Source organism: Achromobacter sp. ACM01 (assembly GCF_014851745.1).
GTDB classification, from domain to species: domain Bacteria; phylum Pseudomonadota; class Gammaproteobacteria; order Burkholderiales; family Burkholderiaceae_B; genus Achromobacter; species Achromobacter aegrifaciens.
In genome coordinates this window covers 1246381-1303675 of the sequence record NZ_JACVAF010000002.1, presented here as the reverse complement: position 1 = coordinate 1303675, position 57295 = coordinate 1246381, and the positions used below count along the sequence as shown (strand labels likewise).

General features: G+C 67.7%; 45 protein-coding genes (2 of these 45 running past the window's edge). 15 read left to right on the top strand and 30 right to left on the bottom strand.

The features are described 5' to 3' along the window. Together IB268_RS14385 and IB268_RS14380 are read left to right on the top strand one after the other, a co-directional pair. Positions 1–566: the 3' portion of a PleD family two-component system response regulator gene (locus IB268_RS14385; RefSeq protein WP_054456382.1), read on the top strand. The gene continues 448 nt to the left of window position 1, outside the view; 566 of the gene's 1014 nt are visible here — the last part of the coding sequence; its start codon lies off the left edge, out of view; it ends in the stop codon at positions 564–566. 288 nt (positions 567–854) lie between these two features. Beyond that, positions 855–2138, top strand: coding sequence for a cystathionine gamma-synthase family protein (locus IB268_RS14380; RefSeq protein ID WP_054456383.1), 1284 nt, complete (start codon positions 855–857; stop codon positions 2136–2138). A 26-nt stretch (positions 2139–2164) separates the two neighbouring features. On the opposite strand, the gene IB268_RS14375 is transcribed toward IB268_RS14380, so the two are convergent. Next, a complete protein-coding gene (locus IB268_RS14375) occupies positions 2165–3676 on the bottom strand; it encodes an MFS transporter (RefSeq protein WP_192354420.1) in 1512 nt (503 codons plus the stop codon). A gap of 154 nt (positions 3677–3830) precedes the next feature. Here IB268_RS14375 and IB268_RS14370 point away from each other — a divergent pair, with 154 nt between their 5' ends. Further along, a complete protein-coding gene (locus IB268_RS14370) occupies positions 3831–4715 on the top strand; it encodes a LysR family transcriptional regulator (RefSeq protein WP_119451391.1) in 885 nt (294 codons plus the stop codon). Between the two features lie 15 nt (positions 4716–4730). Here the strand turns inward: IB268_RS14370 and IB268_RS14365 are convergent, their stop codons facing one another. Together IB268_RS14365 and IB268_RS14360 are read right to left on the bottom strand one after the other, a co-directional pair. Continuing rightward, positions 4731–5417 carry a GntR family transcriptional regulator gene (locus tag IB268_RS14365; protein ID WP_054456386.1) on the bottom strand — a complete coding sequence of 229 codons (687 nt, stop codon included), beginning with the start codon at positions 5415–5417 and terminating at the stop codon, positions 4731–4733. 90 nt (positions 5418–5507) lie between these two features. Further along, positions 5508–6536, bottom strand: a complete 1029-nt coding sequence (locus IB268_RS14360; protein ID WP_054456387.1) for a MerR family transcriptional regulator — start codon at positions 6534–6536, stop codon at positions 5508–5510. Between the two features lie 176 nt (positions 6537–6712). On the opposite strand from IB268_RS14360, the gene IB268_RS14355 reads away from it, so the two are divergent. Further along, positions 6713–7174: a GNAT family N-acetyltransferase gene (locus IB268_RS14355; RefSeq protein WP_125472167.1), complete on the top strand. Its 462-nt coding sequence runs from the start codon at positions 6713–6715 to the stop codon at positions 7172–7174. A 15-nt stretch (positions 7175–7189) separates the two neighbouring features. On the opposite strand, the gene IB268_RS14350 is transcribed toward IB268_RS14355, so the two are convergent. The 4 genes from IB268_RS14350 to IB268_RS14335 are packed head-to-tail and all read right to left on the bottom strand — an operon-like array spanning position 7190 to position 11289. After that, on the bottom strand, positions 7190–8413 hold the full coding sequence (locus tag IB268_RS14350; protein ID WP_054456389.1) for an MFS transporter: 1224 nt from the start codon (positions 8411–8413) through the stop codon (positions 7190–7192). Positions 8414–8471: 58 nt separating this feature from the next. Continuing rightward, positions 8472–9509 carry an alcohol dehydrogenase catalytic domain-containing protein gene (locus tag IB268_RS14345; protein WP_192354419.1) on the bottom strand — a complete coding sequence of 346 codons (1038 nt, stop codon included), beginning with the start codon at positions 9507–9509 and terminating at the stop codon, positions 8472–8474. Further along, complete coding sequence (locus IB268_RS14340; protein WP_192354418.1) at positions 9506–10618, bottom strand: FAD-dependent oxidoreductase; 1113 nt, start codon at positions 10616–10618, stop codon at positions 9506–9508. Before IB268_RS14340 ends, IB268_RS14345 begins: the two co-directional genes overlap by 4 nt. Beyond that, positions 10615–11289 (bottom strand): cupin domain-containing protein, encoded by a 675-nt coding sequence (locus tag IB268_RS14335; RefSeq protein WP_192354478.1) that lies wholly within the window; start codon positions 11287–11289, stop codon positions 10615–10617. Before IB268_RS14335 ends, IB268_RS14340 begins: the two co-directional genes overlap by 4 nt. A gap of 150 nt (positions 11290–11439) precedes the next feature. Here IB268_RS14335 and gcvA point away from each other — a divergent pair, with 150 nt between their 5' ends. Next, positions 11440–12357 carry a transcriptional regulator GcvA gene (gcvA, locus tag IB268_RS14330; RefSeq protein ID WP_119451398.1) on the top strand — a complete coding sequence of 306 codons (918 nt, stop codon included), beginning with the start codon at positions 11440–11442 and terminating at the stop codon, positions 12355–12357. A 43-nt stretch (positions 12358–12400) separates the two neighbouring features. Here the strand turns inward: gcvA and IB268_RS14325 are convergent, their stop codons facing one another. After that, positions 12401–13291, bottom strand: coding sequence for a LysR family transcriptional regulator (locus tag IB268_RS14325; protein WP_119451399.1), 891 nt, complete (start codon positions 13289–13291; stop codon positions 12401–12403). Positions 13292–13421: 130 nt separating this feature from the next. On the opposite strand from IB268_RS14325, the gene IB268_RS14320 reads away from it, so the two are divergent. Then, positions 13422–14018, top strand: a complete 597-nt coding sequence (locus tag IB268_RS14320; protein ID WP_192352423.1) for a short chain dehydrogenase — start codon at positions 13422–13424, stop codon at positions 14016–14018. Positions 14019–14150: 132 nt separating this feature from the next. On the opposite strand, the gene IB268_RS14315 is transcribed toward IB268_RS14320, so the two are convergent. Next, a complete protein-coding gene (locus IB268_RS14315; RefSeq protein WP_192354417.1) occupies positions 14151–21704 on the bottom strand; it encodes an autotransporter-associated beta strand repeat-containing protein in 7554 nt (2517 codons plus the stop codon). A gap of 311 nt (positions 21705–22015) precedes the next feature. Between IB268_RS14315 and IB268_RS14310 the strand changes: the two genes are divergently transcribed. Continuing rightward, the gene (locus tag IB268_RS14310; RefSeq protein ID WP_175181293.1) at positions 22016–22630 is read left to right on the top strand and encodes an ATP-binding cassette domain-containing protein; all 615 of its coding nucleotides are present in this window, start codon (positions 22016–22018) and stop codon (positions 22628–22630) included. A 17-nt stretch (positions 22631–22647) separates the two neighbouring features. Here IB268_RS14310 and IB268_RS14305 read toward each other — a convergent pair whose 3' ends face one another. Genes IB268_RS14305 through IB268_RS14280 form a run of 6 tightly spaced genes read right to left on the bottom strand, consistent with a single transcriptional unit; the run spans position 22648 to position 31300 of the window. Beyond that, positions 22648–23631: a tripartite tricarboxylate transporter substrate binding protein gene (locus IB268_RS14305; RefSeq protein WP_054456400.1), complete on the bottom strand. Its 984-nt coding sequence runs from the start codon at positions 23629–23631 to the stop codon at positions 22648–22650. Between the two features lie 44 nt (positions 23632–23675). Next, positions 23676–25607, bottom strand: coding sequence for an acyl-CoA synthetase (locus IB268_RS14300; protein WP_119451402.1), 1932 nt, complete (start codon positions 25605–25607; stop codon positions 23676–23678). Between the two features lie 16 nt (positions 25608–25623). After that, on the bottom strand, positions 25624–26757 hold the full coding sequence (locus IB268_RS14295; protein ID WP_192354416.1) for an acyl-CoA dehydrogenase family protein: 1134 nt from the start codon (positions 26755–26757) through the stop codon (positions 25624–25626). Positions 26758–26766: 9 nt separating this feature from the next. Beyond that, positions 26767–27963: an acyl-CoA dehydrogenase family protein gene (locus IB268_RS14290; RefSeq protein WP_192354415.1), complete on the bottom strand. Its 1197-nt coding sequence runs from the start codon at positions 27961–27963 to the stop codon at positions 26767–26769. Between the two features lie 9 nt (positions 27964–27972). Continuing rightward, a complete protein-coding gene (locus IB268_RS14285; RefSeq protein WP_054456404.1) occupies positions 27973–29154 on the bottom strand; it encodes an acetyl-CoA C-acyltransferase in 1182 nt (393 codons plus the stop codon). Between the two features lie 25 nt (positions 29155–29179). Continuing rightward, a complete protein-coding gene (locus IB268_RS14280; RefSeq protein ID WP_192354414.1) occupies positions 29180–31300 on the bottom strand; it encodes a 3-hydroxyacyl-CoA dehydrogenase NAD-binding domain-containing protein in 2121 nt (706 codons plus the stop codon). A gap of 199 nt (positions 31301–31499) precedes the next feature. On the opposite strand from IB268_RS14280, the gene IB268_RS14275 reads away from it, so the two are divergent. From IB268_RS14275 to sodC, 4 genes are all read left to right on the top strand, one after another. Beyond that, positions 31500–32429 (top strand): LysR family transcriptional regulator, encoded by a 930-nt coding sequence (locus tag IB268_RS14275; RefSeq protein ID WP_192354413.1) that lies wholly within the window; start codon positions 31500–31502, stop codon positions 32427–32429. A gap of 136 nt (positions 32430–32565) precedes the next feature. Continuing rightward, positions 32566–33954, top strand: a complete 1389-nt coding sequence (locus IB268_RS14270; RefSeq protein ID WP_054456407.1) for a GntP family permease — start codon at positions 32566–32568, stop codon at positions 33952–33954. 52 nt (positions 33955–34006) lie between these two features. After that, positions 34007–35326: a DUF445 domain-containing protein gene (locus IB268_RS14265; protein WP_082401160.1), complete on the top strand. Its 1320-nt coding sequence runs from the start codon at positions 34007–34009 to the stop codon at positions 35324–35326. A gap of 517 nt (positions 35327–35843) precedes the next feature. Further along, complete coding sequence (sodC, locus tag IB268_RS14260) at positions 35844–36368, top strand: superoxide dismutase family protein (protein ID WP_054456408.1); 525 nt, start codon at positions 35844–35846, stop codon at positions 36366–36368. A 12-nt stretch (positions 36369–36380) separates the two neighbouring features. On the opposite strand, the gene IB268_RS14255 is transcribed toward sodC, so the two are convergent. The 13 genes from IB268_RS14255 to hutH all read right to left on the bottom strand — a co-directional run bounded on the left by IB268_RS14255 (position 36381) and on the right by hutH (position 51189). Then, a complete protein-coding gene (locus IB268_RS14255) occupies positions 36381–37004 on the bottom strand; it encodes a glutathione S-transferase family protein (RefSeq protein ID WP_054456409.1) in 624 nt (207 codons plus the stop codon). A 94-nt stretch (positions 37005–37098) separates the two neighbouring features. Then, a complete protein-coding gene (locus tag IB268_RS14250) occupies positions 37099–38319 on the bottom strand; it encodes an MFS transporter (protein WP_192354412.1) in 1221 nt (406 codons plus the stop codon). A 108-nt stretch (positions 38320–38427) separates the two neighbouring features. Then, on the bottom strand, positions 38428–39219 hold the full coding sequence (gene map / locus IB268_RS14245; protein ID WP_054456411.1) for a type I methionyl aminopeptidase: 792 nt from the start codon (positions 39217–39219) through the stop codon (positions 38428–38430). Next, positions 39220–39465 (bottom strand): ParD-like family protein, encoded by a 246-nt coding sequence (locus IB268_RS14240; RefSeq protein ID WP_054456412.1) that lies wholly within the window; start codon positions 39463–39465, stop codon positions 39220–39222. A gap of 80 nt (positions 39466–39545) precedes the next feature. Then, a complete protein-coding gene (locus IB268_RS14235; RefSeq protein WP_192354411.1) occupies positions 39546–40196 on the bottom strand; it encodes a DUF2894 domain-containing protein in 651 nt (216 codons plus the stop codon). Then, the gene (locus IB268_RS14230; RefSeq protein WP_054456414.1) at positions 40186–40836 is read right to left on the bottom strand and encodes an OmpA family protein; all 651 of its coding nucleotides are present in this window, start codon (positions 40834–40836) and stop codon (positions 40186–40188) included. The genes IB268_RS14235 and IB268_RS14230 overlap by 11 nt, the downstream gene beginning before the upstream one ends. Next, positions 40833–44522, bottom strand: a complete 3690-nt coding sequence (locus tag IB268_RS14225; protein ID WP_192354410.1) for a DUF802 domain-containing protein — start codon at positions 44520–44522, stop codon at positions 40833–40835. Before IB268_RS14225 ends, IB268_RS14230 begins: the two co-directional genes overlap by 4 nt. 10 nt (positions 44523–44532) lie before the next feature. After that, positions 44533–45360 (bottom strand): DUF3348 domain-containing protein, encoded by an 828-nt coding sequence (locus tag IB268_RS14220; RefSeq protein ID WP_119449397.1) that lies wholly within the window; start codon positions 45358–45360, stop codon positions 44533–44535. A gap of 129 nt (positions 45361–45489) precedes the next feature. After that, a complete protein-coding gene (locus IB268_RS14215) occupies positions 45490–46419 on the bottom strand; it encodes a LysR family transcriptional regulator (protein ID WP_192328168.1) in 930 nt (309 codons plus the stop codon). 198 nt (positions 46420–46617) lie between these two features. Beyond that, positions 46618–47436, bottom strand: coding sequence for a phosphate/phosphite/phosphonate ABC transporter substrate-binding protein (locus tag IB268_RS14210; protein ID WP_192354409.1), 819 nt, complete (start codon positions 47434–47436; stop codon positions 46618–46620). Positions 47437–47446: 10 nt separating this feature from the next. Then, a complete protein-coding gene (locus IB268_RS14205; protein ID WP_192354408.1) occupies positions 47447–48451 on the bottom strand; it encodes an ornithine cyclodeaminase family protein in 1005 nt (334 codons plus the stop codon). Positions 48452–48465: 14 nt separating this feature from the next. Next, positions 48466–49449 (bottom strand): tripartite tricarboxylate transporter substrate binding protein, encoded by a 984-nt coding sequence (locus IB268_RS14200; protein ID WP_119449434.1) that lies wholly within the window; start codon positions 49447–49449, stop codon positions 48466–48468. 42 nt (positions 49450–49491) lie between these two features. Then, positions 49492–51189: a histidine ammonia-lyase gene (hutH, locus tag IB268_RS14195; protein ID WP_370540020.1), complete on the bottom strand. Its 1698-nt coding sequence runs from the start codon at positions 51187–51189 to the stop codon at positions 49492–49494. A 477-nt stretch (positions 51190–51666) separates the two neighbouring features. On the opposite strand from hutH, the gene IB268_RS14190 reads away from it, so the two are divergent. The 4 genes from IB268_RS14190 (at position 51667) to IB268_RS14175 (ending at position 55768) form a co-directional block, all read left to right on the top strand. After that, positions 51667–52329 (top strand): response regulator transcription factor, encoded by a 663-nt coding sequence (locus IB268_RS14190; RefSeq protein ID WP_192354407.1) that lies wholly within the window; start codon positions 51667–51669, stop codon positions 52327–52329. Then, positions 52326–53714 carry an ATP-binding protein gene (locus IB268_RS14185; RefSeq protein ID WP_119449401.1) on the top strand — a complete coding sequence of 463 codons (1389 nt, stop codon included), beginning with the start codon at positions 52326–52328 and terminating at the stop codon, positions 53712–53714. The genes IB268_RS14190 and IB268_RS14185 overlap by 4 nt, the downstream gene beginning before the upstream one ends. A gap of 124 nt (positions 53715–53838) precedes the next feature. Then, positions 53839–55068 carry a helix-turn-helix domain-containing protein gene (locus IB268_RS14180; protein ID WP_119449402.1) on the top strand — a complete coding sequence of 410 codons (1230 nt, stop codon included), beginning with the start codon at positions 53839–53841 and terminating at the stop codon, positions 55066–55068. A 34-nt stretch (positions 55069–55102) separates the two neighbouring features. After that, a complete protein-coding gene (locus tag IB268_RS14175) occupies positions 55103–55768 on the top strand; it encodes a PQQ-binding-like beta-propeller repeat protein (RefSeq protein WP_175162910.1) in 666 nt (221 codons plus the stop codon). Here the strand turns inward: IB268_RS14175 and IB268_RS14170 are convergent. Together IB268_RS14170 and tet are read right to left on the bottom strand one after the other, a co-directional pair. Next, positions 55755–56492, bottom strand: coding sequence for a hypothetical protein (locus IB268_RS14170; protein WP_054456423.1), 738 nt, complete (start codon positions 56490–56492; stop codon positions 55755–55757). The genes IB268_RS14175 and IB268_RS14170 overlap by 14 nt on opposite strands. 53 nt (positions 56493–56545) lie before the next feature. Continuing rightward, positions 56546–57295: the 3' portion of a Tet(A)/Tet(B)/Tet(C) family tetracycline efflux MFS transporter gene (gene tet, locus IB268_RS14165; protein WP_175213521.1), read on the bottom strand. Its footprint extends 435 nt past the window's final position; 750 of the gene's 1185 nt are visible here — the last part of the coding sequence; the start codon falls outside the window, past its right edge; its stop codon occupies positions 56546–56548.

Genomic DNA, 57295 nt, shown 5'->3' with positions numbered 1-57295 from the left:
AGGCCTTGCGCCAGAGCCAGCAGCAACTGCTGGAAAGCAATATGGAGTTGCGCCGGCTGACCAATTCCGACGGACTGACGGGCCTGGGCAACCGCCGTTATTTCGACGAATACCTCAATGCCGAGTGGCAGCGTGCGCGCCGCGACGGCCGCGAAATCAGCATGCTCATGATCGACGTGGACCACTTCAAGGCCTACAACGACACCTACGGCCACATCGCTGGCGACGAGGCGCTCAAGCGGGTGGCCAACACCATCTTCGCCAGTTGCGACCGGTCCACCGACCTGGCGGCGCGCTTTGGCGGCGAGGAGTTTGCGCTGGTATTGCCTGGCACCCCGGCCGGCAGCGCGCGCCTGGCCGCCGAGAAGCTGCGCCGCGCGGTGGAAGCCTTGCAGATTCCGCAGAAGGACACTGGCGACGGCCCGTGGCTGACGGTCAGCATCGGCACGGCCACGGCGGTGCCGCAAGGCGACCAGCCCTGCACCGACCTGATCCAGGTGGCCGACCGAGGCCTCTATCAAGCCAAGCGGCAGGGCCGCAATCGCGTTGTTCCCGGGGTGATGTAGGGCGCGGCCGCAGGCAGGCTGCGCCAGCCATCCTCCGCGGGTTTCATGATTTTCCTGTCGATTGCGCCAAGTTGAGGTAATCAGGCAGCGCCTTTCAGGAAATCCCCATAAGGGGAAATATTGTTTCTCACTGTCCTCGCCGGACGATGCAAGCGGAAGGACTCTTGCGGCCGGCTACTGTCATTCTTCCATGCAGCCCGAGGCGGGCGGCGCTATTGTTTTCGCATGCGTGAAGCGCCAGCCCGACGGCCCGGCCGGGCACCCGGAAACCAGACAGAGAGGCATAGCATGAGTTACTCCAGCTACCACAAGAAGGACATTTTCGGCCGCCCGCTGCATGCCGAAACCCAGATGATGTCGTACGGCTTCGACCCCTTCCTGTCGGAGGGCGCGGTCAAGCCGCCGGTGTTCCTGACGTCTACCTTCGCGTTCCGCTCGGCCGAGGATGGCGCGGCGTTCTTCGATCTGGTTTCGGGCCGCAAACCCTTGCCCCAGGGCGAGTCCGCGGGGCTGGTGTACAGCCGCTTCAACCATCCCAACCTGGAAATCGTCGAGGACCGCCTGGCGCTGCTGGATGGTTCGGAAGACGCCGCGGTGACCTCCAGCGGCATGTCGGCGATCAGCGCCGTGTTCCTGGCATTCTTGCGGCCCGGCGATCAATTGGTGCAATCCGTGCCGCTGTATGGCGGCACCGAAACCCTGATCTCCAAGATTTTCCCGGAGTGGGGGATAGGTTCGCATGCCGTCGAGGACGGCCTGTCGGCCAAGAGCATGCGCACAGCGCTGGAGGCCGCGGCGGCGCAGGGGCCGGTGCGTCTGTTTTTTGTTGAAACGCCCGCCAATCCGACCAATGCCTTGATCGATTTCGAGGCCATGAAGAATGAGCTGGACGCCTTCGAAGCGCGGCACGGCTATCGTCCCGTGTCGGTGTGCGACAACACCCTGCTGGGCCCGATCTTCCAGAAACCGGCCGAGCATGGCGTGGACCTGTGCGTGTATTCGCTGACCAAGTATGTGGGCGGCCATAGCGACCTGGTTGCGGGCGCGGTCACCGGCAGCAAGACGCTGGTCAAGAAGGTGCGAGCCATCCGCAGCGCGTTCGGCTCGCAGCTGGACCCGCATTCCTGCTGGATGATCACGCGTTCGATGGAGACCGTGGTGCTGCGCATGAAGCAGGCCGCGCGCACGGCGACCAAGGTGGCCCAGTGGCTGTCCGGCAATCCGCATGAAAAAGTGCAGATTTTCCATCCGGAGATGATTGCGGACCGGGCCTACCAGGAAGTCTACAAACGCCAGTGCACCGGGCCGGGTTCGACCTTCGCCTTCGTGCTTGAGGGCGGGCGCGCCAAGGCGTTCCGCTTCATCAACGCGCTGCATCTGTTCAAGTCGGCCGTCAGCCTGGGCGGCACCGAATCGCTGATCTGCCATCCGGCGTCCACCACGCATTCCGGCGTTCCGGCGGCCGAGCGCGACGCGGCCGGCGTGTCCGAGGGGCTGGTGCGCGTGTCGATCGGACTGGAGCACGAGGAAGACCTGATCGCCGACATGGACCACGCCTTCCGCAACTGCTGAGCCGGGGCCGGCATGGCAGGCCTGTTTCAGGCTGCCATGCGCCGCCGGTTGAATAGCACGAACCCCGCCGTGACCAGCAGCATCAGAGCCGCGGTGGCGATGACTGCGGCATAGCCCGTGTCGAAGGCGGTCTTGGCCAGGCGGGTCAAGGCCATGCCCAGGTCCGACGACAGTCCGTCCGCCACGATCAGGGCCTGGTCCAGGCTGTCGCGCGCCAGGTCGGACTGGGGCAGGCCAACCGGCACGGCAAGCGTGTGCGCATAGACGCCGGACAGGATCGATCCCATCAGGGTGACGCCCAGCGCGCCGCCCAGCTCGTACGACACCTCTTCGATCGAGGCCGCCATGCCGGCGCGCTCCGGGGTGGCGCTCTGCATGATGGTGCTGGACGCCGCGGTCATGGTGGCGCCTATGCCGGCGCCCAGTACGCACAGGCTGACCATCTGCGGCAGCAGCGCCGCGTCATAGCTCAGGAGGTAGCCGGTCATGCCCAGCCCCGACACCAGCAACGACAGGAACAGCATGGTGGCGCTGTTGACGCGGCCCAGCAGCCAGCCCGCCAGCGGACCCGCGATGAAAGCGGCCAGCGACAGCGGCAGGATGAAGAGCGCGGCTTCAAGCGGCGACATGCCCATGACCAGCTGCAGCCGCTGGCTGAACACCAGCTCCATGCCGAGCAGCGCAGCGGCGGCGAACAGCGCAGCCGCCACGGCCGAACTGAAGCTGAGGTTGCGGAAGATGGCGAAGTCGATCAGCGGATAAGGCCGCGCGCGCTGGCGCCGCACGAACACGGCGAGCATGGCCGCGCCCGCAGCGCAGGCCAGGCCGGCGTCGCGCCAGGACGGGTCGGTCTTGCCCAGTTCCTTCAGCGCGTAGGCGCACAGGATCAGGCCGGCCATCACCTGCAACGAGCCCGGCAGGTCCCAGGGGTGGGAGGCGTCCGGACGGCTGGCAGGAATCAGGCGCCAGGCCAGCGGCAGCGCCAGCAGCACGATGGGCACGTTGATGAGGAACACGGAACCCCACCAGAAATGCTCCAGCAGCACGCCGCCCACCACCGGGCCGACAGCGGCGCCGCCCGAGGCAACCGAGGCCCATACGCCGATGGCGATGGCGCGTTCGCGCTCGTCGGCGAAGGTCAGGCGCAGGATGGACAGCGTGGCAGGCATCATCATGGCGGCGCCCACGGCCAGCAGCGCGCGCGCCGCGATCAGCGTGGCCGCGCCCGGCGAGTAGGCGGCGCACAGGGACGCCGTGCCGAACACGACCAGCCCCGCCATGAACAGGCGCTTGTGGCCGAGGCGGTCGCCCAGCGTGCCCATGCCCAGCAGCAGGCCGGACACGACCAGCGCGTAGATGTTCACGATCCACAGCTTTTCCGACGCGTTGACGTTCAATTCATGCGTGAGCCGGGGCAGGGCGGTATAGAGGACGGTCATGTCGACCACGATCAACAGCAAGGCGCTGGACACGATGGCCAGCACCAGCCAGCGGCCGGGCGCGGCCGTGGCGACAGCGTTCGGTTCAGTCCGCTGCATGGTTCTACTCCTGAAACTGAAACGCCTGCCGCGCCGCGAACGCGGGCGGGGCCGGGATTGGCCGGGTCTCAGAGGGCGCCATTATCCATATTCCAATTCGCATAAAAAAGTTTGAAACCATCTATAAAATAGATGGATAACGAGGAGTCGAGACATGCAATGGACACTGGATCAGCTACGTCATTTCGTCGCCGCTGCGGAATCGGGATCGTTCTCGGCGGCGGCGCGACGCCTGGGCCGGGCGCAGTCGGCGATCAGTACCTCGGTAGGCTTGCTGGAAGCGGACCTGGGCGTGGAGTTGTTCGACCGGTCGCGGCGCAACGCAACCCTGACGGCCGCCGGCGAGGTCATGTTGCAGGAGGCGCAGGAACTGCTGCGCCAGGCAGGCGCGCTGGAGCAGCGCGCCTTGTCGTTTGCCGCCGGGCGCGAAGCGCGCCTGGGCGTCGCGCTGGACGAAGGGCTGCCTTATCTGGTGGCCGACCAGTTGCTGAAGGAACTGGCCGAACACTATCCGGCGCTGGAGCTGACCCAGCTCAACGGCACCGCGACGGAGGTCGCCGATTACGTGGAACAGGGCCGCGCCAGCCTGGCCTTCCAGTTCGATCGCGGCGATCCGGGCAGCGCCTTCGCCCATCGCCATCTGGGCAATGTGGCGCAGGGCATCTTCGTGGCGCAGGGCCATCCGCTGGCCGCGCTGCCCGAGGTTGGGCGCAATGACCTGGCGCGTCACCGGCAGTTGCTCATGCAGATGGACGGCGTCGACCAGGTGGTGCTGAGCCCGTCGGTCTGGCGGGCCGACAGCAGCTACAACATCGCTGCCATGGCCGCCAATGGCGTGGGCTGGGCCATCCTGCCGCTGAACATCGGCGAATACCAGGGCTTCAGCAACGAGCTCGTCAGCGTGCGCTGCGCGGACCTGTTCCTGCCCATGTTGTCCGTGCGTACGCTGTGGCTGAGGGGCGGCAGCCTGAGCGAGACGGAACTCTGGCTGCAGCAGCGCATGGGCCAGTTGCTGGCGGGGACGCAGGCGCAGCCGTAGCGCGGGGGGGCGGCTTCAGCTGAGCAGGGCGCTGACCAGGTCGCCGCCGCTGCGGCCGCCGTTCTTGAAATCCAGCGCCGTCTGCACATGCTCCAGATGCGCGTCCATCAGCGCGCAGGCACGGTCGGCATCGCCCGCGCGGGCGGCCTCGATGAAGGCGTGATGCTCCTGCGACGAGCAGCTGGCATCGTGCGAGCTTTGATACAGCACGGTGATGACGGCGCTGCGGGCCGAGAGTTCGCGCAACATCCCCGTCAGCACGGAATTTCCTACGGTCTCGGCCAGCAGAATGTGGAAGTGTCCGAGCAGCCGGTTGCGTTCCTGCACGTCGCCGCCTTCCAGCGCGCGGCGCTCCGCGGCCAGATGGGCGTCGATGCGGCGGTAGTCAGCCGCCGTTGCCCGCGCCACGAATTCGCGTGCGAGCGCTGCTTCCAGGATGCGCCGTACCGCATAGACCTCGCGCGCCTCGTTCGCGTCCGGCTTGCTCACGAACGCGCCCTTGTCCGGCACGATGTTGATCAGCTTGTCCTTGGACAGCATCAGCAGCGCGGCGCGGATCTTGGTCCGGCTGACCTGATACACCCCCGCCAGCGCCTCTTCGCGCAGCCGCGTGCCGGGCGGCAGCTTGTGCGCGACGATGGCCGCCGAGATTTCCTTGGCGATATCGTCGGCGCTGGGGTCGGGGCGGACTTCCTGGGACATGTTGGGGCAGGCGAGGGACAGGGCTGGTCAGTCTAGCAAATGGGCAGGCCCGGCGGGGAGCGGGCCTGCCCATGGCCGGGCGGACCCGCGCTAGCGCGCCGCCGCCAGCGCGCCCATTGCCTGCCGCATGAACGACAGGGTGGCGTCATCAGTCCAGGTGCCGGCGGTGAGCTCGGGCTCGGTCATCAGCGCGTGGCGGAATTTCGCCTGGGTGGCGGGGTCGTTGCCGGCATAGCTGCGGAACAGGTCCAGCCAGCGCCGGGCCAACGCCAGGGCCGTGGGCGAGTCCGGCGCCACGCCCGCGTCGAGCGCGTCGCGCACCTCGGCCATCAGTTCGGGCCATTCGCCAATGCGATCGCCGTAATGCTCGCGCATGTAGCGCGCCTCGTCCGGCGTGAGGTACTTCTCGTAGATCCGCAGCTTGCTTTCCGAGAAGGCTTGCAGCACGTAATCGCGCAAGGCCGGAGAGATGCCCATGTGCGCCTGCATCGAGGGCTCGCGTTCGTGCATCCGGTTCAGCTTGACCAGCAGGCGCGGATCGCGACTGGTGTCGCGCAGCAGCAGGGTCATCCAGCGCAAGGCCAGTTCGCGCGGCTGCGCCGCTTCGGGCGCGACGCCGGCATCCATCTGCGCCTGCACCTCCTTGACCAGCGCGAGCCAGTCGGCGTCGCCATTCTGGCTGCTGCGGTACATGGGCAGGCGGGCCAGTTCATCGGGGGAAAAGTATTTGTCGTACATGGTCATGAGTTCCAGAGTGGTGAGCCAATCGGCCAGCTCTGGCTCCTTGCCTTGCGCCAACTGGCCCTGCAGCTGGGCGAGACGCTCGCGCAGCCGGGAGGCTTGCTGGATCTGGCGGTCGAGCATCGCGATCTGCTTGGCGATGATTTCGTCCATGGGAGTGTCGGGCTGGTCCAGATAAGCGCCGATCTCGGCCAACGGCAATCCGAAGCGGCGCAGCGCCTGGATCTGATGCAGCCGCGCGATGTCGTCGCGGCCATACAGCCGATAGCCGTTGTCGGCGCGCGCCGAAGGCGTGAGCAGCCCGATCGCGTGATAGTGGTGCAGCGTGCGGACAGTCAGCCCGCTTCGCCTGGCCAGTTCTCCTACTTTCAGTTGCACGGCATTCCTCCTGTTGATGGCGCGGAACGAACTCTGGGACCTGACGTTGCGTGAGGGTCAAGCGTTACCGCGGGCGGCAGCTAGTCTGACACGTCGGGCGATGGGATCCAGCGATTTTGAGCGGCGGCCTTGGCCGTTCCTGGAATAATGGGCGTCCCCCGAAGAGGAAACGAACAATGAATATCCGTGAGCTGGATGCTTCCGAGTTGTCGAGTCTGCTGGATTTGTATCGGCATCTGCATCCAGCGGATGATCCCCTGCCGGGCGCGCAAACGGTCGCAGCGGTCTGGCAGGAACTGATGGAAAGCACTCGGCACAGGGTTTTTGGCGCGTATGCCGACGGCAAGCTCGCTTCAAGCTGCACGCTTACCGTCATTCCCAATTTGACGCGTGGTTGTCGGCCCTACGGCGTGATCGAGAACGTGGTGACGGATGCCGCTTACCGGCGTCAGGGCCTTGCCAAGGCGGTGCTCGACGAGGCGCTGGCGTTCGCCTGGGGCGGGAATTGCTACAAGGTCATGTTGATGACCGGTAGAAAGGACGAAGCGACCCTTCGATTCTACGAGTCCGCGGGTTTTGACAGGCATGGCAAGCAGGCATTCATCGCGAGGCCGCCGGTATCCGGCGACCTCGGTTGAGCCCAACGGCCGGGTTCAGGCCTGTTGCCGCGACTTGGCAGACCCGGCCAGCAGCGCGACCGCTGCGATCGCCAGGGGAATGAACGACACCCACAGCACCGTCGCCCAGTCATAGGCCGCCAGCAGGCCGCCCGATGCGAAGGAGCCGACCGCCATGGTGCCGAAGATGATGAAGTCATTGAGCGACTGCACCCGGGTCTTTTCCTCCGGCCGGTGGCATTCCAGAACCAGGGCCGACGCGCCCACGAATCCGAAGTTCCAGCCCAGGCCCAGCAGGACCAAGGTCACCCAGAAGTGGGCCACGTCGATCCCGGTCAGGCCGATGGCCGCGGACAGGCCGGTGAGCGCCAGGCCCGCCGTGACGATGCGTCCGGCGCCGAAACGCGTGATGAGGCGTCCCGTGAAGAAGCTGGGGCCGTACATGGCGATGACGTGCCATTGCAGGCCGAGGTTGGCGCTTTCCTGGGAATGGCCGCAAAGATGCATGGCCAGCGGTGCGGCGGTCATCAGGAAATTCATCAGCATGTAGGAGACGGCGCCGCAGACCACCGCCGTGACGAAGCGCGGCTGGCGCGCGATCAAGCCCAGCGGCCGTCCGCCCGCAACTTCGGCCGCGCTGGGCATGGGCAGGTGCACGCCCAGCAGGACCAGGGCCGAGACCGCTGCTACCGCCGCCTGCATGAGATAGGTCGCCGCGAACATGTGGACGGGCCACAGGTACATCGTGTACGTGACCAACTGCGGGCCGACCACGCCGGCCAGCACGCCGCCGCCCATCACGAAGGACAGGGCGCGGGCGCGCCTGGCGGGAGACACGCCGTCGGCCGCCGCGAAGCGGAACGACAGCACGACGGCGGCGTACGCGCCGCCGAAGAACGTGCCCAGGCAGAACAGCCAGAAAGAACTCAGCACGATGGCGGCGGCGGCCAGCAGGCCCACCAGCACGCCGCAGGCGGTGCCGGCAAGAAATGCCGCGCGGCGGCCATGGCGCCTGGCGATGGCGCCAGCAGGAAGGATGCAGGCGGCCATGCCGACCACAAAGATGGAAATGGGCAGGGTCGCCAGCGCCTTGTCCGGCGCCAGCATGTCGCCGACGATGGCGCCGGTGGCGTAGACCACGACGGCGTTGGCGCCTGCCAGCGCCTGGGCGATTGTCAGCCGGGCGATGTTGCCGCGCTGCGCCTGCGGCGTGAGTTCAGCGCCGGGTGCGGCCGATGGCGCCGGGGTTGATGCGGACAAGTGGGTCTCCTCGAGAGTCGTGCTTTTAGTTGATATGGGTGTTGATTTGCCGAGCGCGCTACGGTTCTCGCGCGGCGTCCATGGTCAGGACCACGCGGAACTTCGCATCGCCGGACTTCAGCCGCAGCAAGGCATCAGCTGCGCGCTCCAGGGGTAGAGTCTCGACCATGGGCAGCGCCTCTGCAAGTACGCTGAAATTCAGCGCTTTTTCAGTTTCCCAAGGCGTGCCGGTCATGGACCCGGCAACGGTGCGCTCGCCGCCCACCAGAAAGCCGGGCGGCACCGCCAGCGGGTCGCGGCCCACGCCCAGCAACATCGTGCGGCCTTGCGGAGCCAGTCCGCGCATGGCCCCGGACACGGCCTGCGTGTCGGTGATGGTGGCGATCAGCGCTTGTGCGCCGCCCATGTCGAGGAGCCGTTGCGCGGCGTCTTCCTCGTTGCTGTCGATGTAGACATGGGCGCCCAGGCGCAAGGCGTCAGCGGCGATGTCCAGGCCCCGGCCGATTGCCGCCACTTTCAAGCCCATGCGGCGGGCGTATTGCAACGCCATGTGGCCCAGGCCGCCTATGCCCAGCACGGCAACGAGATCGCCGGCCTGCGCTCCGGATTTCCGGAGCGCGTTGAAGGTGGCGATGCCGGCGCAAAGTATCGGGGCGGCTTGCATGGCGTCGAGCTCGTCGGGTATGGCAACCAGTCCGGTCGCCCGGGCCAGCATCATCTCGGCATAACCGCCATCCCGGGTAACGCCGACTACCGGTTGATTCGCGCACAGATTGAAGAGGCCCTGGCGGCATTGCGTGCAGGCGCCGCAATGACCGCCCAGGCGCCCCACGCCGACCCGTTGGCCGATCTTCCAGCGGGCGTCGACGCCCGCGCCGAGCGCCGAAATGCGGCCGACGGCTTCATGCCCGGGGACGCGCGGCCGTTGCAGCGCCGGATTGTCGATATCGGCCGCGTCGGCGCCACAGACGCCGCAAGCTTCGACGCGCAGCAGTACTTCTCCGGGGCCGGGTTCGGGCGTGGACAATTCAACGAATTCGAGCCGGCCGGGCGCGGTGGTCCGAATGGCGCGATAGGTGGAAGGGAGGCGTGTCATTGGGCGGGGGCTCCAGGCGGGACCGCATTGGGGGAGGGTGCAGCGGAGTTCAGCAGCCACTTCACGCCCGCGTCCGCGGCATCGATGGCGCCAGCCAGATAGCCGGGGAATGCGGCGGACCATTCGCTGGCTATCCCGGCCAAGCGACCCGCCCATACGCCAGTCTCGGCGGCAACGGCGGGTGCTGCCGGGTGTGCGCCGCCATCCCTGCAGTCCGCAGCCGTCGAGGTGTCGGGGTCTTGCGCCCAGTCCTTGTAGAACTCCCGCTCGGGCTTGAGCGCCAGGGGGCCGAACAACCGGGCGAGCTGCGCGCGGCTGAGGGCCATCAACACGTCCTGGCCTGCCGACCGGCGCGCCGCCGCGGGCATGCCTACGAATCCGAACAGGGCAGGACCTTGCGGGGTGCTGGCGTCGTGGACCTCGGCCAGAGGTCCACGGCTGCTGCGGGCTGCGCCAGACATGTCTTGCTCGCGCCAGAATGCCGAACCGTAGACGGCGAGGTACTTGGCATGGGGAGCCATCCAGGTCGGCGTGCCGCGCCATTGCGTTGCCAGCGCGCTCGGCAGCGGAGGGTCGAAAGCGATACGGGATTGCGCCAGGCGCGGAGGGACGGCCAGCAGCACCTGCGAGGCCTGAAAGACGCTGGCTCGTCCCTCGCCGTCCCGCGCATGCACCTCGATGGCGCGGCCTGTGGCATGCAGCCGGGTCACGGTCCGGCCCAGCTTGATGCATGCCGGATCCAGGCGTGCGAGCAGGGTATCGATCAGGCCGCTCATGCCAGTGGTTAGCCGGAAGGACTCCGGATGGCTGGGGTAGCTGTGCATACGTACCGGCGTTCCTGAACGCTCGACCATCATGAAACCCGCTTCGTGTTGCGGGATGATAGACAAGCCGAACTCGCGGACGAGGGCGCCAAGCCTGGGCTGGATCGCTGGCCAGAACCACGTGGGGCCCAGATCGTAGGAGCCGGCGCCCAGGATGCGGCCGCCCAGCCTGTCGCGTGCTTCCAGCAGCATATGGCTGCCGGCGCCATGCCGCTGCAGCAGCAGGGAGGCGTACAGGCCCGCGAGTCCCCCTCCGATGATGACGGTGTCCACTGACGTCGTCATGGCTGGCTCCCGCCGTTCGGGTCCGGCAGATGGTTGGTCTTCAGATAGACGGTGGCACCCTCGGCGCCGACGTCGAGGGCGGCTTGCGCGCCACGGGCAAGCCGCAGCCAGCTGCCTTGCGGATAAGAAGCTTGTCCGTCGGCAATCGATCCGGCCAGAACCAGTATTTCCGCATGCACGGCTGCGGTCCGCGGCAGCGGTGCATGGGCGGGCAGGCGCCGCAGACAGGTCTGCTCATAGGACGCGGAGTAAAGCGGGCAGATTTCGCCGCCGCGCTCGCGCGTCCAGGCGGCGGGATCGCGCGTGTCGATGCGTACGACGGATTGTTCATCCGCAGGCATCTGCCGCAATTTGACGAGGATGGTGGCGCCGCTCCTGCTGGAAGGGGCATGGGCGGAGCCCGGCGGATTGCGCAGATACCAGCCTGCCGGATAGTCGCCGCTGGCGTCGGAGAAGGTGCCGGACAACACCAGTATTTCTTCGCCGCCGGGATGCGCGTGCGGCGGAAAGCGGCTGTCCGGCGCATAGCGCACGATGCTGGTGGCGCGTGCCTGTTCGCCGCCCACGCGGTCCAGCATCATGCGTTCCACGCCGGGCTGCGGCGACGGCACCCATTGGTATTGCTCCGGCGTCACGATGGCGTTGCGTGAGAAATCGGCGTTGATAAGCATGATATTGGTAGAAAAGCTATTCCAAGGTGATGTCCGGCCCTTGGCTGCCATATGCTGAAATTGGCCACTGAAAGGGCGTATTCTTCGCCAATCGGCAGCCGCGGACAAACCAGATAAACTACCTTTGATTGAAAGAAAAACTTTATCGCCATGAAGTCTCTTGCGCATCTCAACGCGCTGCGCGCCTTCGAGGCCAGTGCGCGCCATCAAAGCTTTTCGGCAGCTGCGGCCGAGCTGCACGTGACTCCTGCTGCGGTGGGCCAGCTCGTGCGCGCGCTGGAGCAATGGCTGGGCGCGCCGCTGTTCCATCGCGGCGCCAGCGGCAAGGCGCGGCTGGTCCCGACGGCGGCGGCTGAACGCGCGTTGCCGGAGATACAGGCGGGGCTCGGCAAGCTGGCGCTGGGCCTGGAGCGCTTGAAGGAAGGTTCCTTGAGCGGCATGCTCACCGTGGCCGTGAGTCCGGCTTTCGCCGCCAAGTGGCTGTTGCCTCGGATCGAGCGCTTCCAGCATGCCTGGCCCGATACCGACGTGCGCCTGGACACCAACCTCAAGCCCGTGGATTTCGCGGCCCAGCAGATCGATATCGGCGTGCGCTATGGCGCTGGCGTCTGGCCCGGCCTGGCGGCGGAAAAGCTGATGGACGAAGAGGTCTACCCGGTCTGTTCCCCGGAACTGCTGCGACGGCGCAAGGCGGCGAAGCGTCCGGCCGAGCTGGCGGGCGAGACCTTGATCCATGATCTTTCGATGGACGCGCAGACGGGATTTCCGACCTGGGCCATGTGGCTGGAGAAAGTCGGCGTACAAGGCGTATCCACCGCCCGCGGCATGAAGATCAACAATTCCGCCGCGGTGCTGCAGGCGGCTATCGATGGCCATGGCGTGGCGCTGGCCCGCAGCGTGATGGCGCATGATGATCTGGTTGCCGGCCGCCTGGTGCGTCTGTTTCCGCAGTTGGCGGTTCCCTCCGCGTTGGCCTACTACGTTGTTTATCGGCCCCAGGCGCGCGAGTTGCCCCGATTGGCCGCCTTCCGAGACTGGCTGTTCGACGAGGCCGCGGCCTGTCGGTAGCCGGGTTCGGAGCCCGGCGGACCTTGCGCGACGCCCGCCGCGCTCACCTTGCGGCGCGGGTGAATCTCTGCACCATGAATTCCACGAAGGTCGTGAGCTTGGGCAAGGCCTTGCGGTCCTTGGGATACAGCAGCGTGATCGGCCGGGCCACGGGCCAGGCGGACTCCAGGATCGGGACCAGTCGCCCGGCCCGCACATCTTCGGCCAGCAACAGTTCCGGCTGCAGCACGATGCCGAATCCGGCCAGCGCCGCCTGCCTGAGCGCCTGGCCGTTGTTGGACACGAAGCGGCCGGCGGGGTAGGCCGCGCCGCCATCCTCGGAGTTCAGGCGCCAGCCGGTGCGGCGGTTCCAGTAGGAAAAATCCAGGCATTGATGGCGCGCCAGGTCGCTCGCGGTTTCGGGCGTGCCATGGCGTTGCAGATAGGCCGGCGCCGCGCAGATGATCATCTGATAGCGCCCGATCTTGCGCGCGACCAGGCTGGAATCGGCGGGTTCGCCGATGCGCACCGCCAGGTCGTAGCGCGAGGCCACCACGTCCTCGACGGCGTCGCTCAAGGTCAGGTCCACGCTGACGTCCGGGTACTCGGACAGGTAGTCGGCGATGGCGGGGGCCAGCGCGAACGAGCCGAAGGTCACGGTCGAGGTGATGCGCAGATGGCCTCGCGGCGCGGCGCGCATGGCTTCGGCGCCTTGCTCGGCATCGCGGATGTCCGACAGGATCACCTTGCAGCGCGCGAAATAGGCCTGGCCCGCTTCCGTCAGGCTTTGGCGGCGCGTGGTGCGGTTCATGAGCCTCAGGCCCAGCCGCGCCTCCAGGCCCTTGATGTGCTTGGCCGCCATGGCGGGCGACATCTCGTGGCGGGCCGCCGCCGCGGTGAGGCTGCCCAGTTCGACGACCGCCACGAAGACTTCCATGCTGAGCAGGCGGTCCATGGATTACGCACCCTGAGTGTGAAGTGAACCCACCATTTTAGGATTTTTCCGGGACGCGCCCTTGGCCAGAATGGGCACAAGCGCTGGCGATATCGCGGGCGCATCCCACAACATACGAATCGGAGTTTCCATGAAAATCATCCTGATCGGCGCCACCGGCACCATCGGCCGCGCGGTCGCCCAAGAACTGGGCCAGCGCCACGACGTCATTGCAGTGGGCAAGACGCGCGGCGAGCATCAGGTCGACGTGACCCAGAGCGGCAGCATCCGCGCCTTGTTCGAGCGCGTGGGCAAGGTGGATGCCATCGTCTCCACCACGGGCAGCTTGCATTTCGGCCCTCTGGCCGAAATGACGGCGGAGCAGTTCAAGATCGGTCTGCACGACAAGCTGCTGGGGCAGGTGGATCTGGCGCTGATCGGCCAGCATTACGTCAACGAAGGCGGTTCCATCACGCTCACCAGCGGCATCCTGACCGATGAACCGATCCGCTACGGCGCCAACGCGTCGGCGGTGAACTCGGCCATCGATGGCTTCGTGCGCGGCGCGGCGGTGGAGCTGCGCGGCGTGCGCATCAACTCGGTCAGCCCCACGGTCCTGACGGAATCGCTGGATGCCTATGGTCCGTACTTCCAGGGTTTTGAATCCGCCCCGGCCAGCCGGGTTGCGTTGGCCTATAGCCGCAGCGTGGAAGGGGCGCAAACGGGGCGGGTGTTCCGGGTGTGGTGACTTCCTGGAAGTTCCGGGTGCGGCAGCTAAGCGCCGCAGACATGGGACTCTGCCAAAGGAAAGCCCGCAGCGGACGGACCGCTGCGGGCTTGGTCATGCCAGGGGCCGGCTACCCAGCCCAGCTCATAAGGCTTACCAGAGCACCTTCAACCCGACAGAGCCCTGTGCGCCGGTCTTGACGCGGCTGTCGCCGCTGTTGGCCCACAGCTTGCCAATGTCGCCGTAGAGGCTGGTGTTCTTGGTCAGCTGCAGCATGGCGCCCACCGCGAACTCGGTCGACGTGTAGCCGCCCTTGGCGCGGATGTCGGTGGTGCCGGCCGGGGCGCTGAAGCTTGCCACGTCGGTGGTATTGCTGGCCTTGTACAGATTGACGCGGGCGAAGGGCTGCAGCACGGTGCCGCCGATGCTGTAGCTGCCCTTGACGCGGGCGCCCAGACGCAGGGTCCAGTCATCGTCCGCATCGTTCTTCACCTTGGCCAGGTTCAGCGTGGTGTCGTCCAGATTGAGCCTGCGGTAGATGATTTGCGCCTGCGGCTCCAACTGCCAGCTGCTGCCCAGGTCAAAGGGCTTGCCCACTTCCAGCGAGGCCAGCCAGCCGTGGCCCTTGGTGGTGGCGCCGGCGCCGGTGTCGGCCGTGCGCAGGCTGCTGCGGTAGTCGGCGCCCTGGATCACGGCGTCGGCGTACAGGCCGGAGTCGTGCTGCCAGGTGCCATACAGGCCCACGTAGCGACCACGCAGGTTGTTGTAGCCCGCGTACTTGCGCTCCATGCCGCTGGAGAAGCCGCGCACGCCCATGTCACCGTCCAGCTGGCCCACGTACAGGCCGGCCTTGAGGTTGCGGTCGGTGTACACGTCCACGCCGGCCTGGAAGCCGGTCAGGTGGCCGCTGCTCTCGGGGTTGACCGTGCCTTGCTGCGTGATGGTCGGAGCCGTGCGCAGCACACGGGCCCAGGCGCGGTGGTTCGGGTCCTGGTCGATGGCGCCTTGAGCGACGTCGTCACCCATGCGCTTGCGCATGTCGCCGAGCATTGCCATATCCGCCTGGCGCAGTTGCGCGGGCAGCGAGGACAGCAGCGGCACTTCTTCACGGTAGGCGGGAGCGGGGGTGACAGGATCGGTGCCTGGGCCCGGGTTGACCTGCGTGTTGGTCGAGTGCAGCGCGGCGCCCTGTGCCGTCTGGGTCAGACGGTACTCGTAGGCGCCGGCATCGACATGGCCGCCCGCCAGCGTGAAGCTGCCGGGCTGCAGGCTGGCGCCGTTTTCCGTGGCGATGACCTGGATGCCCTGGCTACCCGTCTGTGCGCCCAGGCCGCCGGCATTGGTGATCTGCACGCTGGTGCTGCCGCTGGCGATGGCGCTGGGGCCGCTCAACAACAGCTTGTCGGTGGCGCTGCCATCCGCGCCCAGCACGGTGGAAACGCCCAGCTTGCCGTTGTTGCCGACGTAGGGGCCGGTGACCTTGAGCACGGTGCCCGGCGTGCTGCCGCCGAGATTGACCGCGCCGCTGTTGTTCAGGCTGGCCACGGTCTGGCTGTAGCCCGCCAGGTCCAGCACGGCGCCGCTGGCCACGGTGTGGGCCGAGGCGCTGCTGAATGTATTGGTGGCGCCGGCCTTGAGCGTGCCCTGAGCGACATCGGTCGCGCCGGTGTAGCTGTTGCCTGCGCTGGTCAGGGTCAGGACGCCGCTACCTTGCTTGGTAAGGAAGCCGCCGCCCGTGATGGCACCGGCCCAGGTCGCCGTGTTGGCGCCGGTGTCGATGACCGGGTCGTTGGTGCCCGTCATGTGCAGGTTGTTGACGATGGTCAGGCCGTTGGCAATCAGGTTGATGACAGTGCCGTCGTCCATGGACAGCATGCCAGTGCCCAGGCCCAGGGAATGGCCCAGGCCGATGCTGCCCTGCTTGAGCTGCACACCGCCCGAGAAGGCGCTGCCGCCGGTCAGCGTCAGCGCGCCGGCGCCGGTCTTGACCAGGCCGCCGCTGCCCACGACGATGCCCGAGTAGTAGGACGCACTGCCAGCCGCGGAATTGACGGTCAGGGTTCCCGCGCCCAGCGCCACGGTGCCGGCGCCGGTCAGGCTGCTGGCTTGGAGCACGTTGCCATTGAGGTCCAGCGTGGCGCCCGACAGCACCTGATAGCCGGTGCCTTGGACCAGCGCCGTGGTGGAACCCGCGCGCAGCGTGCCGTCCGCGACCAGCGTGCCGCCGGTATAGCTGTTGGCGCCGGTCAGGGTCTGCGTGCCCGAGCCCTGCTTGACCAGGGTACCCGTGCCGATGACCGAGCCGCTGAAGATGCCGTCGGCCGAACCGCCCGCCAGCAGGGTGTTGGTTCCCATCTTGATGTTGCCGGCGCCCGCCAGGGTGCCGAACACCTGGGCGCCTTGGCCTGCCGACAGGTCGAAGGTCGCGCCGTTGGCGACGGTCACGATGCCGGTGGCGGCGAGGCTGCTGCCCGCGCCCAACGCTACCGTGCCGCTGTTGACGTAGGTGCCGCCGGTGTAGCTGTTGGTGCCGTTGAGCGTCAGCGTGCTGGCGCCGTTCTTGGTCAGGCTGCCCGCGCCCGAGATGTTGCCGTCGAGCGTCAGGTCGTGGCTGCCTTGCACGGCAAGGCCGGCGTTCAGGGCGATGTTGTTCGCCAGCGCCAGCGCCTGAGTGTTGTCCAGCGTGGCCGCGCCGCCTACCGTCAGCGTGCCGGAACCGAGCGCGGCGCCGTTGCCGACGATCAGGCCGCCCGCGTTCAGGAGGGTGCCGCCGACGTAGCTGTTGACGCCGCTGAGGGTCAGGTTGGCCGCGCCGTTCTTGATCAGGCCGCCAGCGCCGCCGACGGTGGCGTTCAGGTCCATGGCGTTGGAACCGGCGATCGTCAGCGCGCCGTTCAGCGCGACCTTGTTGCGCACGGTGACTGCCGTGTTGCTGTCCAGCGTGGTGCCGTTGGCAGCGGTCAGCAGGCCATTGCCCAAAGCCTTGTCGTTGCCCAGCACCAGCGTGCCGCCGTTGAGCGCCGTGCCGCCGGTGTAGCCGTTGGACGCGTTGAGCACCAGGGTGCCGGCGTCGAGCTTGGCCAGCGTGCCGCTGCCAACGAGCGGGACGTTGATGGTCGCGGTCACGCCGGGATCGACGCGCACCGAGGCGTAGCCCTGATCGCCGTTGACCAGGTTGAGCGAACCCAGCGAGCCGCGCTCCAGCACATAGCCGTCGGTCATGAACTGCATGCCCGTCGTGCTTTGCGCGCCGGCAACGGTGACCTTCCCGGCAGCGCCCTGGAAGACCGCGAACTTGCCGGCCCAGGAGCGGTTCCCGTTGCCGTCGACGCCGGTCCAGTTGGCGTTGGCGCCGTCCCAGGTGCCGTTGCCGCCTTCGATCGCGCCGTTGCCGACGGTTTGCGAGCCGTCCCAGAACTGCACGGTGACGTTGGGTGCGGCCACCAGCAGGTTGATCTGCTTGTCGACGGCGGTCTGCAAGGTCAGGTCGGCCGCTTGCACATTGCCGGGCAGGTAACCGAAGTTCATGCCGTTGTTGGTCAGGCTGCCGCCATAGTTCATGAGACGGTACACGCCAGTGCCGAAGCCGCCGGCGTCACTGATATTGAGCGTGCCGCCCAGGGTCAGGTTGCCGGTCACGTCCACCAAGGCGGTGCCGCCGCCGAGGGCGGGGGCGCCGAGGCTGGCGTTGACGATCGAGTTGGTGCCCAGTTGCAGGCCGCCAACCGACAGGGTGTAGCCGTCCGTCAATTTCAGGGCGGCGCCACCCATGAGCGTCACGTCGCCGGCGATGCTGCCGGTTCCACCCAGGGCAGCGCCGCTGTACACCATCACATTGGTGCTGGCGAGCGAGCCGTCTACCCACAGGCTGCCGGCGCTGACGGAGGTCTGGCCGGTAAGGGTGTTGTTGCCGGAAAGAACCAGCGATCCCGTGCCGCTCTTGGTCAGCCAACCCTTGCCGTCGAGCTGGCCGTTGAAGTTGCTGTTGGCTCCGTTGGCGCCGACGGTCAGGATGTTCCCGTTCGAGACCGTCACGGTGCCATTGCCGTTCAGGCTGGCCAGACGAGCCAGATTGGTGATGAACAGATTGGCGCCGGCTGCCACGTTCGCGGTGGCATTCTGGCCCAGCGCGTTGTTGCCCGCGGTGGTCAGGCTGCCGCCTTGCAGATCGATCATGCCGCTGAAGGTGTTGGCGCTGCCGGTAAGCGAGAGGTCGTTCGCACCGGTCTTGCGCAGCGTGCCGTTGCCGTTGAGCTGTCCATCCAGGATCAGGCTGTTGTTGCCCGCCACCGTGAGCGCGCCGTCGACATTGACGGTATTGCCCAGGCGCATCGGGCCCGCCGTATCCAGTTGCGTGTTGCCCGTGACGGTCAGCATGCCGGTGCCCAGCGCCGCGGCATTGCCCAGGCTCAAGTCGCCGGCATTGACCGTGGTGCCCCCGCTATGGCGGTTTTCGCCATTGAGGGTGAGTCGGCCGGCGCCGTTCTTGACCAGCTCGGTGGAACCATTGATCACCCCGTTCAGGGTGAAATCATTGCTGCCGTCCAGCGCCAGGGAGGCGCTCAGTTGCACGTTGTTGGCCAGGGTCACCGCGCGGCTGGCTTCCAGGGTTCCCGCGTTGCGCACGGTCAGCGTGCCCTCGCCGAGCGCTGCGTCGTGGCCCACGGCCAGGTTGCCGCCCGTCAGGTTGACGCCGCCCTGGAAAGAGTTGGCGCCGTTCAAGGTCAGCTTGCCCGTGCCGCGCTTGGTCAGGCCGCCGAGGCCGTTGACCAGGCCGCCCAACGTGAGGTCCTGGTTGCCGACGAGGTTCAGGTCGCCAGCCAGGTTGATGGTGTTGCTCAGGCTCAAGGCCACGCTGTTGTCCAGCTGCATGCCGGAGGCGGCGGTCAGGGTGCTGTTGCCCAGCGGATTGCTGGAGGCCAGCACCAGCTTGCCGCCGTTCAGCGCCATCGTGCCGCCGAAGGAGTTGTTGCCGCCCAGGGTCAAGGTGCCGCTGCCGTTCTTGTTCAGGCCGCCGCTGTTGCCGGCGATGTCGCCGTTCAGGGTCAGGTCATTGCTGCCACCCAGGTTCAGCTGGCCTTGGGCGAAGATCTGGTTGGTCAGCGTGAGCGCCTGGTTGTTGTCCAGCGTGGTGTCGCTGTACGCGGCCAGCGGCCCCTGCCCCAACGCGGCATCGTTGCCGAGTACCAGGGTGCCGCCCTCCAGCAGGGTGGCGGCGTGGCTGTTGGCGCCGTTCAGCACCAGCGTGCCGAGGTCCAGCTTGCGCAGGGTGTTCAGCCCGCTAATAGGAACATTGATGGTCGCGGTAACGTTGGGATCAACCCTTACGGCGAACTGGCCCCTGGTTCCGTTGTTGGCCCGCAGCTCCGCGTTGTTGCCAGCGACGAGGTGGTAGCCATCGATCATGAACTGCATGCCGCCGATTTCGTGCGCGCCTTCCACCGTGACAGTGCCGGGGTCGCCCATGAACACAGCGAACTTGTTGAGCCAGCTTTGGTTAATCGTGCCGTCGGCACTGGTCCAATTGCTGTTGGCGGCATTCCACGTGCCGTTGCCACCGTCGATCGAGCCGTCAGCGACCAAGCGCGAGCCGTCCCAGGCCTGCACCGGCAAATTCGATTGGACCAAAAGGTTGACCTGATTGGCGGTGGCAGTCTGTACGGTCATTCCGCCGATACCGCCCACTCCGCTCGTGTCGACGCCGATGCCGTTGATGGTAAGACCGCCACCGTAATTGAACAAGCGATACACACCGTCGCCGAGGTTGCCAGCATCGGAAATATTCAACTTTCCGGCCAGCGTCAGGTTGCCCATGACATTGAAGAGCGGGGTGTTTCCGGTAGACGAGGAACCCAGCGCCACATCGACGTTTGAGTTCTGGGCCAGGATCAGTGCGCTGGCGGTCAGCGTACTGCCACTGGTTCCGGCCAGATGGCCAAAGCTGTCGATGTTCAGCTGGCTATTGATGAAGCCGCCGCCGCTCACGGTGCCTCCGGTCCGGACGATGACAGCGGGGCTGCTCAGGGTGCCGCTGACCTTCAGGGTGCCGGCCGTGACGGTGACGTTGTTGTTCAGGGCGCTTGTGCCCGTGAGTTCCAGCGTGCCTGCGCCCGTCTTTTCCAGCGAACCCAGGCCGCTCAGCATGCCGGCATATGCGCTGCTGGCGTTGGTGCCGCCCACCTGCAACACGGTGGACCAGCTGATGTTGGTAGTGCCGCTGCCGCTCAGGGCGCCAATCCGGACGACGGGATCATTGAGGCTCAGCGTGGTGCCCGCGGCCAGCTTCACGCTGGCAGGAGCGCCCAGGCCATTACCGCCGGCTGTCGTGACGTAACCTTGATCGATTTCGAGGTTGCCGGCAAATGATGGGTTGTTGCCAAACAGGAACAATTCGTCCGCGCCAGTCTTGATCAGCTTGCCGCTGCCGCTCAGCTGGCCCGCCAAGGTCAGCTGCTCCTGGAGCTCCATGGTCAGGTTGCCGTTGACGCGGACGGCGTTCTGCAGGCTCGTGGGCTGGGTGTTCTTCAGCGTGGCCGTGCCATTGGCGACCAGCGCGCCGCTCCCGAGGGCTTCATTGTTGCTGAACTCCAAGGTACCGCCACTGAGGGCGATGCCGCCAGTGTGGGCGGTATTGATGGCGTTGAGGCTGAGCGTACCGTTGCCAGTCTTGACCAATTGGCCGGGGCCCGAGATCAGCGAATTCAAGGTCAGGTCATTGTCGCCGGCAACCGTCAGGTTCGCATTGAGGGCGATGGCGTTGCCTAGCGTTACCGTGTTGCTTGCCGTCAGGGTGGAAGCGCCGCCCACGGTCAAGTTGCCGAGACCCAAAGCCTGATCGTTGCCCACCGTCAGCGTGCCGGCGTTCAGCGTGGTACCCGACAGATAGGTGTTGGCCCCGTTCAAGGTCAGGTTGGCGGCGCCGTTCTTGATCAGCGAGCCTGGGCCGTAAACGACGCCGTTCAGCGTCAGGTCGGCGCTTCCGCCTATCTCCACGCTGCCAAACAGATTCACGTTGTTGTCGAGGGCCACCTTGTTATTGGCGTCGAGCACCGTGTTGTAGAGCGCCGTCAGGGCGCCGCTGCCCAGCGCGGTATTGCTGCCGACCTCCAGACGGCCGGCCTCGATTATCGTGCCGCCGGTATACGTGTTGTTGCCGTTGAGTACCAGCGTGCCGCTGTCTTGCTTGTGCAGGGTGCCGCTGCCGCCTATGGCGACGCCCAAGGTTGCGGTCACGTTGGAATTGACCCGAATCACGGCAACGCCGCTGGCATTCAGCTGACCATTGGCTCCGCCCACGAGCTTGTAGCCGTCGCTTTTGAACTCCAGGCCCGTGATGCTGTGCTGGCCGCCAACCGCCACCGTGCCGGCGGTGCCCGAGAACACCGCGTTGCTGTCGTTCCAGGATTGATTCGACGAACCGTCGGCGGACGTCCAGTTGGTGTTGGTGTAGTCCCAGATGCCGGCGGCGCCATCCACCGAGCCGTTCGCCACGGAGTGGCCGCCGTCCCAATACAGTTGCGGGTTGACGGGAACCGCATGCGCGCCCGTGGCAACCAGCGCAATGCCCAGCGCGCCCGCCAACTGTGCGCCGCCGCGGCGCAGGCGCCGGGCAGGGCTGCTGCTTTTTGCCGGCCCGCGGGCGATTTCACTGACGGCTTGCCATACGCCAGCGGCGGCGTTGAAGACTACTCGATAGACGTGATTCATTGATCTCTTCTATGCCGGCGCCGATGCCGGGCCGGCAAAATTGGATGTTGTATTGATTTAAATGAAACTAAATGCGTCTTGGTGGTAGGTCGCTCAGCGAGCCGATAGCATGAACGGGCGAGGCAACCGTTACAAAAGTCGAAATGTTTTGCGGAAAATTAACATTTATTTACGCCGCGTAATGTACGGCAAAAATGCGGATTTCCGCACTGTCAACGTGGAAAAATTTGAATTCCGTTCACATTTGCTGCGTTGACGCCACGCCGAGGCGGTGATGGCCGAGCGCCGCATTCCTGCGTACACTCCCGGCCATGCTACGAATCGACAATCTCGGCAAACGCTACGGCGACCATCTCGTCTTCCAGGGGCTGACCCATACGTTCACGCCCGGATGCGTGGCGTTGTGCGAAGAAGACAGCACCGGCAAGTCCACGCTGCTGGGCATCATTGCGGGCGTGATCGCGCCGGATGCGGGAGAGGTCTGGATCGACGGACATGCGCTGACCCAGGCGCCGGCGCAAGCGCGGTCCCGCCTGGCCTATGTGCCCGACAATTGCATGGCATTGCCCGCGCAGACGGGGCGTGGTTTGTTGGAGCAGGTTGCGGCCGAGAAGAACGTGCCGCTGGCCGACAGCGTGCTGGACCTGGCGTTCCGGCTGGGACTGCAGCCGCATCTGGACAAGCGCTTCGAGCAGATGTCCACGGGCACGCGGCGCAAGGTCTACCTGACGGCCGCCGCCCTGGGCGACCCGGCCGTCATCATTGCGGATGGGGCCAGCAACGGCCTGGATGCGCAGGCGCGCGGCGTGCTGGCAGAACAGTTCAAGACCTGGGCGCAGGATCGGGTGGTGCTGTTCGCCAGCCACGATCCTGAACTGGTAGAAGCCTGCGGCGCCAGATCAATCGAGGTTGCGGCGCTGCGCTGAAGGCGGCGCCGCCATTATTACTTCGCCATCAAGCCCAGGTACTCGATCAAGCCTTTTTCCTTGACGTAGGTGGCCTGCGCCCATTCCTTGTAGTCCTGGCTGTTGCGGTAGGCGGGTTCCTGGTTCAGCTGCTTCATGACGTCCATGCTGGCGGGGTCGAACAGCGCCTTCTTGAAGGCGTCGTGCAGCGTCTTCACCACCGCGGGATCCATGCCCTTGGGGCCGGCCAGGCCATAGGGCGAGGTGGACACGACTTTGTAGCCCAGTTCCTGGGCGGTGGGCACGTCGGGCCAGCGCGTGGTGCGCTTTTCGCCGAAGGTGACCAGCAGGCGCATCTTGCCGGAATCCACGAACTGGTCCCAGCCGGTGGCGTCGCTTTGCGCCATGACGTGACCGCCCAGCAGGGCCTGTTGCATGTCGGCGTTGCCCTTGAACGGCACGTGGTTCAGTTTCACCTTGGCGTTGATGGCGACTTCCTCGATCAGCAGGTGCGGCGACGAACCGATGCCGGTGGAGCCATAGTCGATGGTGCCGGGCGCCTTGCGCGCCGCCTCGATGTATTCGTTGAAGGTCTTGTACGGCGAGTCGGAGCGGACGGTGAAGCCGAAGGTGTAGCCGGACAGGCCCAGGATGAAGGTGAAATCGTTGATGGGGTCCCAGCTGCTTTTCTGCATGTACGGCATGCGCAGCATGGCCAGGGTGTACAGCGTGATGGTGTAGCCATCGGGCTTGGCGGTCTTGGCCATGGTCGCCGGGCCCAGGGTGCCGCCGGCGCCGGGCCGGTTTTCGACGATAACGGGCTGGCCCAGGTACTTGGAGGCGTCCTGCGCCACGGTGCGCAGGTGACGGTCGGTGGAGCCGCCAGCCGGGAAGGGCACGATCAGCGTGATGGGCTTGGACGGATAGGCGCCTTGCGCGCCGGCGGCGAAGGGCAATGCAATGCCGGCCATCGAGAGCAGCGCGGCGCCGAGGCAGGCGCGCCGCAGGGGCTTATGGGTCATGGGTTTGTCTCCTGGGGTGTTGTTGTGTGTGGGAAGGGGACTGCTCAGTCGCGCAGGGCGACCTTGACCGGTAAGCGGGCCAGCGCGTCGCGCAGGCTGGCCTTTAGCGCTGCGGACGCGCGGGCGTCGGCCTGGACTGCGACCTCGGGTTGAGCGTCGGCCTGTACGCGGAACAGCGCGCCGTCGTCGATCAGGCCGGCTTCCTGCAAGGTGCGCGCCACCACGGCCTGGGCCGATACCGCGGTGGCCAGGCGGCGCAGGTCGGGCTTGTAGATCTTGCCCACGTTGGTCATGGGCATGCTGTCCAGCACGATGACGCGCTTGGGCCGCGCCGGGCTTTCGTCCACGTGTTCGGCGGCGTAGGCCAGCAGTTCGGCTTCCGGGACCTGGGCGCCTTCGGCCAGCGTGACAAAGGCGATGGGCAGTTCGCCGGCATAGGCGTCGGGGGCGCCGACGGCGGCGCAGAGCTGCACCGACGGGTGCGAGGCGAGTGCGTCCTCGATGGTCTTGGGATCGATGTTGTGGCCGCTGCGGATGATCAGGTCCTTGGCGCGGCCCTGCAGATGCAGCCGGCCGTCCGGGTCCAGGTAGCCGACGTCGCCGCTGATGAGCCAGCCGTCCTCGGTGAAAGCGCGCGCCGTGTCTTCGGAATCAAGAAAGCCGGGGATGACGTTGGGCGCCTTGAACAGCACCATGCCGGGCTTGCCGGCGGGCAGGTCGCGCGCGGGCGCGCCGGCCGGCACGTCCAGGCCGACGATGCGCACCTGCACGTAGGGCAGCGGAAAGCCGACGCAGCCGACCGGAAACTCGCAGCCTGGCGGCGAGATGGTGGAGATGCCCGCCATCTCCGTCATGCCCAGGCTTTCGTTGACGTGCAGTCCGAACAGCCGTTTGAAGCGAGCGGCCAGCTCGGCGGGCAGGGGCGCGGCGCCGGTGCGGCAATAGCGCAACGACGAGATGTCGGCGCCGGCCAGCGGCACTTCGGCCAACGCGGCGAGGATGGTCGGCACGCCTTGCAGCGAGGTGGCGCGGTGGTGTTCGACCAGGCGCCAGTAGTTGCGCAGCACGTCGCGGTTGCGCAGCAGCAGGGTGGTGGGGATGACGGTTTCCACGCCCGCCGACAGGGCGGCCAGCGATGCCGGCAACACGCCCGCCACATGGAACAGCGGATAGCCGTTGATGACCACGTCGTCCGGTCCGGCGTTCTGCAATTGCACCGCGGCCCAGGCGCTGAAGACCTGGTTTGCGTGGGTGTGGATGGCGAGCTTGGGCGCGCCGGTGGTACCGCCGGTATGGAAATAGGCGGCCACGTCGCCGGCGTGGATTTCCCGGTTGCTGACCAGGCGGTCGACCGGCTGCACGGCGCGCGCGGCGTTGAAGTCCAGCGCATGATCCGGCAGCGCCGGGCGGGCCGAGGGCGGCTCGTCCAACGGGGCCACGCGCAGCAGCGTGTGCAACGTGGGCACGCGTTCGCGCAGGCGCAGCGCCTTGGACCAGGAGCCGCATTCCACGTCGGACCCGTAGGCGATCAGTACCTTGGCGCGCGCCGTGGTCATGAGGGAGGCGAGCTTGTCCTCGGCCAGCAGGGGATTCAAGGGCTGGACGATGCCAGCGGCCTCGCCGCCCCAGAGCGCCAGGTGGTACTCCAGGCAGCCGGGCAGCAGGATGCCGACGGCGTCGCCCGGGCCCACGCCCAGTTCATGCAGCAGGTTGGCGGTCTGGTGGATGCCGGCCAACAGTTCGCGGTAGCTCCAGCGCACCGGCGTGTCGCCGGGATCGGCGCTGCGCAGAAAGGTCAGCGCTGTCTTGTCGCCGAAAGCCGCGGCCGAGTTGCGGAAGATCTCGTAGGTGCTCTGCACCGTGAGCGTCTCGGTCAGCGGCCGGGCTTGCAGCCGCTGCACGTCCGCCGCGCTGCGCACGGGGAATGGGGCCGCAAAAGGCGGCGAGAGGGGCGGGGCGGCATGGACCTGGGTCATGGGCGTGGTCCTCCGCTCAGGCCTGCCCCAGCGCGATGTAGCGCCGCAGGTGATGGTCTTCGTCGCCCAGTTGGTGGTCGATCATGACCAGGCGCTTGGCATAGTGCGCCAGGGGCAGCTCCCAGGTCATGCCGATGCCGCCGTGCAGCTGGATGCTCTCTTCAGCCACCAGGGTGCCGATGCGGCCGATGGTGTACTTGGCGGCGGACAGCGCGCGCTCGCGGGTGGCGCGGTCCGGGTGGTCCAGCGCGGCCGCGGCGTTGATCACGGACGAACGCGCCTGTTCGATCTCCAGCAGCACGTCGGCCATGCGGTGTTGCAGCGCCTGGAAGCTGCCGATGGGAGCGCCGAACTGGCGGCGCGTGCGCAGGTATTCCAGAGTGGCGTCGCGAGCGCAGTCCATGGCGCCGACGGCTTCGGCGCACAGCGCCAGGATGCCGCGCCCGGCGGCGCGTTCCAGCAGCGGGTAGCCTGCGCCGGCCTCGCCCAGCAAGGCTTCTGGCGCAAGCTGCACGCCGTCGAGCACCAATTCGGCCGCGCGGCCGCCATCGATCAGGCCATAGCCGCGCAGCGTCAGGCCGGGCGTGCCGGCGCTGACCAGGAACAGGCTGATGCCGGCCTCGTCGTCCGGCCCGCCCGCGCTGCGGGCCGGGATCAGGAACAGGTCGGCGTGCTCGCCCGCCGCGACCACGGCCTTGGCGCCGTTGAGCACCCAGCCGTCTGCGTTGCGTTCGGCGCGGGTCTCGACGCGCGCCAGTTCATAGCCGGAGCCGGGTTCGGCGTGGGCCAGCGAGGCCGTGATGCTGCCCGCGATCAGGCCTTCAAGGGCCTCGCGCTGGGCCGGCGTGCCGGCTTCGGCGATGGCGCTGCCGACCATGAGCGCGTCCAGCAGCGGTTCGACGGCCAGGCCGCGGCCCAGCGCTTCGAACACGACGGAAATGTCGAAGCCGGTTCCGCCCAGTCCGCCGTCTGCTTCGGCAAACAGGGCGCCGATGGCGCCGAGTTCGGCATAGCGCTGCCACAGCTCCAGGCTGTAGCCCCGCTCCGAGCGGGCATTGCGGTCGCGCGTGGCGAAGTCGCTCTGTTCGGCGACAAAGCGGCGCAGCATGTCGGAGAGCATGCGCCGGTCTTCGGTGTGTTCAAAATTCATGGCCGGCCCTTACAGTCCGAGGATCATCTTGGAGATGATGTTCTTCTGGATTTCATTGGAGCCGCCGAAGATCGACAGCTTGCGGTTGTTGAAGTACTGCGCGGCGGCGCTCTCGGCGCCGTGGGGGCCGATGGGCGGTGCGTCATAGCCGTCGTGCAGCGCTTCGGGCACGAAGGGGCGGGCATAGGGGCCCATGGCGCGGCGGTTCAGCGCGCTGATCTCCTGGCGGATCTGGGTGCCGCGGATCTTCAGCATGGAGCTTTCGGCGCCGGGCGCGCCGCCGCCAGCCACCGCCGCGACCACGCGCAGGTTGGTGGTGCGCATGTTGGCCAGCTCGATCTCGACGCGCGCCAGCCGCGCGGCGAAGTCCGGGTCTTCCGATAGCGGACGTCCGTGCTTGCGTAGTCTTGCGGCTACCGTTTTCAGGCGTTCCAGCGCTGCCGTGGATTGTCCAACGCCGGCGATGTTGGTGCGTTCGTAGGTCAGCAGGTACTTGGCGCAGGTCCAGCCGCGGTTCTCCTCGCCCACCAGGTTGGCCGCAGGCACCCGCACGTCGGAGAAGAACACCTCATTGACTTCGTGTTCGCCGTCCAGCGTGATGATGGGGCGCACTTCCACGCCGGGGCTCGCCATGTCGATCAGCAGGAAGCTGATGCCTTCCTGGCGTCGGCCTTCCTGTGACGTGCGCACCAGGCAGAAGATCATGTTGGCGTACTGGCCCAGCGTGGTCCAGGTCTTCTGGCCGTTGACGACGTAACTGTCGCCGTCGCGCACGGCGGTGGTCTTGACCGAGGCCAGGTCCGAGCCCGCGCCGGGTTCGGAATAGCCCTGGCACCACCAGTCGGAACCGTCCAGGATGCGCGGCAGCCAGTGGCGCCGCTGCGCCTCGGTGCCGTACTTGATCAGCACCGGGCCCAGCATGCTCAGGCCAAAGGGAACGATGCGCGGCGCGCCGGCCAGCGCGCATTCGTTTTCGAAGATGTACTTCTGCACGGCGCTCCAGCCGGTGCCGCCGTATTCCATCGGCCAGTGGCTGGCGAGCCAGCCTTGCTGGTTGAGGATGGCGTGCCACTCGACCATGTCGGCGCGCGTCAGCAGCTTGCCCTGCGCGACCTTGGCGGACAGGCGCTCGGGCAGGCGGCTGGCGAGAAAGGCCCGCACTTCGTCGCGAAAGGCGTTTTCTTCGGGGGTGAATTCCAGGTCCATGGGGGATCCTCAGTAGATTTCAAACAGGCCGGCCGCACCCATGCCGCCGCCCACGCACATGGTGACGACGGCATAGCGGGCGCCGCGGCGGCGGCCTTCGATCAGCACGTGGCCGGCCAGACGGGCGCCGGTGACGCCGAAGGGGTGGCCCAGGGCGATGGCGCCGCCGTCCACGTTCAGGCGGTCCATCGGAATGCCCAGCTTTTGCTGGCAATACAGGGCTTGCGAGGCAAATGCCTCGTTCAGTTCCCAGAGGTCGATGTCCTGCACCTTGAGGCCGTGGCGCGCCAGCAGCTTGGGCACGGCGTAGACCGGGCCTATGCCCATCTCGTCGGGTTCGCAGCCGGCGATCGCCAGGCCGCGGAACGCGCCCAGCGGCGTGATGCCGGCGCGCTGGGCTTCAGCGGCTTCCATCAGCACGCAGGCGGCGGCGCCGTCCGACAACTGCGAGGCATTGCCTGCCGTGACGAACTGGCCGGCGCCGCGCACGGGGGCCAGCGAGGCCAGGGCGTCGTAGGTGGTGCCGGGGCGGTTGCAGGTGTCGCGGTCCACGGTCACTTCGCGCTCGCTGACGGCGCCGGTGGCGCGGTCGGTGACGGACATGGTCGTGGTGACCGGAACGATCTCTTCCAGATACCGTCCCGCGGCTTGCGCGGCTTCAGTGCGCGCCTGGCTTTGCGCGGCGAAATGGTCCTGGGCTTCACGGCTGATTCCGTAGCGGGCCGCGACGATGTCGGCGGTTTCGATCATGGGCAGGTAGAGCTCGGGCTTGTTTGCCACGATCCACGGATCCATGCCGCTCACGCCGTCGTCGCGGGTGCGGATCTGCGACACGAGTTCCACGCCGCCCGCGATCATCGCGGGTGCGCCGTCCATGACGATGCGGCTGGCGGCCGAGGCGATGGCCTGCAGGCCGGAGGCGCAATAGCGGTTGACGGTAGCGCCGCCCACGCCGACCGGCAGGCCGGCGCGGATCACGGCCTGGCGGCCGATATTGCGACCCGTGGCGCCTTCCGGATAGCCGCAACCGATGAACGCGTCTTCGATCAGGGCCGGGTCCATGCCGGCCCGGTCGACGGCGGCGCGCACGGCGTGCGCGGCCAGCGTGGGGCCGGCGATGAGGTTGAATTCGCCGCGCCCCGCCTTGGTGATGGGGGTGCGGGCGGTGGAGACGATGACGGCTTCGCGCATGGCGTGTTCCTGTAAAGTGTCCGGGTCAGCCGGCCTGGTTCAGGCTGGCGAAATTGCGGCCGGATTCGGCCAGCTGCACGAGCAACGGCGAAGGTTTCCAGAAGGCGGGGTCTTCCTGCGCATAGCCGCGGATATCGGCCAGCACGCGGTCCAGTCCCACGCTGTCGGCGTAGTGCATGGGGCCGCCGCGATAACGCGGAAAGCCGTAGCCCGACAGGAACACCACGTCGATGTCGGACGGGCGCTGCGCGATGCCTTGGTGCAGCACGTTGGCCGCTTCGTTGATCATGGCGGCCAGGTAGCGGCGCTGGATGTCTTCTTGCGTGTAGGCGCGCGGCGTGACGCCCGCGCGCGCGCGTTCGGCATCGATGATGGCGAGGACTTCGGGGTCTTGTTCGCCTTGGCGCGCGCCGTCGGGATACAGGTAGAAGCCGCGGCCCGTCTTCTGGCCGAACCAGCCCCGTTCGCACAGCCGGTCGGGAATCTGCACGTAGCGCAGCGCAGGGTCGCGGGTGGGCGCGCGGCGCTTGCGTGTGGCCCAGCCGATGTCGCCGCCGGCCAGGTCCGCCATCTGGTAGGGACCCATGGGATAACCGAAGTCGCGCACGGCGGCGTCGATCTCGTAGGGCGACGCGCCGTCTTCCATCATCATGTCCGCCGCCTGGCGGTGCGCGGCCAGGATGCGGTTGCCGATGAAGCCATCGCACACGCCCGCGCGCACCGGGATCTTGCGCAGGCGCCGCGCCAGTTCGAAGCCGGTGGCCACGGTGTCGGGCGCGGTGTGCTCGCCCACCACGACTTCCAGCAGCTTCATGATGTTGGCCGGCGAAAAGAAGTGCAGGCCCAGTACGTCGGCGGGCCCGCGCGTGGCGGCGGCGATGAGGTTGACGTCCAGGTACGAGGTATTGGTGGCCAGCACCGCGCCGGGCTTGGCGACGCGGTCCAACTGCGCGAACACGGCTTGCTTGACCGCCATGTCTTCGAACACGGCTTCGATGATGAGATCGGCGTCGTCCAGCGCCTCGTAGCGGGTCGAGCCGGTGTAGCGCGCCATGCGGGCGTCGCGCTCGTCGGCGCTGATCCGGCCTTTCTTGACCAGCAGCTCGTAGACCTGCGCGACGCGGCCACGCCCGCGTTCCAGCGCGGCATCGTCCTGCTCGACCATGGTCACGGGAAAGCCGGCGTCCAGCGCCGAGACGGCGATGCCCGCGCCCATGGTGCCGCCGCCGACGATGCCGATACGCTCCAGGCGCCGCGGCCGGGCCGCTTGCTGGCCCGGCATCTTGGCCGTGTCGCGTTCAGCGAAGAAGGCATGCACCAGGCCCGCCCGCTGCGGGCTGTCCAGGCATTGCAGGAACAGCGCGCGTTCGGTGCGCAGGCCATCCTCGAAAGGCTGCTCGATGGCGGCGCGTACGGCTTCGACGATCTTGCCGGGGGAATACAGCCCACGGGTGGTGCGGGCAACGCGTTCGGCCGCTGCCTCGACCTGGGCCAGCGCGGCGGTCCGGTCGGCGAGCGCGTCGGCGTCGCGGGTGCGGCGCGGACCCGCGCCGATCGCCAGCAATTGCCGGGTGTAGGCCAGGCCCGCGTCCAGCGGATCGGTCTCGCTGGAGAGCGCGTCCACCAATCCGGCTTCCAGGGCGGCGCCGGCAGAGAGGTGCTTGCCGGTCAGCATCAAATCCAGCGCGGCCTGCGCGCCCATGAGGCGCGGCGCGCGCTGGGTGCCGCCGGCGCCGGGCAGCAGGCCCAGGTTCACTTCGGGCAGGCCCAGCTTGGCGCCCGCGAGCGCGACGCGGTAGTGCGCCGCCAGCGCCACTTCCAATCCGCCGCCCAGCGCCGCGCCGTGCAGCGCGGCAATCACCAGCTTGGCGCTGGCTTCGATCTGGTTGCAGACGTCGGGCAGGATGGGCGCCTGCGGCGGCTTGCCGAATTCGCGGATGTCGGCGCCCGCGATGAAGTTCTTGCCCGCGCCCATCAGCAGGATGGCGCGGACCTGCGGATCGGCCTGGGCGTCGCGCACGGCCGCGGCCAGATCGCCGCGCACGGCGGCGCTCAGGGCATTGACGGGGGGATGGTCGATGGTGACGACAAGAATGTCGTCATAGCGGCGCGCGTTGGCCGCGCCGGTGCTTGCGCTGTCTGTCATGGACAGTGTCTCCGATGAGGCCTGCCGCCGGAGCGCCGCTGGGGGCGAGGGCTAGGGCCGGGCGGACCAGGAACGGCCCGTCTTTTATGGCCTCATTCTTTCGCAGTAAAGAAGTCTTGACAATGGCATCGATAATTGACATTGAAGTCAAAAAAATTTGACAATGTGGAGGTGACTTGCTGCGGCGTGGAGGCCCGGAATGGACACCAAATCCCTGACGTTGCTGGTGGAAATCCTGGACGCGGGCAACCTCAGCGAGGCCGCGCGCCGCCTGAAGATGACGCGCGCTAACGTCAGCTACCACTTGAATCAGCTGGAACGCTCGGTAGGCATGCAGCTGGTGCGGCGCACAACGAGGCATGTGGAGCCGACAGAAATCGGACTGAAGCTGTATCACCACGGCCGCAGCATCCAGGACGAACTCGCCGCGGCGCGTGAATCCGTCGAGACCCTGGGCAAGACGCCGCAGGGCAAGGTCAGGCTGAGCGTACCCAGCGGCTACGGGCAGTTCGTGATGACGCCCTGGCTGCTGGAATTCAAGCGGACCTATCCGGATATCGTGCTGGACGTGTTGTTCGAGAACAGCGTGGATGACCTGCTGCGCGACGAGGTCGATATCGCGGTGCGCATCATGTCCGAGCCGCCGCAGAACCTGGTGGCGCGCGAGCTGGGCCAGGTCCGCTACGTGGCCTGCGCCTCGCGGGACTATGCCGCCGCCCGGGGCCTGCCGCAGCATCCGGAAGAGCTGTCGCGCACGCCCATCATCAGCGCGGCGGTCATCGGCCGGCCTTTGCGGCTTTCGGCCTACTACGGCGGCCAGCCGCGGCAGCACGTGGTGATGGAGCCGACGGTGATCTCGCGCAACTACGCGTTCCTGCGCGATGCAATCCTGGCCGGGCTGGGCGTGGGCGTGGTGCCGGACTACGTGGTGCACGACGACATTGCGCGCGGCGAACTGGTGGCCGCGTTGCCGCAATGGCGGCTCAGCATCTTCGGGCGCGGCATGTACATGCTGTACATGCCCAATCGCCACCACCCGCGGGCGATCTCGATGATCATCGAATTCATCCTGGAGCGCGCCCAGGCTGCGCACGAAGGCAGGCCGGGGTTGCTGGAGGCGGTGGGGTAGCGGGCCCGGCCCGCTTGGGTGTAGAGGGCCGGGCGGCGTGGTTTTCCTGACTGGGCGTTCAGCTTGGCAGGCATAAAATTCCTGTTCTTTACGGCAAACGGCCGCAGGGCCGCGCCCATTTTTTCCAGGCCCGTCCATGTCCTCTTCCGACGTCCAATTGCTTCTTACCGCGCTGGCTAGCGTGCTGGTGCTGGTTGCGCTGATCGTTTCGCGCATCCGCATGCATCCGCTGCTGGCGCTATTGATCGTCTCCATCGGCGTGGGGTTCGCCACCGGCATGGAGCCCGTGGCCATCGTCAAGAACCTGAGCAATGGCGCCGGCAAGACGCTGGGCGCGGTGGGCGTGGTGATCGCGCTGGGGGCGATGCTGGGCAAGATCCTGGCCGACTCGGGCACGACCGAACGCCTGGCCAATGCCATCCTCAGCCATACCTCGCCGCGCATGATTCCCTGGGCCATGACCCTGGTGGCCTTCGTCATCGGCATACCGATGTTCTTCGAGGTCGGCCTGGTGGTGATGCTGCCGCTGATCTTCAGCGTGGCGCGCAAGCTGGAAAGCCAGCAGCGATTCAAGGGCTCGGCCTACGTGTACGTGGGCGTGCCGGTGATCTCGGCGTTGGCGGCGATGCACGGCATGGTGCCGCCGCATCCGGGTCCGCTGACCGCCATCGCCACGCTCAAGACCACGGTGGGGCCGACCATGATCTACGGCTTCATCGCGGCGCTGCCGGCCATGGTCTTCGGCGGCCCCTTGTACGGCGCTTTCATTTCGCCGCGCATGACGACGCGTCCGGACGAGGCGCTGCTGGAACAGTTCACCACCACCCGCCAGGAGGCTGCCGGCCGCAATGCGCCCAGCGTAGGCCTGGGGGTGCTGGCGGCCTTGCTGCCCGCCTTGCTGATGCTGGTGCACGCGGGCGCGGAGATGCTGCTGCCCAAGGACTCGCGCGCCATGCACGTGGCGGCGTTCCTGGGCGACCCGATGGTCGCGATGCTGCTGGGCGTGCTGTTCGCCGCCTTCACCCTGGTGCTGATGCGCGGCGGCGACGCGGAAAAGCTGCGCGACGCCATGGGCAAGAGCCTCAAGCCCATCGCCGGCATCATGCTCATCATCGCGGGCGGCGGCGCGTTCCAGCAGGTGCTGACCAGCGCCAAGGTGGGCGATGCCATCGTGCAGCTGACCCATCAGTTTTCCTTGCCGCCGCTGGTGCTGGGCTGGCTGATCGCCATGCTGCTGTCGGTGTCCACCGGATCGGCCACGGTCGGTATCGTGGGCGCGGCGGGCCTGCTGGCGCCGCTGGCGGGCGCCGATCCCAGCCTGAACCTGCCGCTCCTGGCGCTGGCCATCGGCTGCGGCTCGCTGTTCTTCAACTACGCCAATCACGCAGGGTTCTGGATGGTGAAGGAGTCCTTCGGCATGACCATGGGCGAAGCGACCAAGACGATTTCGGTGGTGCAGTCCATCGTGTCGGTGGTCGGGCTCATCATGGTGCTGCTGTTCAACATGCTGCCGCCGCTGGGCTGACGCCGCTGCGGGCCGTAATTGTTATGCTGGGTCTGTCGTTTCCGGAGACCCCATGACAGAGATGCCCCGTTCCGCCGCCACGCATTCCGCGCTGGCTTCCGAAGCGCGCCGCACGCAGTTGCGGCGCATGAAGATCGCCGCGCTGGCGCTGTTGGTGGCGATGGTCTGCGGTTTCATCACCAGTCACGTCATGGGCGGGCAGGGCGCCTGGGCCTGGGTGCGGGCGTTCTGCGAGGCGGCCACGGTGGGCGCGCTGGCCGACTGGTTCGCGGTGGTGGCGCTGTTCCGCCGGCCGATGGGGCTGCCGATTCCGCATACGGCCATCATTCCCAGCAACAAGGACCGCATCGGGGACAACCTGGCGGTGTTCGTGCGCGACCATTTCCTGGATCCGGACACGCTGATGGAGAAGCTGCGGGTGTTCGATCCCGCGGCGCGCCTGGCGCGCTGGCTGGGGCGCCCGCGGCAGGCGCGGGCCTTGAGCGAGGGGGCGCGCAATGTGGCCTTGCAGACGCTGGACCTGCTGGACGACCGGGCGGTGCGCGGGGTGATCCAGGAGTTCGTGGTGAAGAACCTGCGGCGCTGGGACGCGGCGGATACGGCGGGCGAGGTGCTGGGCTTGTTGACGCGTGACGGGCGGCATCAGGAGCTGCTGGACGCGGCGCTGGAGCGGCTGGGCGGCTATCTGGGCGATGAGGACGTGAAGGCGCGGGCCTCGAGCCTGCTGGTGAAGTTCGCGAAGAAGGAATGGCCGCGCATCATTGCGGCGGTGGACGTGGTGAAGTCGGTGGACGGAATTGCCGACAATCTGGCGGACCGGCTGGCGCGGGCGCTGGTGGAGGAACTGCGGGACGTGCTGTCCGAGCCTGGGCATCCGGTGCGGCGGGATTATGAAGCCTGGGTGCAGGATTACATCCGGCGGCTGAAGGATGATCCGGCCTTGTCGGCGCAGGTGGAGGCGCTGAAGCAGCGGGCGATCGATCATCCGAAGGTGCAGGAGTACGTGCAGGGGCTGTGGGACGATATCCATGCAGCGCTGAGGCGCGATCTGTCATCGGAGGATTCGGCGCTGGCGCGGCATCTGGAGAGCGCATTGCTGGCCTTGGGGCGCAAGCTGGGGGAGGATCCGGGGTTGCGGGAGGCGATCAACAATCACGTGCTGGGCGGGGCGCGGAGGTTGACGGGGCGCTTGCGTAGCGGGGTCACGGAGCACATTTCCCGCACGGTGAAGAATTGGGATGAACGGCATCTGGTGGATGAGCTGGAACTTAGCGTGGGGAAGGATCTGCAGTACATACGGTTCAATGGCACCTTGGTGGGCGGGTTGATAGGGGTGGCGCTGCATGCTGTGGTGTTGCTGGTTCGAGGGTGATGCGGTTGCCCGGGATTTGACTGCTGTTTCCTGCGCTTCGTAGGCCGCCCGTCGGCGCGGGCGCCTGGGTGGCGAGCGCCCACGATTGCGGTCCGGAGCCTTCGCTCCGGACTGCCCCGTCGTCATCTTCGTCCAGGCCTGCGGCCTTCCCTTCAGATTCCCTCGGGCGCATCGAGGTTGCTCGCCACCCAGGCGCCCGCGCCGACGGGCTACGTGCGTACAGATTTGATGCGCCGCTAGAGCGGGGTTCGGTTTCGAGTCTTGCGATGCCCGTCAATTGCGGCCGCCCGGGCGGCCGCAATTGACGTACGTTGGGCGTGTCGTCGGGGGTTTGCGCGCTCGCGCGAATGTGGCGGGATGGCTCTTTTTTTGCAAGATCTGCGTTTGTATCAGGAACGAAGATTGCTGGCAGACGGCCTGACCCAAATGCTATTGTTTTTTCCGGCATGGCCGGCACGGGCCGTCCATGCACCACCGGGCGTCCGCGGGCTGCGGGCGCGTATCTTGGAGGCACCCCATGAAGAAAATCTCGATGCTGGTCGCGGCGCTTGCGTTCGCAGGCGCGTCTGGCGCGGCGCTGGCGGAAGACGTGTCGATGTCGTTCCTGAGCGTGGACGGCGTGGGCAAGAGCGCTGGCACGATCACGCTCAAGGACACCAAAGGCGGGCTGCAGCTTACGCCGCATCTGAAGGGCCTGCCGCCTGGCGAGCACGGCTTCCATGTGCATGAGAAGGGTTCGTGCGAGCCTGGCATGGTGAACAACCAGATGGCGGCTGGCGGCGCGGCGGGCGGGCATTTCGATCCCAAGGGCACCAAGGCGCACAAGGGGCCGATGGCGACTGACGGGCATCAGGGCGATCTGCCGTTCATCGTGGTCGCTGCCGACGGCACGGCGACGAAGGCGGTGGTGGCGCCGCATCTGAAGCTGGCCGATGTGAAGGGCCGCGCGGTGATGGTGCACGTGGGCGGCGACAACTACAGCGATACGCCGGCGCCGCTGGGCGGCGGGGGCGGCCGGCTGGTTTGCGGGGTGGTGAAGTAGCCGCTTGGGCGGTCAGGCCGTGCCGTTGCGGCCGTACAGACGGTAGCCTGCGCGTTCGGCGAGGCGGTCGTAGTACGCGGCGACGGCCGGCAATCGCGGCTTGTCGAAGGGCGTGCTGAACCAGCGGTTCACCGACAGGCCGACCGGTATGTCGGCCAGCGAGAACGCGGGGCCGGCGACGTAGCCGCCGGCCTGTTCCAGGCGCCGGTCCAGTATCGCCATGAAGCTCGCCCATTCGCGGCAGGACGCTTCGATCGCGGCGCGGTCGCGGTGGGCGGGAGATTCGCGCACCAGGGCCATGAAGGCGTAGCTCCAGGAACGATTCAGGTCGGTGGCCTGCCAGTCCATCCATTGGTCGACGCGGGCGCGCAGCCTGGGTTCGGCGGGGTACAGGTCCAGCCCGCCGTATTGCGCGGCCAGGTAGCGGATGATGCTGTTGGACTCCCACAGCACGAAGTCGCCGTCCTGGATGACGGGCACCATCGCGTTCGGATTCAGCGCCAGGAAGGCGGGCTCGCTGGTGGGTTGGAACCCGGAGCCCCAATCTTCACGCTCGAAAGGCAGGTCCAGTTCGGCGCAGGCCCAGAGCACCTTGCGCACGTTGATGGATGAGGCTTTACCCAGGATCTTCAGCATCTTGCCGCCGCCGTGTTGACTGACCGGGGCAGTCTAGCGGGCGGCGGCGGGCGCGCACAGATACAGATTGCCGGTTTTGCGTGCGCAACAGCGTTCAATAGGCGCCGGCTTCGGGCTGGGTGCGCAGGCGCAGCACCGGCGAGGTATACAGCACCACGAATTGCACGGCAAAGCCGGCGGTCGATACCCACAGGCAGGCTTCGACGCCGGCGCGGGCGGCAAGCGCGGCGCCGATCAGCGCGCCGACCGGGCGGGCGCCGAAGGTGGCGGTCAGGATGACGGCGGACACGCGGCCCAGCAGGGCGTTGGGGGTGATTGCCTGGCGCAGCGTGGTGGTGGTGATGGTCCAGAGGATGGGACCCGCACCGAACAGGAAGAAGCCCGCTGCCGCCCACGCGCCGGACGGAAACGCCAGCGTGGAGAGCAGGATGGCGCTTGCGATCAGCGCGGCCAGAGGGCCGGCGGCGATCATGCCGCCGAAGCTCAGCCGCTGTGCGAGCCAGGGCGCGAGCAAGGCGCCGGCCACCATGCCGCCGCCATACACGCCCAGCGTCAGGCCGACGGCCGTGGCCGACAGGCCCAGCCGTTCGATGGCGTAGGCCACGTAGATGGCCTGCAGCACGAACCAGGCGGTATTGAAGAATACGGCGGTCACCAGCACCGGGCGCAGCAGCGGATGCGTGAGGACGAACGCCGCGCCCTCGCGCAGTTCCTCCAGCACGCGGCGGCGCGGCGCTGGGCCGGGAGTGTCGTGGGGCAGGCCGGCCAGCAGCAGGGCCGCCAGCAGCGACAGCACGGTGGCCAGCACATACGCCGAGGGCGCGCCCATCCACCCGACCAGCGCGCCGCCGGCGGCTGGCCCTGCGGAAAAAGCGGTACTGCGGGCCAGTTCCAGCCAGCGGTTGGCGCTGGCAAGTCCGGCGGGCGGGACCAGCCGCGGCACCAGCGCCGGCGCGGCCACGTTGTAGGCGACCGTGCCCACCGGGCCCAGGAAACCCAGCGCGGCCAGCCAGCCCAGATTAAGTCCGCCCGTGGCCAGCAGCGCCAGCAGGCCCAGCAGGCTGGCGGCGCGCACGCATTCGGCGGCGGTCATCAGGGCGCGCCGTGACATCCGGTCGGCCAGCACGCCGGCGGGCAGGGACAGCAGCAGGAAGGGCAGGGTCTGGGCCGTCTGCAGATAGCCCGTCTCGGCAGCGCTGGCGCCCAGCGCCAGCACCGCGACCAGCGGGGCGGCCGCAAGCGCCATCTGTTCGGAGAATTGGGCGGCCAGGTTGGAGGCGGCCAGGCGGCGGAACGCTGAGGGCAGGGCGGGCATGGGGCGCGGACGGCGGAAACGACAAGGGCACGATCATGATCGTGCCCTTGTCCTCCGGCACTCCGTTCCTTGCCATGGGCAAGGCGCGCGCGCCGCTTCGCCTCTTTCTCAGGGGATGGGCGGATAGTCGCCGAAGCCGTCCGGCCAAGGCGTCAGCACTTCATAGCCGGTCTCGGTCACGACCACCATGTGCTCCCATTGCGCCGACAGCGAGCGGTCCTTGGTGACTACGGTCCAGCCGTCGGGCAGTTGCTTGGTCTGGGGCTTGCCGGCGTTGATCATGGGTTCGATGGTGAACATCATGCCGGGCTGCAGCACCATGCCTTCGCCGGGGCGGCCGTAGTGCAGCACTTGCGGATCGTCGTGATAGATCTGGCCGATGCCGTGGCCGCAGTATTCCCGCACGATGCTGAAGTGCTCGCGGTGCGCCACGGTCTGAATGGCGTGGCCGATATCGCCCAGCGTCGCGCCGGGCTTGACGGCCATGATGCCGGCGCGCATGGCTTCGTAGGTGGTGTTGACCAGGCGCCGCGCCAGCGGGCTGGGCTGGCCCACGTAGTACATGCGGCTGGTGTCGCCGAACCAGCCGTCCTTGATAACGGCCACGTCGATGTTGAGGATGTCGCCGTTCTTCAACACCTTGGCCGACGGAATGCCGTGGCAGATTACGTGGTTGGCCGAGGCGCAGATGGTCTTGGGAAAGCCGTGGTAGCCGACGTTGGCGGGTATCGCCTTCTGCACGTTGACGATGTAGTCGTGGCAGATGCGGTCCAGCTCATCGGTGGTGACGCCGGGGCGGACGTGTTCGGCGATCATGTGCAGCACTTCCGCCGCCATGGCGCCGGCCTTGCGGGCCATTTCGATGTCGGCGGCGGACTTGATGGAAACCTTCTTCGCCATTTACGCGGCCTCCTGCTGGGCTGGTTGTGGCAAGCCTTGGGACAAGGAGGCGATGGCGAAGCCCTCGGCCTGTTCGATGCGGATCAGCAGCTGGCAGATGTCGGCGTGGCGCAGCTCGGGGTAGAGCTCGGACAGCATGCCGATGCGCATCCAGTGTTCGGCCTGGGAATTGATGGAGCGGCTGAGCGCGCCGCTGGCGACGCGGAGGTTCTCATGCATCTGCTCGGAGATCTTGACGATGCCCATGGAGTTAATGATCCATATATGGTTTGTATATGGATCGTATCTTACCGCCGATGGGCGGCAGGGCGCAAATCGGGAGGGGGCTAGCGGCCCTTGCCGCGCGCCGTCTTCTTGGCGCCGGCGCGAGGCGCGGCCTCCTTGGGCGGGGGCGCGATGGCGGCGTGCACCTGCTCCATCCACATCAGCGCGTCGGTGTACGACAGGAACTGCTGCAGATAGCCGGGCGACACTTCGCGCATCAGCGACAGCGCGCGGTGCACCAGCTGATTGGAGTTGAGCGGGCCGGCGTTCTTGTGTACCTGCTCCTGCGACTGCCGCACCTGGCGGTCGGCGCTGACCCGCGACCAGACGCCGCGGAAGTACTCCAGCGTTTGCAGTTCGGGATAGGTGGCGCGAAGGTCGGTGGCGCCGCGCGCGTCGGTGCCGGGATCGGCGATGTACGCGGTCAGCGCCGCCAACGGTCCGGGTTCGGGGAGGGCGGCAGCGGGCGCGGGGAGGTTTTCGGCCGCATCCGCGGGCGCGCCGTCCAGTTCGGCCTCGTAGGCCTGGATCAGCGTTGCCAGCTTGCCGTCCAGCAGCCTGCGGGCTTCGTCGCCCTGGGCGGCTGCGCGCCGTTGCAGCGCGTCCATGAACTGGAAGCGGACAGGATCCACACGGTCGGCGCCGGCCTCGCGCCAGGCGTCCAGCATGGCCCGGGCGTCGATGATTTCGCCGCGGGTGCCGTCACTGGCCATGCGAGGTCCCGGCGTCGCTGGAGGGCTTGGGGATGGGCGCGATTTCGACCCGGCGGTTCTTGGACCGGCCGTCCTCATCCGCGTTGGAGGCCACCGGCTGTTCGGAACCGAAGGCCGCGGCGAATACGGCCGACGAAGGCACGCCCTCGTCGATCAGCGCGCGCGTCACCGTCAGGGCGCGCTGCGCCGACAGGTCCCAGTTGTCGGCGAAGCGCCGGTTGCCTTCGCGCACCTGCTGGTCGTCGGTGTAGCCGCTGACCATCAGGATCTCGTTGTGCGACTTCAGATAGGCAGACAGGGGTTCGATCAGGCTTTTCAGGACTTCACGGCCCTCGGGCTGCAGTTGGTCCGAGTTCAGGGCGAACAGGACGCTGCCGCTGATGCCGATGCGGCCGTCGATCAGGGTCACGCGGCCGGCGGCCAGCGGACCCGCCAGCGCCTGCTCCAGCGTTTCGCGGCGCTGGGTTTCGACCTGGCGCTGCTTGACCTCTTCCTCCAGCTGGGTGGACAGCTGCAGCTGCACGGCGACGACGCTCACCAGGATCAGGACGAATGCGCCCAGCAGCACCGACATCAGGTCGCCGAAGACGGCCCAGGCCGGGACTGTGGGCTCCACGCCGCCGTCGATGTCCTCGCTCATGCCGCTTCCGCTCCGGCCGTCGCGCGCTGAATGGCCAACTGCTGCAGGTTCTCGATGATCTGCTTCTGCGACACCATGCTCAGGTCCACCACTTCACGGGCCTGCGCCACGTAGTAGGCGAGCTGTTCGTCGCCGCGCGCGATGGATTTGTCCAGCGCCGCTTCGATGCGTTGCAGGTGCGCCACCAGCTTGTCGTTGGACTCGCCGAAGAGCTGCACCGCAGTACCGAAGGACTCGCCCAGGCTGGCCACTTCGGCGGCCCCGCTGGCGACCTGTGCGGCCACTTCGGCCAGCTTGCCGGTTTCGGCCTGCGCCTGTTCGGTGAACTGCGTGCCGACGCGGTCCAGCAGCTCCGCCGACGAAGATACCAGCGCGTCCACGGCCGTGCGTTGCTCGGCGGCGGTGTGGTTGACGGCGTCCAGCAGGGTGCCCAGGGTTTCCAGCAGGCGGTTGCGTTCTTCCAGCATGTCGTTGTCGCGCTCCATGCTGTCGGAGAGCTTCTGGCGCAGTTCGCCGATGACTTCGGCGGCGGCGCGCGGCGCTTCAGAGGCGGCCTGCACCAGGCGGCCGATCTCGGCGATGGTGTCGTTGGCGCTGGCCTGGGTCTGCGCGCTGATGTCCTGCGCCGTGATGGCCAGCGTGTCGCAGATCTGCTGCTGCTGGTTGGCGGTGTAGGAACTGGTCTGTTCCCATTCGGTGCGCAGCGAGTCGGCGATCGTGCCGAGCTTGCCGGTCCAGACTTCCAGGCGCGCTTCGTCCTCGGCGGCGAGCGCATTCTGCAGGTCCGTCTGCGATTGCTCCAGCGTTTGCAGCAGGGCGGCGGAGTGTTGTTCGAATGCCGCGGCGGCGGCTTCCAGCGCCTGCTGGTTGTCGCCGGCCAGCTTGGCGTTGGCTTGCTCCTGGCGTGCCTGCGCCTCGGTCCAGGCCTGGGTGACGCCGGTGGCCGCCGTTTCCAGGCGGGCCGACACGCTTTCCAGCAGACCAGCCTGAGCCTGGGTCTGGGCCGTGATGTCGCGCGCGGTCTGGGCCAGGGTGTCGTTGACTTCCAGTTGGCGCAGGGCGGCCTGGGTGCCGGCCTGTTCCCATTCCTGGCCGAGCTTGGCGGCCATGGCGGTGAGCGTGCCGGTCCAGGCGGCCAGGCGTTCCTGGTCGCGCGAGGCCAGCGCGGTTTGCAATTCGGCGTGCGACTGGTCCAGCGTTTGCAGCAGCGCGGCGGAATGCTGTTCGAAGGTGGCGGCGGCGGTCTCCAGCGCTTGCTGGGTGTCGCCGGCCAGCTTGGCGTTGGCTTGCTCCTGGCGTGCCTGCGCCTCGGTCCAGGCCTGAGTGACGCCAGTGGCCGCCGTTTCCAGGCGTGACGACACGCTTTCCAGCAGGCCGGCCTGAGCCTGGGTCTGGGCCGTGATGTCGCGCGCGGTCTGGGCCAGGGTGTCGTTGACTTCCAGCTGGCGCAGGGCGGCCTGGGTGCCGGCCTGTTCCCATTCCTGGCCGAGCTTGGCGGCCATGGCGGTCAGTGTGCCGGTCCAGGCGGCCAGGCGTTCCTGGTCGCGCGAGGCCAGTGCGGCCTGCAATTCGGCGTGCGACTGGTCCAGCGTTTGCATCAGCGCGGCGGAATGCTGTTCGAAGGTGGCGGCGGCGGTTTCCAGCGCTTGCTGGTTGTCGCCAGCCAGCTTGGCGTTGACCTGTTCCTGGCGGGCTTGCGCCTCGGTCCAGGCCTGGGTGACGCTGCCTGCCGCCGTTTCCAGGCGGGCCGATACGGTTTCCAGCAGACCGGCCTGGGCCTGCGTCTGGGCGGCGATGTCACGCGCGGTCTGGGCCAGCGTATCGCTGGCGGCCTGTTGGCGGGCCACGGTGTCGGCGCCAGCCTGCTGCCATTCCTGGCTCAGCGTAGCGGCCATGGCGGTGAGCGTGCCGGTCCAGGCGGCCAGGCGTTCCTGGTCGCGCGAGGCCAGCGCGGCCTGCAATTGCGTGTGCGACTGGTCCAGCGTCTGCAGCAGGGCCGCGGAATGCTGTTCGAACGTGGCGGCCGCGGCGGCCAGGGCCTCCCGGTTGTCGCCTGCCAGCTTTTCGCCAGCCCGTTCCTGGCGTGCCAGCGCGGTGGCCCATTGTTCCGAGACGCCGTTGGCGGCCGCTTCCATGCGGGCGGATACGCCTTCCAGCAGCCGGGCCTGGACTTCGGCCTGCGCGGTGATGTCGCGCACGGTCTGCGCCAGCGTGGCGCTGATGGCTTCCTGGCGTTCGGCGGCCTGCGCGCCGGACTGTTCCCATTCCTGGCGCAGCGTGGCGCCCATGGCGCCCAGGGTGTCGGTCCAGGCGGCCAGGCGCTGCTGGTCGCGCGAGGCCAGCTCGGACTGCAGCAAGGTGTGCGATTGGTTCAGCGTGCGCAAGAGCGAGGCCGAATGCTGCTCGAAGCTGGCTGCGGCCGCGGTCAGGGCCTGCAGATTGTCGCCCGCCAGCTTTTCGCTGGCCTGCTCCTGGCGCGACAGCGCCTGGGTCCAGGCTTGCGACATGCTGCCCGACGATTCCTCCAGGCGCGAGGACACGCTGTCCAGCAGGGCGGCCGAGCGCTGTTCGAAGGTCTGGGCGAAGTGGTCGAGCGAGGCGCGCAGGTCCTGGGACAGGGCCTCGCTGGCGCGCTGCTGGCCGGCCAGGGCCTGGTTCCAGATGCCGGCGACATTGCTGGTGGTGGCCTGGAAGCCCGAGGTCAGTCCTTCCAGTTGGCGCTGCACGGCTTGCGTCACGGTGTCCTGCAGGGAAGCGGTTTCGCGCGACAGGCTGGCCATCGTCGCTTCCACCACGGGTTGCAGGGCGGCGCCGGCCGAGCGCGCGCTTTGCGACACGCTTTCCTTCATGGACTGTTCCATGACGGCGGCCAGGCGCGAATAGGCCGCCTCGGCCTTGTCCTGGAACGCGTCCTGGCTGGCCATGTGGCGGTCGCTCAGGGCCTGGTTCTGGCGGGCCATGTCGCTCATCATGGCTTGCAGCTTGTCCACCAGGGTAGGCATGGCTTCCGCCTGGCGCTGCATGACTTCAGCCTGGCGTTGCAGCAGCTTGAAGGATTCCTCGCGCTGATAGCCCTGCGAGTACACGCGCAGCGTGGTCGCGGCCTTGCTGTCCAGCAGTTGCGCGGCGCGCACGCGTTCGCGGCGGCACAGGGCTGCCAGCAGGCCCAGCATGGCGGAGCTGGCCACGCCGGCGATCGAGGTGCCGAAGGCAAAGCCCAGGCCCTTGACCGGCGCGGCGAGCGAGGCGCGGATGGCGGCCAGATCGGTGGCGCTTTCCAGCGCCAGGCCAGTGCCGCGCAGGGTCACGACCATGCCCAGGAAAGTGCCCAGCATGCCGAGTAGCACCAGCAGGCCGACCAGGTACGGCGTCAGCGCCGGTCCGGGCAGGCCCGCGCGCTCGCCTTCGATGCGCAGCCGCGCGGCGTTGCGCAGGCCCGGCGGCAACTGGTCCAGCCAGGATCCCAGATTGCCGGGCGCTTCGGACAGGCCCGAGAGCGCGCGCGTCAACGAGGATGTCGCCTGCTGGTAGCGCAGCAGTTCCAGCGCGCCGGCCAGGTAACAGACGGCTATCAGCAAGGTCACGGCCAGCGCCAGCGGGTTGGTGCCCGCATAGCCCACGCCGATCCAGCCCACGACGGCCAGACCCGCCAAGAAAACTACGAGATTAGTCAGATATTTGGACATAGTGTCCCGGTTAGCTGGCGCGAAGGGTGGCAAGCAGCCCTTCGACCGGTTGTAAACGAACATCCAATTCGGCAAGCAGCACGCTGCGCATGTCTTTGCGGAACGTGTCCAGCCAGGCGCCCGGCGTTATCGATGCCGTCGCCGGAGCGGGCGCCGCGCCCGTCTCGACCGCGGCATCGCCTTGCGCCTCGGCTTCGGTCTCGCCTTGCGCTTGCGCCAATGCGGCAGCCTCGGCCAGGGCCGCGGCCTCCGCGTCGCGCAGGCGCTCGAAATGGCCTTGCAGCAATTTCGGAATCGCGCCGAACAGCGCGCGTTCCTTGGGCAGCAGGGCGCGGTCCATGATGGCGTCGACCACCGCCAGTCGCGTCATTTCGCCGTTCTTGGCTGCGACCATGCCGCGCAGCCGGCTGCGCAAATTGCCCACGGCGGTTTCCATCGTGTGCTGCAACGACAGATAGCGCTGGCGAAAATTCGCGTAATCGGCGTCAGCCTCGGCCAGCGCCGCCAGTTGCTTGGCGGGCGCGGGCGCTTGTCCCGGCGTGCGCCGCTTGGCGGCCGTGGCCGCGGTGTCGCTGGCGATGGCGTCGGCCAGCGTGGTCCGCACGCGTTCGCACTCGCGCTCTTCGGCGCTGCTGAACATGCGGGCGCCGGGGGCGATCACCGGCGGGCTGGTGTTCAGCGCCGCGGAGAGCGCGATCGCGTCCGTCCAGCCGAGCCATTGGCTCAGATGGTCCGAGAGCGATTGCCTGGATTGCGGAACATCGACATCCGTCAGGCGAGTCAGCAAGCGAATGAGCGTCGGGCCGCTTAAACCTGTGCGCTGTGGGGCCTGCAACATACCACCAGAGTCAAAAAGGGGGGAGTTTACACGGTGGAGGGCGGCGCCAGGGGCGGGGGAAGGGCGGCAAGGGCGTGCCGCCCGAAAAAAGAGGGTCGCATCATCTGCCGATGCAATATTGTGACGGGGTTATGCCACCCGGCGAATCCGGAGTTCTGGCGCCAGGCCATGCGCCGGATTGTCCAGGTAGTCCGCCAGAAAATCGATGAGGTACCGGGTCCGGGCGGGCAGCAAACGGGTTTCGGTCACGGCGTGGACCTCGATCGGCCCCAGGCTCCAGGCCGGCAGCACGCGCGCCAGCTCGCCCGAGCGCAGCCGGCCGCTTTCGTCGCCGCCCAGCGCCGCGATGCCGGCGCCCAACACGGCAAGCTGCCTGGCCATGCAGGCGTCGTTGGCGCCGTAGCGGTGCTCCACCGGAACCAGCAACTGCTCGCGGCCGCGCTGTAGCGGCCAGGGCGCGGGCTGCCCGCCGCCGGCGCGCAGGCCGATGCAGTCATGGCGCGCCAGGTCCGCGGGGCTGGCAGGCATGCCGCGGGCGGCCAGGTAGGCGGGCGAGGCGTACAGGCCGGCATGGACCACGCCCAGGCGGCGCGCCACCAGCGACGAGTCGGGCAGTTCGCCCAGGCGGATCGAGACGTCGCCGATCTCGGGCGGGTGCTCGGCGAACTCGGGTCCGGCCACGCTCATCTGGAGCCGGATATCCGGGTAGCGGCTGCCGAATGCCACCAGGGCGGGCATCAAGGCGTCCAGCGCATACGCCGCGGGCAGTTGGACGCGCAGCGGCCCGCTGGGAAGTTCCAGTTGCTCGCGCAGTTCCTCGTGGGCGATCTCGGCTTCGGCCACGATGCGGCGGCAGCGTTCGAAGTACAGCCGCCCGGCATCGGTCAGCTCCACGCGGCGCGTGTTGCGGCTGAGCAGCCGCAGGCCCACCGAGCGTTCCAGTTCGGCCACGTGGCGCGACACCGTGGAGGTGGGCATGCCGAGCGTCGCGGCGGCCCGGCTGAAGCTATGCGCCTTCGCCACTTCGGCGAACAATTCCATGCCTTGCAGGCGTTTCATGAGTGCATCTCCCGCGCGGTCCGGACGGATCAGCGCCATGTTCCATTGCTTGATGTGCGTGTTGCCGGCGGCCCAGGGAAGGCCAGCCGTCGCAGGAGGGCATTGTCGGCACGGGGTTTTAATAATTCTTTAAAGCGCCGCCGCGCCAGGGGAAAGAGGCAGTCCGCCCCGCCTGGAAAGGCGGGGCCTGCGCCGGTTTCAGCGTATCTCGGGATAGCCTGCCGTCACGGCGGCGTGCGCCATGTCGCCCAGGACAGAGTAGGCGGCCGGATCCGGGCGGGCGAAGCGCGCGACATGCGCCGCGCGCAATAGCGGCTGGTGCGCCGGATTTTCGTGCATGGCAAGCAGGGCATCCGACAGGGCCTGCGTGGCGGCCGGGGCCACGTCGGGTCCGGACACCAGGAGGGGATTCGGCGTCCATGGCGTGTACGCCAGCGTGCGCAGTCCGGCCAGCGCGGCCGGATCGTGCGCGCGCAGCAGATCCAGGTACCAACTGTCGGCCGCGGTCAGGTCGATCTCGCCGTCGGCCAGGGCGCGCAGCAGGCCCCGCGGGTTGCCATAAGGCCCCTTGGACGCTGCGAACAGTGAGCCGCCAGCCGCGGCCAGCCTGGCCAGCGCCGCGCGCGGCGCATTCCAGCCCGATTGGGAGTCACGCACCATCCAGCCATAGCGGCTGCCGGCCGCATCAGCCAGCGAGGACCAACCGCAGTCGGCGCGCACCAGGAATTCGCTGCGATAGCGCGGCAGGCCTTCGTAGGCCGGCCAGTCCGGCACCACCGCAGCGACCGCCGCAAAGGCCCGGCCCGCCTGCAGCGCGTTGACGTAGGGCCAGCCGCACATGAAGACGCCGCACAGGCCGGGCCGTTCCCAGAGTTCGCCGATGGGCGTGGGCCAGCCGTGCTCGACGAAGCGCACCTTCAGTCCGGCGCTGGCGTGCGCGGCCTGCAGCAGCGCATGCCAGGCAGCCCGCGCCGCGGGCGCCACGTCGTACATGCGCGTCGAAGTGATGAGATCCATGGCGCTGCGCCTATGCAAATTTCAAGGTCTGGCCCAGGCCCATATTGCGGGCCTTTTCCAGCATGGCGTGGCCCAGCGCAATATCGGTGGTGGACAGGCCGCGGTGCCAGAACAGGATGGTTTCGTCATCGCGCTCGCGACCCGGCTTCAGGCCCGCCACGATCTGGCCCAGTTCGGCGTGCAGGTTTTCTTCCGTGATGCGGTCGCTGTCGACGTGGGCGCGCAGCGCGCCATAGGGCAGCCCCTTGCGGCATTGGCCCCAGTCATCGACCACCACCTTGCTCATGATGTCGGTCAGGCTCAGTTCCACCGCGCTCATGGTGCCGTAGGGCATGACCAGGGCGCCGGGCTTGATCCATTCGGTCTTGAGCAGCGGCGTGGGTTCAGGCAGGCGCGAGGCTTCGACCACGATGTCGGCGCCGCGCACGCAGGATTCCCAGTCATTGACGACCTTCACCGGTTTGCCCAGGTCGCGCGACAGGCGCTCGCCAAAGGCCTGCTGGCTTTCCGGCCGGCGCGAGTGCACGCGGATTTCTTCAAAGTCGTAAAGGCTGTCAAGCAGCCGCACGTTCCAATAGGAAGTGCCGCGCGACCCGATATGCCCCAGCACCTTGCTGTTCTTGCGCGCCAGGTACTTGGCGCCCAGCGCGGTGACGGCGCCGGTGCGCATGTCGGTGATGGCGGTCGCGTCGACTACGGCCAACGGCTTGCCGTTGACCGGATCGAACAGATTGAGCAGGGCCATCTCCGAAGGCAGGCCCACTTTGTAGTTGTCGACGAAGTCGCTGACTACCTTCACGCCCGCGACGTGCAGCGGCTCGATGTAGCCGCGCAGCACATTGAAGTGCCCTTTGGCGGAAGACTCCGGCACCAGGTGCATGCGGGGTTCGATGACGGTCTTGCCGCGTCCCTGGGCGTCCAGCGCGCTTTGCACCGCGGCCAGGATTTCCGCATCGGTCAGCGCCAGCGCGCGCACGTTAGGGCCGTTCAAATAGGTGATGTCTATGGATTGCATGATGTCTCCTCTGTTTATTGGATGGGCTGGATGCCGGCCTGCTTGACGATGGCCGCCCACTTTGCGGTTTCCTGCTGGATCGCCTGGGTGAAATCCGCGCGGTTCGAGCCGGCGGGCTCCACGCCCAGGCCGGCGAACTTCTGGCGCACGGACTCCTTTTGCAGCACGGCGGCAATGTCGGCCTGCAACTGGTCGAGGATAGCGGGCGGCACCTTGGCCGGCGCGACGATGCCGTACCAGGACGTCACGTCAAAGCCCGGATAGCCGCTCTCGGCTACCGTGGGCACGTCCTTCAGTTGCGGCAGGCGTTGCGGACCGGCCACCGCCAGCGCGCGCAGCTTGCCGGATTGGATATGCGGCAGCACGGTGGATACGCCGGCGAACATCATGTCCACGTTGCCCGCCACCACGTCGTTGACTGCGGCAGCCATGGCGTTGTAGGGGATGTGGCGCGTGACGATGCCGGCCGACTGGTTCAGCAGTTCGCCCGCCAGGTGGGCCCCGCTACCGGGGCCGGGCGAGGAATAGTTGAGCTTGTCCGGATGCTGGCGCGCATAGGCCACCAGTTCGGTGAAGCTCTTGACCGGTACCTTGTCGTTGACCACCAGCACATTGGGCGAGGTGGCCAGCATGGTCACCGGCGCGAAGTCCTTTGCGGTGTTGAACGGCAGCTTGGTATAGAGCAGCGGGTTCACGGTCAGGTTGCCCGCCGGCGCCAGGGCCAGCGTATAGCCGTCCGGATTGGCGCGGGCGACAAAGTCCATGCCGATGTTGCCGGAGGCACCGACCTTGTTTTCGATGATGACCGGCACGCCCCATTTGCTGTTGAGTTCCTGGCCGACGATGCGGGGCAGCGCATCGGCGATGCCGCCCGCGCCAAACGGCACGACGATGGTGACGGGCCTGGCGGGATACTTGCCTTCGGCGGCTGCCGCAGGCAGTGGCAGCGCGGCGGCCAGCAGGGCGCTGCTCAGGCACAGCGCAAGGTACTTTTTCATGGTCATTCCCCTTGTTGTGTGGTTCAGGCCGCGGCGTGGCGCTTACTGCGCCGCGCCGCGCTCCTGGTTCAGAAACCGGTCGGCGCGCGCGATGTCGTCGGCCAGCCTTCTGTCCTGCGAAAGAAACGGCACTTCCTGCCGGAAGGCCGCCAGCACCTCGCCGGTCCCTTTGCCCACCGGACGCCGCGGCTCCGCGCGCGTGCGCAGATCCACGGCCTGCGCCGCATGGATCAGTTCTATGCCCAGCAGCGTGCGCAGGCGCGCGGCCTGCTGGCCCACGCGCTGCGCCGCCAGCGGGCCGTTGGTGGCCACGTCTTCGATGTTGCCGGCGACCGCCAGCGCATCGGACGAGACGGGCTGCGACAGCGTCCGGATTTCGGTCGCCAGGAGCGACACGGGCTTCTGTATCGTGGTGTAGGCCAGCGTCGTGTCATTGGGCGACAGAAAGCGCGGCAGCTTGGTGAAGGCCGGGTCGCCCATGCGCAGCACGCGTTGCGCCGAAGACTGGGCCACCTGGGCCAGCGCCACGCCCACCGACTGCAGCGGCACCACCCAGGCGGTGGGATCGAAGCCGGCGCTGGGCAGCACCGCGCCGCGCAGCTTGCCCTGCGTCACGTAGTAGCGGGTTTCCTGCGGCGTGGCGCCCGGTGGCGGAGAGACATCCAGCGCCACGGTCGGGTTGTCATCAGAACTGTTGATCTGCACCAGCAGCTGCACGTCCAGCTGGCGCAGCGTTTCGCGGGCCGCGCCATGGACCTGGCTCACGGTGCGGAAGCTCAGGGGATCCTGCAACGGCCGCTGTTCATCCGTCTGCCACAGCGCGCTGCCTTCGAGCAGCGACAGGATGCGCCGGGCCACCTGCTGCTGTGCCGGATATGGACGCTGGCCCTGGGTGGCGGGCAGCAAGGGTGCAATATTGCCGTTCAGGCCTTCGAGCGACAGGGCCGCCACCTCATCGGCGCGGTCCAGCACCCGGCTGGCGTCGTGCGCGGCCAGGATGGCAAGGGCCGCGCCATAGGCGTTGGAACTCAACAAGGACAGCGAATCCTTGGCGTAGGGCTGGATCGGCGCCAGGCCTGCCTGGCGCATGGCCTCGGCTGCCGGCAGGCGCTTGCCGCCGGTTTCCACCATGCCTTCACCCATCATGGCCAGGCCGATCTGCGGCAGGATCGTGATGTCGGCCTGGCCGACCGAGCCTTGGCCCAAGACCACCGGCGTCAAGCCCTTGTTGAGAAAGTCGGCGTACTGGCGCACCAGCGGCGGACTCATGCCGGTGCCGCCCGCCAGCGCGGTATTCAGCCGTATCAGCATGGCGGCGCGTACCGTGTCCGTCGCCGCCGGCTCGCCATAGGCCACGGTGTGCGACAGCAGCATGCGATGGTTGAAGGCCGCCGACAAGGCGCGGGCCTCGTCCGACAGCGTGTCGCCGGAGAAGATGGTCTGGTCCTTGTTCTGACCCACGCCACGATTCAGGCCGTACACGGGCTGCCCCAGGCGGCCGTATTCCAGCAGCAGGTCGTGCGAGCGGGCCACGCGCTGCCACGCAGTTTCGGTGGGCGCCACGGGCTGGCCGCCGCGCGCCACGGCGACCACGTCCGCGGTGGTAAGCGAGCGCCCGTCCAGCGCCAGGGGCGCCTTGCGGGCCGCGGCGCGCGCTTCGGCGGTAGTGGCCGGCGCGGCGGCTGCGGCCGTTGTGGCTGACCACGCGGGCGCGGCAGCAAGGGCCGTGGCCAGTGCCAATAGCAGCGGACCTGCGCATTTGTGTGTAAAGCCTCTGAAAACGCGAACTTCAACTGCCGGAAGATGACGCATCACTGCTCCTGGGAGGGAGGGAAGTAGAGGGACTGCAGCGTGAGTTAGGGGCGGATCCGGGGCCGACGGATGGCGCGTACTTGAAGGCGAGAGGGTGGCGCCCAGGTGCGGTGCGGCGGGTGGCGCTCTTGGCGCGTTCCGGGGATGCGGTGTCAGCGGGATTTATTTAACTCGTATATACAAGTACAGTCAAGCATATGCTAATGACGGTATAGCCAGTAAGAGGGACGTAGCCAGACTGCGCCAGCGTCGACGGGGGGCGCTTGCTAAAATCCGCCGCTCTGGTCCATCGCCCGCTCCGCGCTTTCCGCAAGGGGCTGGCCGCAAGCCGCGGGCATGGCTTCTTAATAAGTTCTTAAACCGAGGCCGACATGCTGCGGCATGGGTGACGGTTCTGGAGTTTTCTTGCGTGTCCTGCTAGTTGAAGACGACGCCATGTTGGGCGACGCCGTGCACACCAGCCTGGCGCAGTCCGGCGCCGACGTGCAATGGGTGCGCGACGTTGCGCAGGCGCGGCTGGCCCTGGTGGATCATGGTTTTCAAGCCGTGCTGCTGGACCTGGGGCTGCCGGATGGCAGCGGGCTGACGGTCCTGAAGCATCTGCGTGCGCGCTACGATGCCACGCCGGTGCTGATCCTGACCGCCCGCGACCGGCTGAGCGAGCGGATACAAGGCCTGGATGCCGGCGCCGATGACTACATCGTCAAGCCATTCCAACTGGACGAACTGCTGGCGCGGCTGCGCGCCGTGGTCCGGCGCAGCAGCAACGCCGTGGTTTCGGCGCTGCGCTGCCGCGACGTGGTGCTGGAGCCGGCCAGGCGGGCGGTGACCCGCGCAGGCGTGGAAGTCAGTCTCAGCGCGCATGAATACCGAACGCTGCTCGCCCTCATGGAGCGCATCGGCCACACCGTCAGCCGCGAACGACTGGAGGCCGCCGTCTACGGCGACAGCGGCGCCATCGAAAGCAACACGGTGGCCGTCTACATCCATCAGTTGCGCCGCAAGCTGGGCGACAAGCTCATCGCCACGGTCCACGGCCTGGGCTACCGCATCGAGGCGGGCGAATGAAGACGCTGCGCAAGCAGCTCACGCTGACGCTGCTGGTGACGATGACCCTGTCATGGATCGCGGTGTTCGCCTTCCAGCAGTACGAAGCCACGCGCTCGCAGACCGGCGCGCGCGATCAATGGCTGCACGACGCGGCCAGCCAGATGCTGGCGTCGCTGCCGGTCAGCCTGCTGGGCAACGAGGCCCCGTCCGAGCGTTTCACTCCGCCCGCATCCAGCCGTGTCGACGGCGACAAGGTACGTTTCCACCTCTGGTCGCTGGCCGATCGCCGGCTGCTGCTGCGCTCGCCCGAGTCGCCCGCGCAACCCTTGAGCGGCGGCTTCCAGGACGGTTATTTCGACGTGCGCGCCGACGGCGTGGACTGGCGCGTGTACGCGATCTCCGACGCGCAGGGGCGGGTGCAGGTGCAGGTGGCGCGGCCGCAGAGCGAATTGCGCGCGCAGTCGCTGTACAGCCTGAAGCGCGGACTGCTTATCGTGTCTGTCCTGTTCGTGCTGCTGGCCGTGGTGAGCTGGATGGTGGTCGGCCGCGCCTTCCGCAAGGTGGACCGCGCCGGCGTGGCCATCGCGCGGCGCGGCCCGTTCGACCTGGCGCCGCTGCCCATGGCCGGCATGCCGGGCGAACTGCGTCCCTTCATCCGCTCGATCAACCAGCTGTTGCTGCGGGTCAAGGGTGGCATGGACCGCGAGCGCCGCTTTCTGGAAGATGCCGCGCACGAACTGCGCACCCCGCTGGCCGCGCTGAGCGCGCACGCCGAACTGGTGGCCCGCAGCGCGGGTTCCGGCGACGCCCCGGCCGCCATCGAGAAACTGCGGCTGGTCGCCCAGCGCACCTCGCGCCTGTCCGAACAATTGCTGGACCAGGCCCGCATGGATGCGCTCAGCGCCAGCGCCGACGAGCCGGAGCTGGTCGAACTGGACGCGCTGGTGGCCATGCTGGTGCGCGATTGGGAATCCGACGCCACCCGCAAGCAGCTGCGCATCCAGCTGGATGTGCAGGCCTGCGTCGTCAGGGGGCGGCTGGACGCGCTGGGCGTGTTGGTGCGCAACCTGCTGGACAATGCCGTGCGCTATACGCAGAGCGGCGGCCAGATCGTGGTTTCCTGCGGACCGTCGCCCGACGGCGGAGCCTGCCTGCGCGTGGCCGACGACGGACCGGGCATCGCGCCGCAGGAACGCTCGCGCGTGTTCGACCGCTTCTATCGCGCCCCAGGCAGCGCCGCGGGGGGCAGCGGCATCGGCCTGTCGCTGGTGGCGCAGATCGCGCAACAGCATGGAGCCGAGATCACGCTGGGCGAGGGCCTGCGCGGCGCGGGCGTGGCGCTGACGGTGACTTTCCCGCCTGCAGCCGGGGGAACTCCCGCAGCAGGCGCGCAGGGCGCTTGAACCCGCCGGACCGGGGGCGGGGATTGAAATGCCGGCCGGCCTGACTGCGCAGCAAATCCTTGCCAAGTGGTAGATTAGTTTCCGGCAATCGGACTGAGGGAGCGGCGTCAGTGGCGGGATTTCCATGGATTTGCTGATCACCTCGGCAGCGCGCGCACTGGCCGCCGGCAATCCGCTGGGCGCCCTGAACCTCGTGGCCTTGCGCGATGACGCGCCCGCGCTGGCCTTGCGCGGCATCGCCATGGCCCAACTGGGCGATTTCCGCCGCGCCCGCGCCTTGCTGCGCAGCGCAGCCCGGAACTTCGATCACAAGAATGTGCTGGCCCGCTCCAGATGCGTCGTAGCCGAGGCCGAGATCGCCCTGGTATCGCGCGATCTGGCCTGGCCGGAAAAGGCCCTGGAGGCCGCGCGCGCCGCGCTGGAAGCCCATGGCGATCCGGCCAACGCCGCGCATGCGAGGCATCTGCAGGCGCGGCGTGAACTGCTGCTTGGCCAGCTCGATCGGGCCGAGGACGCCCTGGCCATGCTGGACCCGGCCTCGCTGGCCCCGGCTTCCCGCGCCATCCACGAACTGATCGCAGCCGGTATCGCCTTGCGGCGCCTGCGCACCGAGCGCGCGCGCGCCGCGCTGACCCAGGCCGAGCTTGCGGCCCGCGTCGCCGGCATCCCCGCGCTGATCGCCGAGGTGGAACACGCCACCCTGGTCCTGAATACGCCGGCCGCGCGCCTGATCGGGCAGGGCGTCCAGCGGCCCATTCTGCTGGATGAAGTGGAAGCGCTGCTGGCATCCGACACGCTGGTGGTGGACGGTTGCCGTCACGCGGTGCGCAGCGCAGGCCGCGAGATTCCGCTGGCGAGCCGGCCGGTGCTGTTCGCGCTGGCCCGCGTCCTGGCCGAAGCCTGGCCGCAGCCCGCGCCCAGGGAAACGCTTATTGAGCAGGCCTTCCGCACGGCCTATTTCGATGAAACGCACCGCGCGCGCTTGCGGGTGGAGATAGGACGCCTGCGCGCGGCCTTGGACGGCGTGGCCGGCATCAGCGCCGCGCGCGGCGGTTTCGTTCTGAGGCCCGAAGCCGACAGGCCGGTTGCGTTGCTGGCCCGGCCAAGCGGTGAGGGCGACAGGGATCAGGGAGCGGTGCTGGCCTGCCTGGCCGACGGCGAAGCCTGGTCCAGCTCGGCCCTGGCCCTGGCCTTGGGCGCAAGCCAGCGCACCGTGCAGCGCACGCTGGACGCGCTGGCGGCGGCAGACAAGGTGCAGGCTTGCGGACAGGGCCGGGCGCGCCGCTGGATGACGCCGCAGGTACCGGGATTCACGACAACCTTGTTACTCCCGGCCGCGCTGGCCGCCGACTAGCATGAAGGCTCGAACTCCAGTTCAAGGAACCGACATGAAACGAACGCAAGCCCAGATCATTCGCGAGTACGGCCCATTTCCCGGCGTGCAGGCCGTGCATGGCGTGACTTATGACGGCCGGCAGGTCTGGTTTGCCGCCGGCGAAAAGCTGATTGCCATGGATCCCGACAGCGGCAGCACCCAAGCCTCGATCGACATCGTTGCCGACGCGGGCACGGCCTTTGACGGCAAGCATCTCTATCAGATCTCCGACGGCACCATCGTCAAGCTGGAACCGCAGAGCGGGCGGGTGCTGAGCCGCATCCCCGCGCCCGGCGGCGGCGGCGCTTCGGGCATGGCCTGGGCCGAGGGCAGCCTGTGGGTGGCCGAGTACCGCCAGCGCAAGATCTACCAGGTGGACCCGGAGACCGGCCGCGTGCTGCGCACCATCGAATCCAACCGCTACGTCACCGGCGTGACCTGGGTGGACGGCCAGCTGTGGCACGGCACCTGGGAGGACGGCGCCAGCGATCTGCGGCAGCTGGACGAAAAGACCGGCGAAGTGCTGCAAAGCGTGGAGATGCCGGCCGGCATCGGCGTGTCGGGGCTGGAATCGGATGGCGCCGGTTGCTTTTTCTGCGGCGGCGGCGACAGCGGCAAGCTGAGGGCGGTGCGCCGTCCGCCAGCCAAGGCCGACGATACGGCGGTCACCAACGGATGATGTAGGGCCTGTCTCCCAGTTCCCACACGCCGTCTTTCCGTTCCAGCATGATGTACTCGGTTTGCCATTCGTCCGGCTGGTCTTCCGGCGCAAAGCCGGACAGGTACGGACGGAAGGCGGGATCCGCCGCCCAGTCCGCGGTGCTGCGGTCCAGCCGCCATTCGAACTTCACCGCCGAGACCAGGTTGGGGTTGTCGTCGAATGGATTCTTGAGCGGCTTGGTATGGGTGAGGATCTTGCCGATCTGCAGGCCGGGGGCGCAGAACTTCGCGGTATAGACCAGCTTGGAGTTGAGGCGGGCCTCGCCATCCGTGTAGTAGGGCCGGCCTTTATCCGTCAGCTCCATGCGGCTGCTCGCGTCCTCGGGATCCTCGTCCGCTTGCGGTGGCCCGCCGTCGCCGTTGGCGCTGACGCGCTTGACCGTGACCAGCTGATGCTTGATCAACCCCTGCACGATCCTGTCCTGGCTTTCCAGGAAAGCGGTGTAGACATCAGTGGGCAAGGGCCGCACACCCACGACGTTGACGCAGGCGCCGACCGGCGCATATTCCGGTTGCGCCGTGGCCTCGACCAGGATCTTGCGCATCTTGCCTTCGGTCAGGCCCGGACCCAGGGGTGATTGCCACCATGCATAAAAACCCGCGGCGCCCGCGATGATCAGGCCCAAGGCCCAGGCCTTGCGTGGAATCCGGCGGCGGTTGACGGCGCGCTGCTTCTGGTTCATTCCTTTCCTTGCCGATTGTGGTTCCCCGATAGTAGCGCGGGACCAGTGCAGTCCTACCAGACCTTGCCTTGCGAGGTTCCGCGGCGCAAGACCGGCAGGCAGGCAAAATACAGCCCGGCGCCCGCGATCCATGCCCATCCTTTCCACGCGTTCAGCGTCGCGGCATAGAGCGCCGTGATGGCCAACGGCCCGACTATCGCGCTCAGGCTGGACAGCGCGGCCAGCGCGCCCTGCAACTGGCCCTGGCGTTCCTGCTCCACCTGCGCGGACAACATGGCTTGCAATGCGGGCATGCCGATGCCGCCCGAAGCCAGCAGGAGCATGATGGGGAACGCCATCCATCCCCGCGACGCAAACGCCAACAGGACGTAGCCCAGGGCATCGGCGCCCATGCCCAGCAACAGCGTACGTTTTTCGCCCAGCCGCGCTGTGACGGGCCCGGTGGCCAGTCCCTGTATCAGCGCGTGCAGCGCGCCGAATGCGGCGAGCGAGACGCCGACCGTGGCGGCATCCCACTGGTAGCGGTCTTCGCCGTAAATGACCCACAAGGTGGCAGGCACCTGCCCCACGAACTGCATGAGGAAGAAGACGGCCATCAGTGCGATGACTACGGTTCTGCCGCGCGTCCACAGGAACGAAGAGGCGGGCATGAGCGCCTTTAGCGATAGCGGCCGCCGTTCGCCCGCATGCGATTCGGGCAACAGGAAACAACCCATCAGGAAATTGACGCCGTTCAGGATTGCGGCTGCCAGGAACGGCGTGTGCGGCGAGACGCCGCCCAGCAGGCCGCCGATGACGGGCCC

Excerpts from the sequence above, each read along its gene's own strand:
- IB268_RS14380 (WP_054456383.1), top strand. The coding sequence starts at position 855 with ATGAGTTACTCCAGCTACCACAAGAAGGACATTTTCGGCCGCCCGCTG.
- IB268_RS14375 (WP_192354420.1), bottom strand. The coding sequence starts at position 3,676 with ATGCAGCGGACTGAACCGAACGCTGTCGCCACGGCCGCGCCCGGCCGC.
- IB268_RS14370 (WP_119451391.1), top strand. The coding sequence starts at position 3,831 with ATGCAATGGACACTGGATCAGCTACGTCATTTCGTCGCCGCTGCGGAA.
- IB268_RS14365 (WP_054456386.1), bottom strand. The coding sequence starts at position 5,417 with ATGTCCCAGGAAGTCCGCCCCGACCCCAGCGCCGACGATATCGCCAAG.
- IB268_RS14355 (WP_125472167.1), top strand. The coding sequence starts at position 6,713 with ATGAATATCCGTGAGCTGGATGCTTCCGAGTTGTCGAGTCTGCTGGAT.
- IB268_RS14345 (WP_192354419.1), bottom strand. The coding sequence starts at position 9,509 with ATGACACGCCTCCCTTCCACCTATCGCGCCATTCGGACCACCGCGCCC.
- IB268_RS14340 (WP_192354418.1), bottom strand. The coding sequence starts at position 10,618 with ATGACGACGTCAGTGGACACCGTCATCATCGGAGGGGGACTCGCGGGC.
- IB268_RS14335 (WP_192354478.1), bottom strand. The coding sequence starts at position 11,289 with ATGCTTATCAACGCCGATTTCTCACGCAACGCCATCGTGACGCCGGAG.
- gcvA (WP_119451398.1), top strand. The coding sequence starts at position 11,440 with ATGAAGTCTCTTGCGCATCTCAACGCGCTGCGCGCCTTCGAGGCCAGT.
- IB268_RS14325 (WP_119451399.1), bottom strand. The coding sequence starts at position 13,291 with ATGGACCGCCTGCTCAGCATGGAAGTCTTCGTGGCGGTCGTCGAACTG.
- IB268_RS14320 (WP_192352423.1), top strand. The coding sequence starts at position 13,422 with ATGAAAATCATCCTGATCGGCGCCACCGGCACCATCGGCCGCGCGGTC.
- IB268_RS14315 (WP_192354417.1), bottom strand. The coding sequence starts at position 21,704 with ATGAATCACGTCTATCGAGTAGTCTTCAACGCCGCCGCTGGCGTATGG.
- IB268_RS14310 (WP_175181293.1), top strand. The coding sequence starts at position 22,016 with ATGCTACGAATCGACAATCTCGGCAAACGCTACGGCGACCATCTCGTC.
- IB268_RS14305 (WP_054456400.1), bottom strand. The coding sequence starts at position 23,631 with ATGACCCATAAGCCCCTGCGGCGCGCCTGCCTCGGCGCCGCGCTGCTC.
- IB268_RS14300 (WP_119451402.1), bottom strand. The coding sequence starts at position 25,607 with ATGACCCAGGTCCATGCCGCCCCGCCCCTCTCGCCGCCTTTTGCGGCC.
- IB268_RS14295 (WP_192354416.1), bottom strand. The coding sequence starts at position 26,757 with ATGAATTTTGAACACACCGAAGACCGGCGCATGCTCTCCGACATGCTG.
- IB268_RS14290 (WP_192354415.1), bottom strand. The coding sequence starts at position 27,963 with ATGGACCTGGAATTCACCCCCGAAGAAAACGCCTTTCGCGACGAAGTG.
- IB268_RS14285 (WP_054456404.1), bottom strand. The coding sequence starts at position 29,154 with ATGCGCGAAGCCGTCATCGTCTCCACCGCCCGCACCCCCATCACCAAG.
- IB268_RS14280 (WP_192354414.1), bottom strand. The coding sequence starts at position 31,300 with ATGACAGACAGCGCAAGCACCGGCGCGGCCAACGCGCGCCGCTATGAC.
- IB268_RS14275 (WP_192354413.1), top strand. The coding sequence starts at position 31,500 with ATGGACACCAAATCCCTGACGTTGCTGGTGGAAATCCTGGACGCGGGC.
- IB268_RS14270 (WP_054456407.1), top strand. The coding sequence starts at position 32,566 with ATGTCCTCTTCCGACGTCCAATTGCTTCTTACCGCGCTGGCTAGCGTG.
- IB268_RS14265 (WP_082401160.1), top strand. The coding sequence starts at position 34,007 with ATGACAGAGATGCCCCGTTCCGCCGCCACGCATTCCGCGCTGGCTTCC.
- sodC (WP_054456408.1), top strand. The coding sequence starts at position 35,844 with ATGAAGAAAATCTCGATGCTGGTCGCGGCGCTTGCGTTCGCAGGCGCG.
- IB268_RS14255 (WP_054456409.1), bottom strand. The coding sequence starts at position 37,004 with ATGCTGAAGATCCTGGGTAAAGCCTCATCCATCAACGTGCGCAAGGTG.
- IB268_RS14250 (WP_192354412.1), bottom strand. The coding sequence starts at position 38,319 with ATGCCCGCCCTGCCCTCAGCGTTCCGCCGCCTGGCCGCCTCCAACCTG.
- map (WP_054456411.1), bottom strand. The coding sequence starts at position 39,219 with ATGGCGAAGAAGGTTTCCATCAAGTCCGCCGCCGACATCGAAATGGCC.
- IB268_RS14240 (WP_054456412.1), bottom strand. The coding sequence starts at position 39,465 with ATGGGCATCGTCAAGATCTCCGAGCAGATGCATGAGAACCTCCGCGTC.
- IB268_RS14235 (WP_192354411.1), bottom strand. The coding sequence starts at position 40,196 with ATGGCCAGTGACGGCACCCGCGGCGAAATCATCGACGCCCGGGCCATG.
- IB268_RS14230 (WP_054456414.1), bottom strand. The coding sequence starts at position 40,836 with ATGAGCGAGGACATCGACGGCGGCGTGGAGCCCACAGTCCCGGCCTGG.
- IB268_RS14225 (WP_192354410.1), bottom strand. The coding sequence starts at position 44,522 with ATGTCCAAATATCTGACTAATCTCGTAGTTTTCTTGGCGGGTCTGGCC.
- IB268_RS14220 (WP_119449397.1), bottom strand. The coding sequence starts at position 45,360 with ATGTTGCAGGCCCCACAGCGCACAGGTTTAAGCGGCCCGACGCTCATT.
- IB268_RS14215 (WP_192328168.1), bottom strand. The coding sequence starts at position 46,419 with ATGAAACGCCTGCAAGGCATGGAATTGTTCGCCGAAGTGGCGAAGGCG.
- IB268_RS14210 (WP_192354409.1), bottom strand. The coding sequence starts at position 47,436 with ATGGATCTCATCACTTCGACGCGCATGTACGACGTGGCGCCCGCGGCG.
- IB268_RS14205 (WP_192354408.1), bottom strand. The coding sequence starts at position 48,451 with ATGCAATCCATAGACATCACCTATTTGAACGGCCCTAACGTGCGCGCG.
- IB268_RS14200 (WP_119449434.1), bottom strand. The coding sequence starts at position 49,449 with ATGAAAAAGTACCTTGCGCTGTGCCTGAGCAGCGCCCTGCTGGCCGCC.
- IB268_RS14185 (WP_119449401.1), top strand. The coding sequence starts at position 52,326 with ATGAAGACGCTGCGCAAGCAGCTCACGCTGACGCTGCTGGTGACGATG.
- IB268_RS14180 (WP_119449402.1), top strand. The coding sequence starts at position 53,839 with ATGGATTTGCTGATCACCTCGGCAGCGCGCGCACTGGCCGCCGGCAAT.
- IB268_RS14175 (WP_175162910.1), top strand. The coding sequence starts at position 55,103 with ATGAAACGAACGCAAGCCCAGATCATTCGCGAGTACGGCCCATTTCCC.
- IB268_RS14170 (WP_054456423.1), bottom strand. The coding sequence starts at position 56,492 with ATGAACCAGAAGCAGCGCGCCGTCAACCGCCGCCGGATTCCACGCAAG.